We start from the raw sequence: 45,739 nt of genomic DNA on the forward strand, positions 1-45,739 counted from the left end.
CGGCTGTCCTGAGGCTAGGGTGGGCATCGGTAACGATCGAGGAAAGGAAACCAATGCTGTGGGCGAATATTTTTGAAAATAGGGTCCCAGGTACCCCACATTTTTGGAGGATCGTATCCAACATAAAGGAATCCCCTGGACACCATCCTATCTGCGTTCTATCACTAGATGGGTGTGAACAGCCCTCTTCCACCTATGTCTATAAGTGGTACTACTCAAAACTTTGTTTATTGATATTGCATGATAATATTTATATAAATAAAATATATTGTATTAGGAGTGTGTCTAGTACGATGTGTAAGCGGTGGGGGTTGTAAATGGCCCTTCGGATCTGGGTAGGTAGCCGGGCTTCCAACCATCTAACGCGCTACTGGTGTAGAAACCACTCCGGTGGTGAGCGGCTAGGGAAAAGGAGGGGCTATAGAATCCTTGTTCGGTGGGGATTAGAGAGCTCAACGGGAGTGAACCGTTTGGGGACGCATTGAAAGGGATCCGTTCATGTCAAAACCTGGGTGTGTTGTGATACGTCGGGAGAAATCACGGAGGACGACGACCTATCTACTGTCCTAGCGGCATGCGGTGTACAGGCAGAATGAACCCAATATGATTTTTTTCGTTTGGAAACCTGTTCGTTCGGACGTTTAGCGGCTGATCGTCACCAGGCCGTAAAAAGCCGGAGGAGATATCGAGGGGACCTGCCATGGAGGGCGGACTGGTTTGTAGTAGCTAGGAGGCCTTATAAGTGAGAAGGGGGCAAAGGGCCTAGCCTCACCGGACTGGTCCCGGAAAGATCAAGTGGAAAACAGGGAATTCTATCGGTCCTGCGTTTCACACAACCATCATAGTGGACATACGGTGTGTACCGTTGATCTTATGTGGGGTGAGGAGAAAAGGGCCGGGTTACGTGGGGGTGTTGGGTTTGTTTCTGTGACAGGCCCGGTTGAAATACCGGGTTTACCTGACGATGGAATCCCAGGGCTATTCCATAACCGAAGTAGGACCTAAACACCGATCTGGGGGTTGGGATGGGATGAGAGGGGCCGTATCAATAGGAGATCACTTGGTTCTGTAAGAGAGCTGGATGCTGAGATATCAAGCCCCACCCCCACTCGACGAATGGCGGGGAAGCTAAGAGGAACACCAGAGGACCCTATGTGGAACGTGTCAAAAAATCCATGAAGGGATCCCATGAAGAATTTACGCGTACGATCGGATGCAACCGGGTTTGGGGTAAATTATCCATGTGAGATATCATTGAGTGATCGGTATATCTATATAATAAATATTTTTATTTTTTTAATTAATTATATATAAAAATTAGACTTTATTTATTATTACATAGGTGATAGTATATAAACTATAGATGTATTTTATATAGATGCATTTTATTTTTTATTTATAAATTTTTATATGATAAAAAATTACCTAAAAAGCGAGGGGAGATGTGACATGAAAATTTGCAAACCGAGAAAAATTATTAGAAAAGTGTTTGTGGATATGATGGTTGGAAGCGCGATATTTTCATTCATTTTTATGTCTCCCTTGTCAGTTGGTTTATCGGCTGCTAATTCTCAGTCTCGATCATCCGCACAGACAACGGGTAAGGCGGCGAGCAAGACAGCGGATAGATCCCAATCATCCGCACAGACAACGGATAAGGCGACGAGCAAGACAGCGGATAAATCTCAATCATCTACACAGACAACGGACAAGTCAGCGGATGATAGATCTCAATCATCTACACAGACAACGGATAAGGCAGCGGATAGATCCCAATCATCTACACAGACAAAGGAAAAGACAGCGGATAGATCCCAATCATCTGCACAGACGGATACTTCCGGGGGGGCAACTTTAGATAAAATAATTCGTGGTTTTATGTCGGTTATGGCCCCGATATTGCCGAGGATGATTTCAGACACAATGGTCCAGATGACAAAGAAAAAATCAGCAGGAGACATATCGAAGGAAATCCAGGGTGCTACGGATGGTGTATTCAAGTCCTTAGGTGTCAGATGATAAAGGTTGGATTCATTTCCGTATGCTGAGTTGTATATTTTGCGTTGAAGGGTGTCTTTCTAGACCCTACTAAGATTTTGATGGTTACGAATTCAAATAGGCCCCAAAGGGCCTATTTTTTATGATGGTTTCTGAAGAAGGCCCAATTTTTTGTACAGGGTTCTCAGATAAAATAAAGGATCTCTACATGGGGGATGCGATCCTCTAAATATCATAGACAAAATTACTTAAAAATATTATAATATTTATTATATATTTATAAATTTATAACAAGGAAACCCATGAAGCCATCGAAATTCTGATCCTGTCTACTGGACATGGGGAGGGGATGTGCATTCTTTTTTACATTATTGATTGAAATATCCACAAAAAAAGGGGAGTTCGTTTCAAGAGTGTGTCCCATAAGCTGTACAAGCAACGAAGGTTGTACCTGTTTCTTTGGGGTCGTTGGATAGGTAGAAAAGTTTCCAACCCACCTAACGCTGCTGATATGAAAACACTCTGGTGGTTAGGGTTTGAGAAAAGGTGGGGGATTAGGGGGTTCAACAAAAGTGAACCGTTTGGGGACGTACCGAAGAGAATAGTTCATGTCAAAAATAATGTTCATAATCAATGGGATGAGTATATGTTTGCATATCATCCCTATTGTATTATGGTAGTCATATTATCTATCCATATACAAAGGTTCATATTCAGTGGAGAATAGGACGAGTGGAGTGTAAATTAATTCTATATAGGAAGGTTTATCGGGATCCGTCGTGGATAACAGGCGATCTTGAAAAAAAAATTTATTTTTTTCTATCTCCTCTGTTCCGTAGTTATTCGGTGTTGTGTTACAATATCTGGGAATCATCTGTCGTCTAGTTCACTTATATTTTTTTATATACGATAAGAAAGATGATACAACGAGGATAGATGCTTTTCTATTATTTATCACCAGGTTTTTAACCAACGAAATGTAGGTACCATTAGTTGATACATAATAATATGAACAAACTGTTTATTGTGAAATATTGTGCTGATCTACTGACCAAGGGGGTATTGGATGAAAAAGGAGGTATTATCAAATAACCTTACTGTATCGGGACCGAAGGGATGACAAATCCATCCAATACCGGACTCTTGATGAAGGAACCGGGCTATCCGACACGTCCTCTCTGTCCCCCTTTATCCATCTGTTGATGGTATCGGACAGCAACGTCGTATTGTCCACAGGTACCCGGGCCTTATGTTGTCCACTCTTGACCTGTTCAACGGTCTTTTATTTGAATTCCATAGACTGGGAATAATGAAATTTGATAGGATGTCCCTATGGAGAGGGTGTGCTCTACCAATTCGTGTGGATGATGAAGGGACACTTCAACTTAGGGTGTGTCCACTCTAAGTTGAATACAGTGAAATCGTCTGGTGGGTGGTAGGCTTCCAACCGCCTAGCGATGCTGGGATCAAGGGTTCTGATCGTGATAGGTTGGGGAAAAGTAGGGTTTGGCTAACTTTGTCGGGTGGGAATCGGGGCGGGAAGATTGGTGGATGGGGGTGAACCGTTGATGACACGCCGAAAATCGCGATTCGTGTCGAAAAAGCATGATGTGGGTATGCGATGTGGGAATGAACTGATGGGGATGAATGATCTACTGCCTCGGTGGCCCATGGGATGTGCAGGTGGGACGAATCCAATGTAATTTCCTGTGCGAAGCTTTTGGGGGGTGTGCGGATTCTTTGGCCGTCACCAGGCGAAAAAAGGACCAGAGATAACCGATCTTTTTCGTATAGGGTCGGATCGTGTGTTCTGCGGACCCTGTGTATAGGGACAATGAAGGGGAATTTCGACAAGAAGATGGAATCCCCCCGTCGGGATGGCGGGCCGATTCTAAGCCGCCTTACGCTGCTGGTATAAAGAGCATCGGTAGCTGGTGGATTCCAGGAAGGGGTAGGGAATGTTTGTCTGGTGTGGATTATAGGGACCAGTGGGAGCAGATCCTCATAAATCGAACGGAAAACGCTCATCTCCACGTGTCGAAACCCTGGTTGGTATCGAAGATGATGGGGGATTCGCCCGTTATGATATAGGCTCTGCATCAATCCTATATTTGGCAAAGCGGCATTCGGTGGCATGATTCCGGCGTTCGCGTACAACAGGGAAACCTATTATGGGGGCTGGGGGATGGTTTTTCCCAGCATGGGTCGGGGACTTGGGTTTGAATCTGAATATATCTGCTCCTACGTACACAATACTTAGAATCGTTTGTTCCGTGGGTTTGCTAGGAGCAGTTGATTTGGGTGATGGAGGTTTTCCACGGCAGGGGACTGTCGTATACAGTCCCAAGGAAGGTTGATTCGCGGGGATGATATGGGTTCCATCCCATCGGGTTCAGAAGCGATGGGGGAATGAATAGACTTGGAAAAGGATGTGTTCCTCTATATGGGAGAAGTATATCAGCAAATATCGGAAATAAAAACGGCCATTCGGAAAAAAACCGATTGTGTACCTGATGTAGCCCTTATCCTGGGTTCTGGATTGGGATCCCTTACCAAGATGGTGAAGGATGCTGTTGATATTCCTTATGGTGATCTACCCTATTTTCCCGATACCGGGGTTGTTGGCCATGAGGGTCGATTGTGGTTTGGAGAATTGGCGGGACGACAGGCAGCTATTTTGTCGGGTCGTTTCCATGCCTATGAGGGTCATCACCCTTCAGTCATCACCTTGCCCATTCGTGTTCTGCACCAATTGGGTGCACAGTGGTTGATCGTGACCAATGCCTCGGGGGGTATTTCCGAAAGTCTTCATCCTGGGCAATTGATGGTGATTACAGACCATATCAACAACATGGGTCGGAATCCCCTGGTGGGCCCCCATGATCCAGCCCTAGGTGAGCGTTTCCTGGATATGTCTGCCGCCTATGATATCGAACTCCGTGCGATAGCCCATAGGGTGGCAAGGGATCGTGGAATTGATCTCGGAGAGGGGGTATACATGGGTTGCCTGGGTCCTGTTTTCGAAACACCAGCTGAAATTCGGGTGTTCCAGAAAATGGGTGTGGATGCTGTGGGAATGTCCACCATCCCTGAGGTTATTGTTGCACGGCATGTTGGGATGCGTGTTTTGGGAATTTCCTGTATTTGTAACATGGCAGCTGGAACCTCCCCCCAGCCTTTGAATCATCTCGAGGTTCTGGAAATGGCCGAACGATCCCGTGATTCGTTTATCTCCTTGATCACCGGTGTTCTTGAACATGTGGGGAGTCATGAGGTTACGATGGTGTGACTATATATAATTTATTAAGAATAAGAATTGATCAATAAATTGATCTATTTATGATATCGATGTAAGAAAATGGTGACAGCAATGAACATCGCCTCGATTGTGTCATTTTTACCTTCCAATATCTGTATAAAAATTCTTAAAAAAGTTATTTTACTAAAAAGTTATTTATTAAGCAAAATTCGGATTCAGATAGGTGGTTTTGTTTCCGTACTAGCTTCATCTATGCATAAAGAGGGGTACATTATGAGTAAACCATTGGATATTGTTTCCTTACTGCGTCAGAAGAGAGATGGTAGATCTATTGATCCCGAAAGGCTGACATCCCTTGTGCAGAGTTATATGAGGGGGGATGTCGCGGATTATCATATGGCTGTTTTTGCTATGGCTGTTTATTATCGGGGCATGACGGTATCAGAATTAGCTGCTTTTACTCATGCCCTAGCTGACTCCGGGAAACGGGTAGACCTCTCTTCCCATTTTACCTCCCCAGTGGTAGACAAGCACAGTACAGGGGGGGTTGCTGATAGTACAACATTGATCCTAGCTCCTTTGGTAGCAGCGGCGGGTGTACCTGTAGGGAAACTCTCTGGGGCTGGTTTAGGGCATACTGGGGGAACGTTGGACAAATTGTCTGCGATCCCGGGGATGACAACATGTTTGTCTGTAGACCGTTTCATAGAACAGATACGGTCCATTCGGGTTGCCATTATGGGTGCCACAGAGGAAATAGCGCCGGCCGATCGTAGGTTGTATGCCCTACGGGATGTTACGGCAACGGTAGATTCCCTTCCTCTTATTGCCAGCTCTATTCTCAGTAAAAAACTTGCCCTCGGGGCTTCAGCCATTGTTTTAGATGTAAAGGTGGGTGCGGGAGCTTTTTTGCCGCAGGAGCGGGAGGCTGTACGTCTGGCGGAGATCATGGTGCAATTGGGTGCAGCCGTAGGCTGCCGTGTGGTTGCTTTGGTTACCGAAATGGGGCAGCCCTTGGGTTGTACGGTGGGTAATGCACTGGAGGTCCAGGAGGCCTTTACCGTGTTACAAGGAGGAGGGGGGGGATCCCACGATTTACGGGAACTTTCGCTTATTCTTGGGGGTTACATGGTTCACCTGGGGGGAAAGGCAGAAAGTCCAGAGGAAGGAAAGGATTTATTAGAGAATTTATTGCAAAAAGGGCATGCATTGGATCGGTGTAGGGCCTGGATACGTGCTCAAGGTGGGGATGAGAGGGTAGTTACCAACTTTTCTTTACTTTCCCAGGCTTCTTATAAAGAAACAATTTATTCCCCAAAGGAAGGCACCCTGGATAAATTGGATGCATTATCAATAGGAAGGGCGGCCATGGCACTAGGTGCGGGGAGACAGCACAAGAACGATCCGATCGATCTTGCAGCGGGTATTCGCCTCCATGTCCGTCGGGGGGAAAGGGTTGGGAAGGGCTCTCCCTTGTTGACACTATATGCTAACAAGGGGGATAAGCTGTCCTTGGCGAAGACTGGGTTGTTCGATGCTTTTGGGTGGTCCGAGGAGAAGGAATCGCCATCGTCCTCCTTCGTGGGACGAAATATTCTCCCCTCGCCTGCCCTTGTGAAGAAGGTAATCACATCCGTGTAGGGTTCCCCAATGTTGGGGATTTTGGGTGTTGAGAGCAAGGGTTCGGTTTTTTTCTGATTTCACGTTTTCCCTTGAGATGACAGGGTTTGTCCCATAAAGTGTTTTTGTTTCCTGCGTGCCAACCATAGGATACCTGAGGGATATTCCGGATATCCTATGGTTTTTTATTAGAATTCAATAGACATGATAGATATTAACCATAACGATAACCTTCCTCCCTGTGTATGGTATGCCATTGAGCGAGTAACCCACAGGCATGCTCTTATCCCATCGTGCGCAGACTAAGAACCATAGGTTGTACACAGTGCTCTATAGGGGGTACTTTTGTTTCTGTAGTCAAGAAGGAGGCTGTAACAGGGATGCGGCGATGGCATAGTGTGCACTTCATTTTGACAATGGTCCTTGTGAGCGGAATTATTGGAGGGGGGGGTATGGTACCGGTACCTAGGGCTACGGCGGCACCACCTCTTTCCCCCGCTACCCCTGTGGAACTGGCTATTCGATCTAAGGCGGCGGTATTGATGGATGCGGATAGTGGGACGGTTCTTTTTGAAAAGAATTCCCATCTCGCTTTGCCCCCTGCCTCGGTTACAAAGCTAATGCCCCTCCTATTGTTCATGGAAGCGGTCGACTCGGGAAAGCTGAACTTACAGGATCAGGTGACAGCTAGTGCTTATGCAGCTTCTATGGGTGGTTCACAGATATTCCTATCCCCGGGCGAAACCATGACGGTTCATGAGCTCCTACAGGCTACGGCTGTGGCCTCCGCTAATGATGCAACGGTTGCCTTAGCAGAGCATTTAGCGGGCACGGAGGCGCAGTTTGTTTCTCTCATGAACGAACGGGCACAGCAGTTGGGGCTGCGTGAAACAAGATTTGCTAATTGCACAGGGTTACCTGTCGATGATCATGTATTTTCCGCTCATGACATTGCGGTCCTCAGCCGTGAGTTACTGCGTCATTCAAAGATTACACAGTATACGGGTTTGGAGCAGGGTTACCTTCGTCAGGGAAGTGAGAAGCCCTTTTGGCTTGTCAATACCAATCGTCTAGTACGTTTTTATCCTGGTGTTGATGGATTGAAAACCGGTTTTACAGATCACTCGGGATTCTGTTTGTCGGCGACGGCAAAACGTGGTCCTTTACGTGTAATTGCAGTTGTGATGGGTGAGCCTAGTGCCAAGGTGCGTAATGCAGAGGTAGCTGAGATGTTGGATTATGCTTTCCGTACCTATACCCGTCGGGTACTCTATAGGAAGGGGGAACCGATTGCCAATTATCAGGTAGAGGATGGTGAGCCAGAACGGTTGGTCCTTCGGGCTCCTTATGAGGTTGGTGTGCTCCTCAAACGATCGGAAGGACAGCCTAAAATAACTACACGGGTCTCCTTGTCTGATTTAGGAGCGCCTCTGAAGGCGGGTCAAAAAATTGGTGAACTGTTGGTTGATGTGGGTGGTGTTCGTAGGACGAGTATTTTGCTACAAACACCAGTTGCCATTCAGTCCGCAGGTACGTGGGAAGGTATCAAGCGGTGGTTTCGTGATTTAGTGATCTCGGAGGATGAGGAGGAAGTGGAGAACAAGGAAACAGCCTAGGGGGTTTTGTTCGTGGGATTGGGGTGGTGGATCCCATGGTGTGGGGGTGCTCCGTTCCGCTGTTCATCCGATAAGACCGGGTAGGTGAGGTCAGTGGGAATGCAGATTCAATAATCCCCTAAAAAATGTGGCTTGGGGGGCAGGAATCAGTAGTTCCGATCACGAAGTTCCGAGTCTGGGCGTGGGGGTTCATGACCTTCGCCCGGATTTGGATCATGGTGGTCCCCTCTCCATTTGGATACTGTATAAGGGGGGATAGGAGGAGGGGGTTCCAGTGACCCTGCAATTGCAGGTGGTACCGGTACAGCGTGTTTTGGTAGTTCGTTTGTGTGGTGAATTGGATCATCACACGGGGAGACGCGTTCGTGAGGCCGTGGACGCTGCCCTTGATAGCGGACAGGTTGTTGATGTGGTGTTCAATTTGGCAGGGCTTTCGTTTATGGATAGTTCGGGTTTGGGTGTCCTACTGGGTCGTTATCGTCGCATTGCGGGGCATGGGGGTCGTCTTGTCTTTTGTTCGGTTTCGTCCTCGATTCTACGGTTGATGGAAATGGTAGGTTTATGTAAATTAGCTACACTGTACGATGATGAACAGAGTGCTGTGGCTTCGTGTGGGGTGGCATCATGAAACGTAATCGTATGGAAATGGAATTTACGAGTTGTTCAGAGAACGAGGCATTTGCAAGGATTGCCGTGGCTGCTTTTGTAGCTCAGCTCGACCCCACGCTGGAGGAATTGACAGATATAAAGACTGTGGTTTCCGAGGCGGTTACCAATGCGGTGATTCATGCCTATGGTGAGTGTTCTGAGGGTATGATGGTTCGTGTTTCTGTGGAGATAGAGGATACCCAGGTAGCTATTACGGTTACAGACCGGGGCGTGGGAATTGTAGATGTGGAGCAGGCCAGGCAACCTTTGTATACTTCTAGGCCAGAATGGGAGCGCGCGGGGATGGGGTTTTCCATTATGGAACATTTCATGGATCAGGTGAGGGTTCGTTCTACGCCCGGTCAAGGTACCGTAGTACATATGATAAAAAAGTTGCAGGCGAGTAGGAATGTAGCCGTTGTGAATTGAGGGATGTGGCATGATGCATGCGGATGTGCGCAACCGTCGCCATGATCATCTCACGGACGCGGAGGTGCGAAAGCTCATTGCAGAAAGCCAGCAGGGAAATCCGGAGTCACGTGACCGGCTGGTAAGTCACAATATTCGCTTGGTGTGGTCAGTGGTGCAACGTTTTCTCAACCGTGGATACGATTCGGATGATATTTTCCAAATTGGTTGCATTGGTCTTCTCAAGGCTGTGGATAAATTCAATCTTGCTTATGATGTTAAGTTCTCTACGTATGCGGTACCTATGATTTTGGGGGAGATTCAGCGCTTTTTGCGTGATGACGGCATCGTCAAGGTGAGCAGATCGCTGAAGGAAACGGCCCATCGTGTACGTAACGCCCGCGACGAGCTCGCCAAGGAACTGGATCGGGTTCCTACCCTTCAGGAAATTGCCAAGGCTATGAATGTGGAGCCGGAGGAAATCGTATTTGCGCAAGAGGCAAGTCGGGCCCCTTCCTCCATTTACGAGACTGTGTATGACAGTGACGGGGATCCGATCATCGTTATGGATCAAATTGCGGATAAAACGGGTGCTTTTTGGTTTGATAAACTGGCCCTGCAGGAGGCGATTGACCGTTGTTTGACGGAGCGGGAGCGATTGATTGTTTATCTGCGGTATTTTAAAGATCAAACGCAATTGGAGGTGGCTCGGAGATTGGGGGTTTCCCAAGTGCAGGTTTCGAGATTGGAGAAAAAAATTCTGTTGCGTATTCGGGAGGAGCTGGAACTACAGGTGGATGGATGAGAAATGGGGAAGAGAGTGGGTTGGGGTCCCTTTCCATGATTATTGCCGGATTTTTGTGGTGGGATGATTCGTGTGGAGATAGAGATGGGGGAAATGGATGAGGTGGTTTGTACCTTACTACTATTAGGGTTTTGTTTTACGAATACCCTTTCCCCATCCAGTGCTCTTCTATCTCAATCCGGTTTTTGGGGCAAGGATTCTGCTTTTTTACGGGGTTCTCCAGGATGTTGATTTCGAGCTGATCCCCCCCTTTTGTTTTTCCAACGTTTCCCTCATTATGGTAGATCCCGTAGTTGCAGCCGACTCCGGACACATTACTCTGTTATGGGGCGCTCCTCTCACTTTTTGCGGGTAATTGACATTAAATTTATAAAATATTTTCATTTTTCCTTATGATGTACTGATCCCAGTGTGATTCGTTATGATCCCTCCGTAGGACACCACCTAGAACGTTGGGACCTGTCTCCTTCCTTGGGGACAGGTCCTTTATTTATTAAATATAGAAAAAACATAGCACAAACAATGGGATGTAGGTAAAGAGTGCAAATAGTTTCGATTATGGACCTGGGTATGAATAGATTATTTTCATGAAATTTAATATAAAAATAATATAATAATATTTATATCTATGCAATTTGGGTTTTACGGAAGTTGGCATATAAAAGTTAGGATACAACCGGGTTTTCACAATTCACAAAGGGATGTATAAGTACACCTTGGATAAGGAACTATAAGGGCTGGGGTGGTTGTAAATCGCGGATATAGTTTTCCTCAGTGAATCGGGGGTAGGGCTATGGCCAATAAGCAAAAAATTTACCTTTGTTTTCGTAAACGTGTTCAAGCCCCACCCGATGCGGTTTTAATGGTGCGGGATGTATGTCTATTTTCGACTGGTGTGGGGAACGAGGAGATCGGATCATTGCCATTGGGAAGAGTAGCGGATCAGGTGACCCATAGCGTGGTAGAGGCTGTGGATGTTATCAAGCAAATCCATGCACGCTTTCCAGATAGGGAGGTGGAATTTCTTGGTACGTCACAGGTCCTGGTCGAGGGGGAAACGTCGGCTACCAGGGCACCTCGTTATCTCGTGTTGGCGGTGACCTGGATTGTGGTATTTCTCGGTTCGGGATTGGCGATTATGTATTTTCATGCCGATGTTGGTATGCAGGAGGTTCATCAACGTATCCATGAGCTCCTGACGGGGGAGATTACGAATCATCCTCTCTGGTTACAAATTCCCTACGCGTTAGGTATTGGGCTGGGGATGTTTGCCTTCTTCAATCGCAGTTGGAGAAAACGAAGGGATCGCGAACCTAGTCCCCTTGAAATCGAATCTTTCCAGTACCAACAATTGTTAGATCAATATGCCATGAATCGCCCCCATACCCATAAGCTCAGCAAGACTGCTGCTGATTCATTGTATAATTCCCCATGACCATTGGCCCCCTTGCATACGTTGGGATGACCCTTATAGGCTTTATAGGGGGGGGATTTGTGGGCAGTGGTTTTGTAGCCCTGTTGTCGGCCCTGCAACTCTTCCCGAGATTACTACAATTGGCTAATGTACTCCAAAAGTCTGTTTTTTTGGAATGGGCCCTTATAGCTGGGGTGTTATCATTTACCCTTGTGGATTTATTTGATCTTCATATTGGTATTCACATTGTCCTTCTATCTATAGTAGGTGTGGGAATGGGTTCGTTTATCGGGATGCTAGCGGGTGCCTTGACGGAGGTAATCAATGTATTTCCGGTATTTGCAAGACGCCTTCGCTTACAGTCCTATGTTACCTTTATTTTTTCAGCAGTTGTGGTTGGGAAGGTTACGGGCTCGCTTTGTCAAATGTGGTGGTTTCCCGGTGTGTTTTATCCTTCAGAATAGACCAGAATAGAATGGAAAGTATGATGACGAAAGAGGGGAATCATATGATGTGGTTGTATGCTGCCATCATAGGAGGGGGTATTTGTGCAATAGGACAGATTTTAATGGATGTTTTTAAATTTACACCAGCATATACACTCAGTATCTTTGTAGTCGGTGGCGCGGTTCTTTCTGGTTTGGGTTTTTACCAACCTTTGCTCGATTTTTCGGGTGCTGGTGCGGCTGTTCCGATTACCAATTTTGGTAATGTGCTAGTTCAAGGGGCTTTGCAGGGTGCTGCTTCTGATGGATTCATAGGCATTTTTTCTGGGGTTATGAGGACTGCGAGCGTGGGTCTATCGGCTGCAATTTTTTGGGGGTTTCTGACAACCTGCCTCTTTCGTGCCAAAGAGTAGGGGGGCATGGAGGATCTAGGAAAAGGGAATCCAAGGAGGAATTCGTTGATAAGCCCTCCCCCGGTAAGCCCTCCCCTGGTTTGTCCGTCTCGTGGGGGGGAGCAATGTATAAAGTGGGGGGGAGCAATGTATAAAGTGGGGGGGAGCAATGTATAAAGTGGGGGGGAGCAATGTATAAAATAGAGGGTGATAGGGGATGACAGAGAGGCAAAAAATGGATACGGATGCTTCCGGACAACACCCCTCTCCTAGGAGAAAATGGATTCAGATGATCATCATGGCAGGGGTTCTTCTCCTTGTTGTGGGAGCTTGTCTGTGGAATAACCGGGGAAGGAGTGGGGTCAGGGCTGCTGTGCCCACCTGTGGGGGGACGGTAGGGATACGGAAAGGGCAATGTGCCCCCGATTTTTCCCTACCGGTTTTGCAGAAGGGTCAATCTGGAAGGAAGGTCAGTCTGTCGGAGTTCCTAGATAAACCAACCGTCCTCTATTTCTTCAGAACCAATTGTGCGGAGTGTGTGGATCATATGCCTGTGATGGAACAAATACAAAATCGGTATCAGGACAGGATCAATTTTCTGTATATGGATCTCTCGAATCGGGAACCGAACGGCGTCGAGGGGGTACAGGAATTTCTCAGTAAATCACATCCGGCAACGGGACAACCTATGTCCATTCATCCTGTTCTTTTAGGGGATAGGAACCAGTCTATCATCTACGATATAGCGTTGATGGTTCCTGCCCTATGCCTTATTGATACCAATGGACATATTGTGGATGCAAGCACGCAAGTGGGGAATGAGGTCGACATAGAAAATCGTTTGCAGGGTCTGATTGCGGTTTCTTCAACGTCATCTGGGGAAGCTAGATGAGAGGGCGACTCCTCCCTCGGTTTTTGGTGGGTCTCCGCTGTTCATAGCGGGTAGATGAACGGCGACTCTTTAGCATGGATTTTTTTATAGGAATCGGGTGGGCGGTGACGTATTAGAAAACGAATAAGATGCTTGCTAGGGAGCATCTATCCGATGACTGTAAAATTAAGGATCATAGTCCCCTAGTTTGATAGTTATTAAGAAAACAACAAAAAAATTAGGTCATTAGCCCCTCTTCTGCTATAATGCTCCATAGAGAACGTCCAGATTCCTATGGAAAAGCAGGTGTTAGAGCTAATGACCTATCTTTACTCTACCACAAATCCCCTTGGCAGTATAGACAGCGTAATATTTTATGTTGAAGCCGGTTTATCGGACGTACCCAAACACTGTGGACGCATTTTCCAGAGTAGGGTTCGGGACCTTTCCGGGGACGGTTAGATCTTTCTGTACGGAACCTCCATACGTCAAAAAACCCGCTCCAGCAAGGAGCATGGTTTTATTTGTTTAGAAATGTTAATTGGGAACCCAACGGCAGTATCCCGTTGGGGGTGTGAATTTCTGAACAAGGTTTTTTGGGGGGGATTTCCCCCCCATTCCGAGTGCTTCCTCCATGGATTACTATATAAAATACATTTATTATATTAAAATAGGAAACGTATATTTTAGTTTTCTACCTTTGTCCTCTCTTTTTTTACCTATTCACTATGAGTGCCTGGACTATCCCGATTCGTTAAAATGGTAATAAATTTCCATTTTCTTTTTGTTTATCCTTCTGTTATACTATTCCGCGAAAATTAAAAATTTTATGGAATAACGAGAAGGATTATAGATTTATGGAACACAATACCCATACCACCCTACCGGCTCCTATTTTGTGATAAAAAAATGGAGAACGATCTCCTAGAGCGGGTACAATATTTACAAAAATCAGGGTCCACACCCGAGCAAGCCGTCCAGACTGTCGGTCGTTCAGTTCTGAACGATAAAAATTGGGGAAATTCCACCATTGGAAAGGCTTGGACATGGTTGGCTGGCTATGAAAGGGATCAATATCTGGGGTGGAAAAGCTATCAAAGAGACAACGGAGGACGTTGTAAAATCATTAGAAGTGGATATAGAAAACGTGTTTTAGATACCCATAGGGGTTCCATTGCCTTTTTCATTCCACGGTTACGAAACGCCAAATTCCAGTCGGTTCTGGCCGATCCCTATTTCCGTTATGATCCCTACTTGTTGAAAAAGATCGTTCCCCTCCGAACCGGCGGTATGTCGCTAGAGGTCATCGCGGAACAAACAAAGTGGATCCTCGGCAAGAGGATTCCCCGTTCCACCCTCTCCCAACGCTTTATTTTTCAGTATGATAGCCACCTAGACGCGTGGAGCCTCCGTTCCCTACAGAACCAGTATTCCACCCTTCAAGCCGATGCTACCTATCTTAAGATCCGTGGGGGCAAAGGGAAAAAAATAGCCATTTACATAGTAATTGGGACGCAGATGGGACGGTGTATGGGAAATTCTTTATGTTGGATACGGTCCACCTGAAACGTTAGACACCTGGAACCAGGTTTTCGAAAATCTTCGCTCACGGGGTTTATCATCGGTTCCTTTAATCGTGACCGACGCTCGCCCCGGCCTTAGAACAGCTGTTCGTGTTCATTATCCTACATCGGATTGGCAACGATGTATTGTCCATTTCTTTAGGAATCTGCGGGGTGCCGCTGAGGAGGATTCTTTTCCACCAGAGGTACTTTTTGGGAGGCTGCGCAAGGAGGTTCTGGAATTTCCGGATCATGAAACGGCCCATGCAATCGGCATGAGGATCTGCGAGGATTATAAAGCCATTGCCCCGAAAACAGTAAAAATATTGCGAAAAGGCCTGCTCGAGATCACTATTCACCTTAGGCACGACCTTACCCATCGAAAGTCAAACCGGAGTACCAACATTCTGGAAAATCTCAACAGTAATTTAAAACGCATTACGAATAAAGCCCGCTGCTATTCTGATGACAGGGCTGCTTATCGGATATCCGCCCTCTTCTGTCTCCGTTATCACCAGAAACGGCAAGAAAGAACGGACCAGAAGACAGCGTGAACTGTAGGGATTAGGAAGAAAGTAGAAATAGTATGGAATCATGTGTTTTTACGATTTAGATTGAAAATTTTGAAAAGTAAGAATCGCCTTTTTCCCAATCCCTATAGGATTCATAATAAAAATGGACGAGGGGAAACTAGAGGACAGGAACGAATTTTCTATCTATACAAATTAATAAGATAATTATGCTTAAAAAAATACAGGAAAAGGTCACCCAAGGAGGCAAAAAAGTGGGACTAAAAATCCCCCCCGAAAAATGCACACACCCGTCCGGATGCTGCCTGCCTATCCGTTCCTCATATGCTACTCCATCATACTGCTTGCCTGATTCACGCAATAATTTCACACCCCAAAGCCGCTGTTCGTCCGCCCGCTACGAACAGCGGAGACCCCCAGAAAGTGGTAACTTTCAATCACATATCATTTGTGCTGACAATATTCATATATAATTTTTTTATATTTAATAATAATTACACCGTAATGCATTTTTTTATTTCTTAAGTAACATTACATATAATAAATATAAAAGTATGATTCATCTTCTTCTTATAATATTATATTTGGTATATTTTTATACAAATATATATGCTAAATACATAAATTTTAATATATATTTTATGAATATATTATATTATAATTTATTTATATTATATTATTATTGCATGCAGTAATATCTCACAATCTAATAATAACAACAACAGAGAGGGGGCTGAAGATTGTGGGCAATAAACTTAAAAAAATAGTAAAATACTCTCTTTTAATTTCAACCCTATCCATGATGAGTTTTTCTGCTTACCCATCATTCGCTGCAGAAACGGGGGACAGTCCATCGTCACCTGGAGGTGGGGATCTTCTTTCTATATTGAAAATGATGGTTCAATTATTCACTAAATCATCTGGCAATCACCCATCGGATAAGTCATCCGTTGGGGACCAATCAAATCAATCTGGAAAGGAATCGAACCATCAAAATACTATCGCCGTTGCCGTATATGCTGCCCCTTCCTTCCGTAAATCCCAGAACTGGAAAGAGGAAGCTAAGCAATTAGTGAACTATGCTAGTGACAAACTTTTAAAGAAAACGGGGCTTAGATTTGAGGTTGTTAGCTATGATGACACCATGCCAGAAATTGGGGTGAGTGCGAATGATGCTAGTACCCCCAATAGATTTAAGTCTAAGGCTCCCGCACCCGCCGGTGGACGTCATGTAGATTTTAAGGTTTATTTTACAAAATCAAATGGTGTAGAAGGGTATTCCGATATTAAAAAGCATAGCCTAGGGGGAAGTCCGAGATACTCTGCTGTTTCTGTAAACGGAAATGAAAAGGCAAATCGTGATATCACGGCACATGAACTGGGTCATGCATGTGGCCTCGAGCACACCGACGGTGGTTTGATGAGGGCTAATCGGAGTGGATCAGGTAAGGAAGCATTTACATCTCAGTTACATCATGTTAAAAATAATTTGACTGGTAAGAAATAGTTCATTTTCCGATTTTATTATTAAATTTTATAAATAGATAGGTAATTTTGTAAAAATTTGGGATTATTTTGTTTGAATCTCAACGGGAATCTTTTTCGAATCGTTTTCATGTTTACTTCCCCATGGAACATTCCCTTTATTGTGCTGCTCGGGGTTCATTACATCAGAAGGCTCTTTAGCCGCCGGCCCTAGTCGATGTGGTAGGCCCAGCTTAAAATTCTGGACCTTATTGGATGGATGCAGACGGAAATACCAAAGATGGGGGGGAGTCCCCCCTAAAAACCTTGTTCGGGAATTCATATCCATAACGGGGGATTGTTGCCGTTGCTGGGTATGTAAGCCCTTCCCTTCCGTGAATTCCAGAACTGGAAAGAGGAAGACAAGCATTGGGTAGATCATGCCGGTGACAAACTTTGAGATTTCCTTCAGTAACATGGAACTATCACCTATAGTATTAATGAACCATAATATTGACTAGGAAATATCCTGGGAGGCGATTCACGAACAATGATAGGGAATCTAAAATTATCGTATCTTAGCCGTATATCGGACCTGGGGGTTCAATCTCAGGAGTGAGGATTGAACCATGGTTCGATCTATCGAATGTATCGTGGTAGGTTTCTGTGTTTATATTTGCCTAGATTTGGATTCTCTTCTACTGTATTCCGAGGTATTTTTGTGGTAACGAAGTAGGATGTATACTTTATTTTTATTAGGAAAAAAATCGCCCGAAGACATTCCAGGTCCGAAGTTTGGCCAAGACCCAAATTATCTATTTTGGAGGTGACATTGTGTTTGGGAGGCGGTCGATTTTGGTGATGCATAGTTCCCCCATGTGGTTGCAAAATACAGAGAATTGAGGGACGATATCAAGGTAGGATGGGGGGATTATCTGGGACGGAATGTGTCTGCCAAGCTAGGTGCGGAAGTGATGAAGATTGTTTAGATCCTTGGGGTCGAATGGTAGGTGGCAGATTTAAATTGCTACCCTAATGCTGTTCGTATAGAGCGTGTTGGTGTGAGCGTTTTGGGAAATGCGGGGTGTGGAATTTCTATCGGGTGTATGGCAAGTAAGCCATATAAACGATGGGGGTTGTACTGGGTCCTTTGGAATCGGTTGGTAGATAACAAGCTTCCAACCACCTAATGTTGCTGATGTGGAGATACACCCGGTGGTGGTCGGTTCAGAAAAGGACGGGACTAGAATTCCCGTTCGGTGTGTGTCAAGTGGGCTGTATAAACAATGAAGGTTGTAAATGGCCCTTTGGGGAGCTAGCTGGCCGGTAGATAGCAAGGTCCTTCTCACCACCTAATATCCCGGTGGCGAGCAGTTTTAGGAAAGGGCAAGACTAGAATCCTCGTCCGGTGGGGATTAAAGAACCCAGTGAAAGTGAACTGTTTGGGGACGCATTGAAATGTCGAAACCGAAGTATAGCCTGACACGTCGGGGGAAGTCACGGGGGAAGACTTAGTTACATGTGAGGGGATTATGGGAACCTCAAGGCAACATCCCCACAATCGGAGTAGGACCTAAACGGTTTGAAGATTGGGATGGGATGAGAAAGGCCGCATTAGTGTAATGCGAAAGTGGTACGTGTGGTCCTGTGAGGAGGGGAGCAGGAGTAGAGAATCGGCCGCATAACTTGGGGGATCATTTTACGATCCTGGGTTGTTTGCTGGTGTAAAGGGCATTGGTAGTGGGTGATCGAGGGAGGAGGTGGGGAATACTCGTCGGACAGGGCGCGGAAATCAGCGGAAGCGGGTTTCTGTGAATCATAGGGAAAACATTCATTCCTAGGTATCGGAAAACTGTAGTTTATATCAAAAACGAGGGGAAATCTGTCTGTTTCGATATAGGTACCATATGAAATCCTGCGTATGGCGGGTCGGCATCTGGGTACACAGGTAGGATGGACACGACCCAGACATCCATTGCAGAACAAGGTAACCCCTTATTGTAGACAGGGTAGCTGAGCGTTATTTGCTAAAGTTAATGTAGAAGGAAAAGGATTGAATATTGATATAGAATATGATTTGAGTTTTCGGACAGGCGGAAACATAGGCACCTTGCGCTGCGCATAGAGGCAGATTGATCCGTGGTAGCGGGGAAGCCCCTATGGGGGGTCATTTTCAAATTAGATCTAGGTACGGAACTATGCAATCTAAAAGTAGATGGGGCAGGAATAAAGACCACCCACCCGAGATTATTGGTTCACTGAATCCGCTGAGGGGAATGGACAATTGGGATCGTGGATGGGGTCCGTATAATGGGGCGTATGGGCCTAAGGGGAGGCCTCAGTCGCTAGGCTGGGTTTACCCGCCGGGTCCATAAGTAGTTATGGGTTGCCTTGTGTTTCCAATAGGATATGAATGGGCCGTAATGGACTATAACGAAGTACCTGTCGGGATAATGGTGAAAGGGCTTGATTCATTTCTGATGAGGATAATCCCATGGTGGCTTGGGGAGAAAATCAGGTAATGGGAACTCTATTGAGGGAAGTCTGAGGGAAACGTAAGGGAGAATCTGCTTGAAATGTCGGTTTCTCCCCAAGCCATTGGATCTTCAGATGTTTACTAGGTTTGTTTTGTCGAATAACCTTATCATGTTTAAATGGTATATTTTGTATTATACTTATGTATTTATTAAATAATAATATTTTTTTATATTCATGAACGGGTGGGGGAGTATTTTGAGGAACCCCCCTGGGGGTTTCATAAACTTGTCGATTGTGAATGGCCATGTCGTTGAAGGGGGTTTTTTTTCGTGAGTAGTGGACAGGGAAATAAAGGGGTTACGAACCAGTCTCCCCACGGGGGTGTAGGGGCTGGGGCCTTGATTGCTATAGGAATTCTCCTTGCTATTAGCATGGTTTTTATATGGAAAAATTGGAAAACAAGTATTGTTATGCTTGCCCATCCCAATTGCAAAGGGACAAGGGGTGTGCAGCCCGGGCAGTGTGCGCCCAATTTCGTCCTCCCGATTTTGAAGGATGGTCAGGAGGGTGATAGGGTTAGTTTGTCAACCTATATGGGGAAACCCACAGTTCTCTATTTTTTTCATACCCCCTGCGGAGTATGCCTCAATCATTTACCTGTTGTGAAGGAATTGCAGGCCCGTTATCAGGATCGGATCAACTTTCTGTACATGGATGGTTTTCATATGGAAGGGGGTATGGGGGAACTACAAGATTTTCTCAACCGTCCTCATCCCGCAACGGGACAGCCCCTCTCCCTTTCCCCCGTGTTTTTAGGGGACGAGAATGTTTTTTCTGATTATCGTGTTTTAGGTACACCGATGGTATATTTTATAGGAAAATCAGGTCATGTAATTCATGTTTCTAGGGGTGCGGATCTGGATATGGAAACGCGTCTGAAGAAAATGCTTGCCGATCTTCCCTCTGGTGGTTAGATGGGGATAGAATGTAGGGGGGCGTAGGGAGTCGATTGCCAGGTTTCCTAAGGTCGTTATCACTATGGGAAACGGGACCCTCCCTTATGTCTAGGCCCCTTAGTACATAAGGGATAGGGGCTGATGGATCCCCAGTAATCTATTTTGTTCCACGGGATATATAGTGGTTTATGAAAATATGTATCTCTTTTAGAGGGCAACCATACTCCTGATTCCTGAGACGCTTAGTGGTGTCTCGGGGGATCGTGATCGTTGTGCGTGGGTTCCCTGGCCAGGACTGGTGGATCCATGGTGGTGCCACGGTAGGATTGTGATCCCCGTTAATTTTGTTGAAGAGAAGGTGGATAGAATGGCGAACAAGGGTTTATGGTATAAGGAGTTTCATAATGGAGATTTTGGGTCCGTCTATAAAATGGAAAAAATATGGGAAGAAAAACAAACGCCCTATCAGAAGCTAGAGGTGATCCAAACTACGGGTTTTGGCAAGGCTATGCTTCTGGATAACGTGTGGATGTTTTCGGAATTTGACGAATTTGTTTATCACGAAATGTTGACGCATGTTCCCATGTTTACCCATCCCCAGCCGCGTCGTGTTCTTGTGGTAGGTGGTGGTGATGGGGGTACAGTCGGACAAGTCCTCCGTCATCCCACGGTAGAGGAGGTAGTTCTGGTGGAGATTGACGAGGAGGTAATTCATAGTGCACGGCGTCATTTTCCCTCGTTGGCCAAGCCCTTGTCTGATGACCGTTGCACATTGCAAATTGGTGATGGGTTTGCCTATGTGCGTGATCATAAGGATTCCTTTGATGTGATCCTTATCGATTCCACGGATGATTTTTGTGAGGATGGATTCAGTTCACCCCTCTTTACACGTGAATTTTATGGGGCCGTACACCAAGCACTGCGCGCTGATGGCGTAATGGCGGCCCAGACGGATTCCCCTTGGCTTGGGGGCAAGATCTTGGCACGCGTTTTAGGGGATGTTCGTTCCTTATTTTCCATTGGGAAGATTTATCTGGCATCTATTCCTTTCTATCCCGCGGGATTGTGGACCTTTACTATTGGATCGAAACGAATAGATCCCTCCAGTATGAATCATATAGACCGTTTTTCTGGTTGGAAAACCCGATACTACACACCGAGGATTCATGAAGCCGCCTTTGTCTTACCCCCCTTCCTTGAGCAAAAAATCCATAGGGGAGAGGAATTGTGCAAGTTGTGAAACGTACCCCATGGTTCCCAGGTGGAATCGTTTTGGTTGGGATGCCTATGGATACGACGGTCACTTATCGTCCGGGCGCGCGTTGGGGACCGACGGGGATTCGTAGTAGCATAGGGGCCCTGGAACATTACAGTCCTTATCTGAAGAAAACCATGGTAGCATCTATGTACAAGGACGCGGGTGATCTTAGGCTTCCCCTGGGAAATACAGTGCGCAGCTTGGCCCTGATTCGTGATTTTTTCCGTAACCTGTCCACTGAAGGGAGTTGGCCCATTGCATTGGGGGGTGAGCATCTGGTGACCCTCCCTATTGTGGAAGCGATGTTAGAAACATATCCTGATTTAGTCGTATTGCAATTGGACGCCCATGCGGATCTATGTGACTCCTACATGGGTGAAGCTCTCTCCCATGCCACGGTAATGCGGCGTGTGGTAGAACGTTTGGGATCGGGACGACGCTTGTACCAGTTTGGAATTCGATCCTGGACGGAAGAGGAGGAGGCGTATGCCCAACGAGAAAGGGTTCATCAGTATCCCCTTTTGGATACGAATTCTATGGGAGTATCTATGGAGGCTTGTCTAGCTGACCTAGCTGACCTCCCTCCCCATACCCCACTGTACGTTACGCTGGATGTGGATGTACTGGATCCTGCCTATGCACCTGGAACGGGTACACCGGAGCCCGGGGGATTGTCAACCCTCCAGTTGTTGTCCTTTCTACACCGGTTATCCTATAGTGCGCATAGGATTGTAGGTGTTGATTTGGTGGAGGTGGCCCCTGATTTAGATCCAACGGGTCAGACGGGTGTTTTAGGTGCCAAGTTGTTGCGTGAAGTTGTTTTGGGGTTTCCCCCGGAAAGGCGGTAGATAGTCCATGGGAGGAGCAGAGATCTCCCTCTGGCAGGGTTATAAAATCAGTATAATATTTGCATTGCAGAAGGCCATTGCACAGGCAGGGTTCCCTGCTCAGGAGAAGTTGGTGGTGGAAACTCCCCGGGATCGTGATCACGGAGATTTGGCGACCACGGTAGCCTTGCAGTTGGCTCGTTCTATGAAAACAGCCCCGCATGCATTAGCGGAACAAATTGTTCGTCATTTGCAACTGCCTACAGAGTGGGGGGAGGTTTCTATCGCCGGGCCAGGTTTTATCAATATTACTTTGACGCATCAGGCCCGTGCAGCGGTTGTAAAGGAAATTCTTTTGGAGGAGGATACCTATGGGCATTCGAATCAAGGACAGGGAAGGAGGATATTACTAGAATATGGAAGCGCTAATCCCACGGGTTTTTTGCACTTAGGTCATGGACGCGGTGTGGCCGTTGGGGATACGTTGGCACGTATTTTTACAGCGCTAGGGTTTGAAGTATACCGGGAGTACTTAGTCAATGATGTGGGGAATCAATTGAAAATGCTGGCCCTCTCTGTGGACCACCATTATCAACGTTCCTGTGGACGGGTATCCCAATTTCCGGAGGGTGGTTACCAGGGCGCTGAGGTAGAAGATATTGCCCGGAAGGTGTGGAGGCAAGAGGGTGATCGTTTGTTATCCTTACCTACCGCGGAGAGATTGTCCCTGCTAGGAGAACGTAGCCTCGAATTCTTTTTGATGAAGAGTAAACAAGATTTGTCGTGTTATCGGGTTGTGTTTGATCGTTTTTTTCACGAAAGCGCGTTGCATACAGGGGGTGAAGTAGAGGAAACTTTACAGGCCTTGCGTGAAGCAGAGGTGATAAGGGAGAGGGAGGGGGCTGTGTGGCTTGCTTCCTCGATGTTCGGTGATACTAAGGATCGGGTGTTGGTGAAGCAGGATGGGAATACTTCCTATTTGTTACCTGATATAGCTTATCACCGCGAAAAATTCCGGCGCAATTTTGATTTTCTCATCAATGTTTGGGGTAGTGACCATCATGGCTACCATCTCCGATTGTATGCTGGTTTGTCCTCCCTCTCACTCCCCACAAATGTGCTGGAGATTGTCTGGACGCAAATGGTGCGGTTGTTGAGGGGTAAGGAACCGGTCAAGCTTTCGAAACGAAGGGGTAACACTTTTACCCTGGCAGAGGTGATCGATGAGATTGGTGTGGACGCTGCGCGTTTTTTTTTCCTATGGAGGAGCCCCAACGTCATGGTGGATGTAGATCTCGATCTGGCACGCTCGCAAACACAGGATAACCCTGTTTATTACATCCAGTATGCACATGCAAGGATATGCAGTCTACATAGGGAGGCGAAGGAAAGGGGCTGGACGGATATTTCGGATTTCCAAGAAGATGTTTTGCAGCATCCAATGGAAAAGGAATTGCTCTCCATCCTGCTCCTATTCCCAGAGGAAGTGGCGGATGCGGGTCGTTTACGGGCCCCGCAGAGGATTGCTACCTATTTGCAACAGCTGGCAGGTATGTTGCACCGCTATTATGGATCATGTCGCGTACTGGATGAGGGGAGGGCAATAGCCAAAGCCAGGCTGGCCCTATATGAGGCAGTGGGTCAAGTGATACGCAACGGTTTATACCTTTTGGGGATCACTGCCCCTGAGAAAATGTAAATTGGGAAGAAGGGGGAGTATGGGGGGACTGGTTCCTTAAGGAGTTTCGAGTCTGAGGGTTCTGTTGTTGTGGTTGGTGTTTTTGCATGCAAAAAATCCCACCCCCTTAGGGGAAGGATTCTTTGTAGTGGACTATGTTCGTTTGCTACCATCTGTTGTTCCTTTGTTGTTTCTTCCTTCCCCCGTGCCATTTCAATGGGGGATTGGGTCCTCCCCCTTATGGGTTGTGTTTTCTTCTTCTGCGTAGCATCGATAGGACGAGGGCAACAATCCCAGCCAAACCTGTGGTATATAGACTCAGTACAATCTTGTTGGGTATATCGGTTGCTGTATTTGGTGCTTCCTTCACGGTATTCCTTCGAGCGGAGGGGGTTGTACGCATAGGGTTATGGGACAAATCCTTATTTCCCACGGTTGCATGGGGGTTACCACCATCTTTGATGTTTTCCTTGCCCTCTTGCCCGGGAGGGGACGACGCCTTGTCTGTGGAGCGGATGGGTTCCCCTACCTGGTTTTTCAATTCCCCTTCGGGTTTTGTATTCCCTGGCCCCCGACTTTCGACACCCTCTGCTTTCTCTCCAAGAAGGGTGGTTTTTGTTGGTTTCCCTGTAGTCGATGCCCCTTGTGTTCCCGCTGTGACAGCTTGTCCTGGCAGGGGGGATAGCATGGTCACCGTGCTTTGGGCGCTTTGGTTGCTGGGTACGTGTTTCATCAGGTAGAACCCCCTATTCACACGAACAGGTATGGCCACCCCCTCTTCATTACATTTCACTACAGTACATTCTTCTTTCGCCCCCCCTCCCAGTTTCCTTTCCTGGGATATTGGGCTCGTTTCCTTTTCGGAATCCTTTTTTTGAATGGATTTATTTTCCGTGGTTACCTCCCTGTCTCCTGGATTGTTCTTTTCGACAACAGGGTCGGTTGAATTGATTGCAGAGTGTGGATTTTCTTTACTGCTGTTTGCCTTCATCAAGAATCTGGCATATCTATGCGCTGGCGAGTTACCGTTCTTTTGGGCAAGATCCATTGCAAATTTGTATGACAATTTAGTTATAAGTTCTTCCTGTTCCCTACTAGGTTGGTGTCCCTTTGGAATCTCATGTATATTGTTTTGTTTTACATTATGATCTAAATATTTACCAAATAGATCAAGAAATTGTTCGTATCCTTCCTTATCATTGATATTTTTTTCATACCCCATACTCTTCATTCTTTCGTGAAATTTGTTCATTTTGTCAGGGTTATTTTTGTATACTTCCCTGTGGATACACTCTATGTCACTACCACATCTGACGGTCGGGGAATTATACCCCTCCAATCCTGTGGCTTTATGAAGGATGGTATGGGCTGTTTGCTCCCATGGTGTCAGTTGCCCATATGATGATCGCGATGGTGTGTCTTGTGGTGGAAGGGAAGCCTCGGGTTGCGGTGGTGTGCCTTGTAGTGAAGGGGAATTCTTGGATTGCGATGAATCGGCTGATGATAAGGTGGTAGATGCATCTACCGCTGGTTGTAGATGATCTTCTGTTTGCTGAGGGGAACCCGGTATTGGTGGTGGTGATGTCGATGTATTATGTAGTTCTGATTTTGTTGTTTGGTTTCTCTCCACAGCGTTTTCTATCGCTTCTGTAGGGGATGAGACGGGGAGAAGCAGCAAGACTCCGGGTAACCAGCGTAGTAGTGAGCAAGTGGAACTTTTGTTTATATCAATTTTCATACTACTTTTCCTGGGTTCTATCATTTTTTAAAGACACACCCTTCTAATTCTTATTTTGGGTAGGGTAGGTACAGGATCGTAATGCATCCATACTGAATTTCTAGGAGTAGATGCCATATCCCATTGGGTAATGAGGTTTGTCTCGTTTCTAGAACTCAGTTTCTCAATGGTGGGCCAGCCTAGTAGAATGGACCGCATTTTCTATGTCGAAAAATTCACAAAACATTCATTTGATATGCGACGACATCCCAATTTCGTTTCCTCACTAAGCGTCTCCTTCCTATTCCATTTTCTCACAATATAACCCACGTGCTGCTATGGAATCAAGTGGGCGTAGCGGGGAGATTTTGTGTATCATGACGATTTTGTTGATTCGGGTTATCGTCCCCTGTTCGATACCCCTGGGGAACTCCGTTGGGTTGTGTCAATCTATGGGGGGATCCCATATGGGGGATGTGATGCTGCAGTTCTTTTCTATCTACCGACCTTGATTTCGTCGATAGGGTAGGAGTAACATTGTGAGGGGATAGGCGTTCTGGGGTGAATTGCACGGGATCTGGATGAGTAGGTAGATATCCACTCAGAAGTATAGTTCTGTTTAGAAGTATAGTTCTGTTTAGGTCCCCTGTTTGCCGGTTTTTTATTCTATGACCATAGTTCGTGTAGGGTTCGTTCCGGGGGGTACAGGTTTTTCTATATTTTTCCATTTTGCACGGGTGAAGGGGGTGTTGTGGAACTACCGGGCTATCTATCTCCAAGTACTTTCCTTCCAAGGGGGATTCCGCGCCTTTTAAGAGGGGTTCCAGGTAAGGTTGCTTCCGGGATCGTGTGCAGAATGAATCCCAGCCTTTCCTTGTTTTTCATCAATTTACTGTTGATTTTGTTGTTTATTTTTAATGTTTTCAATACTTTTATTCTATCTACTCAACTTGCTGAGCATTGGGTTGATGGGTTGGGTAGGGAGTTCTTGAGTAGAGGTTATGACTGAGTATTCTAGGATATTGGCCATAGGGTGCCAAACTTCTAACATAAGAGGGAGAGTGTACTTTTCCATGTGTGTGAAAAGTAGATCAATACGCAAGGTTCTATTTTATTCATCACCTTTCCTCCTGGGTTCCTTTCTATTGTGTGGGAATTGCGGGGCCTCCCCTTCCCTGTCCAATGGAGCTACTGATGAGCCTTCCACTGGCCTGAGTAGTGGTGGAGATCTTGGGGCTTTCTCTGGTTTGGGTGGTGGGAATTCTGGTTCTCTCTCCAATTCGGCGGCTACCGTTCCCTCCTCCAGTCCGAATCAAGGAGGAGCTACTGAGTTTCAGTCTACTACGGTTAGTGGAGATTCCAATCCCTCCCCCAGTTCGAATCATGTAGTTACTGAGCCCCATTCTACTACCCCGGTTGGTGGTGCTTATGGGTCCGCTGCTTCTTCCCATAACTCTTCCTTGGCCGGTGGGTCTTCCTCCAGTAGTGGCGGTATTTGTCCGGCAGGGAAACGTCCCGATGTATCATCAATGGATGATAAATTCAACATTCCCGATGAGTTATTACGGCAGGGTTCTAAAGAACAACAGGTATACGAGAGGGAATCCGAGGGATCCGGGAAGGCATCTGAGAGATTGTCGAAACCCACCAAGGGGGAATCCGAGGGATCTGGGGAATCCGAGGGATCTGGGGAGGCATCCGGGGGATCGTCGAAACCCACCCGGGAGGAACCACAAGCGTTTGAAGCGCATCGGGATCAGGGAGGGGAGTCCCAGAAGACCCCTGGGGTATCCTCATCCAATGGAGCGAATGAAGCTGCGGCAGTCCGTAATGGTTTGCGATTATCACCGGAAAACTCCGTCCAAACAGGGGACAGAACGATGATTGGATCCTCGTCCTTGGGGGGAGAGTTACCACCGGGAGATGAAAGAAGCACTGGGGAAGCAAATGATGCCCCCAATGATGACGAAGCAAAAGACGGGGTGATAGCGGCAATGACCAAACCCCCATCGTCAGGGGGATCCCCACCATCAAGTCCTGACGTATCCCAACCAACATTTAAGACAAACGGCATTGTTTCTCCATCAGTACAGGGTTTTCCTGGATCTAATACGATTGTGCTCGGACAGGAGGCGGAGCGTTCATTACCATGGAGCAGCGCAGTACCTGTTTTCGGGGGAAAGGGTTTGCAGAATGATCCCCTCCTCTCCCTAGTGCAGAGGCCGGAATCTAGTGCGGTTGCGCTTGGGAAGGAGGCGGAGCGTTCATTACCATGGAGCAGCGCAGTACCTGTTTTCGGGGGAAAGGGTTTGCAGAATGATCCCCTCCTCTCCCCAGTGCAGAGGCCGGAATCTAATGCGGTTGCGCTTGGGAGGGAGGCGGAACGTCCATTTTATGAGAGATTGTTCTCCCTCCTACCCTCCCCGTGGTGGGTGCTTGTTGGTTTGATCCTTATTGGTGTGTTTATGGTTACTAATAGAAGGTACGTATTTTTGGAGCGGGCGGTATACAAATTGGCAAGGAGGGGTTCCTACTAGAGACTATCATTTGCTAGGAACGTCCCCATTTTTTATAGGAAACCCGCAACGTTAAGACCTGTCCCTTTTCTAGGGATGGGTCTTCTATCTGTTTGTGAAATATAGGAAAACATAGTGTACTTTATCATATGATCCATCATTCCTTTTTCGGGGACCGTGCAATTCTTTGTAGGGAATGCCCCTCTCTATGAATTTAGTCAGACCCTTTAGGGTTGTGTCCGATTGTGTGCGTATATTTTTCGGAGAAGTGTGTGCCCAGTAAGCCGTGTCGGCGATGAAGGTTGTAATGGGTTCTTTCAAGCCGGCCGATAGATAGCGTGCTTGCCAACCACCTAACATCTCTGATGCGAAAACACTGGTGGTAAGTAAGCGGTTCTAGGAAAAGGGGGGATTAGAACTTTTGTCCAATGGAGATTAGGGATCTCAACGAGAATGAATCGTTCGATTGATATATCGAAAAGAACAGTTCATGTCCAAACCGAAGTGTGTCCCCCGTACGTCGGGGGAAGTCACGCAAGACGACCCGGTCATGTGGTGTAACAGATAGGGGGAATTCAATCTAGATACTTTATACGGAACTTTGGAGGTTCATTGTTGCATGGACGGTTGGAACCGTTGGCCAAAAAGGGGCGTAATCAAAGCCAAGGACAACTGAGGACCTCGTGCACGAAGTCGGATCAGCCCATAGTGGATGATGGAACCCTTACCATGGGGGCGAAAGGGCCGGCTCGTCTCGATGGGGACAGTAAAACAGGAATTTTTTAGTGGAAAATCTACTGGGGAAGATCACCGAAACCTTCAGGGAGGGCTCAACCCAAAATCACTGTCCATACTAAATTTTCACTTGTACCCTACCAGAAAGCGGTAACTTTTAACTACCAAAGGGGTGCGAACCGTCCTCCCCCATTTACATCCATAAGGATGATTACACCCCAACTTTTTATTGATATTTAGTAATAGTATTTATAAAAATAATATATATAGTATTAGGATGGACATAACGATCCAAAACCAGGGTACTTTCTTAGTAAAATCCTCCCTATTTGATTATGCCAACCCCAAGACTGGAGAAAGCAACCTTCTTTACATATATATTGCATGCGCACAGAAACAAGCAATATGAATTAAACGTAGCATTATGTATTAAACATCATATAAAATTTATTTAAATAAAAATATATTTTTCCTGTTGTTAGCCATTCTCATCAAGTACCCATGCTGACGGTACTTACATAGCCTATTTTTCATGCTTTTTTCATATTTAATGAATAATTATAACATTTTGATAACATGTTTTTTATTCTTACAAAATACTACAATAGGTTTTATATTATTCTCTGCAGAACCCTCAGGGTAGATTTTTCTGTTTCTGAATTTCCCTGCATGATCGTCAAAATTTGAGAGTAAAGTAATTTCGTGTCCCCTGCACTTGGCCTGTCCCCTACTTCTTGTTACAATAACCGGAGGGGGGGGATTTTTTGTTCCCGAATGGGTTGTCCCATACCCAGAAAATAATGCTACGCAGGGGTGTTCTGTTAGTACTTGCCACCATAGCAACTGTGGTTATCATTCGGGGTGTCAATTCGGATACTGATAGACTTGCTTTTACCAGTGAGGGAGCTCCAGATTTCACTCTACCCTTATTGCATGGAAATGAGAGTTATCGGCTGCGGGAGTCCCTTAGTGTCCCTGGTCGGAGGGGGGCTGTACTTACTTTCTTCACCACTTCGTGTGAAGGCTGTGAAAGGGTACTTTCCGTCCTGCAAAAGTTTCGCGGGGAATATCAGTCACAGGGGATTGACATGTTGCTGATCAATGTAGGTGAGGGGCGCTACGCGGTGGAGCAAAAAATGGGGGACAGTGTGTTTCCTATCGCCCTGGACATCCACAAAACGGTTTTCAACCACTATCGCTTAGCTTTTGTGCCTGTTACCCTGATTCTTGATCCAGAGGGGAGAATTCGCTCCAAAAAATGGGGGGTGATTTCTCTGCCCGAGCTAAAGGGACAGCTGAGGTCTTTGGGAATGATAAAAGATACCCCATAATTTGGGAGGATCAAGGGGGAATGGGGATGCATGGAGATGAACCCTCACAGTACAGGGAGATCGATGCAGCGGAATTGGGAAAATCTTTTGATCCGTGTTCTGGAGCGTATATTTGGGTTGATGTGCGTACAATGGAAGAATATGATAGTGGTCATATTCCCGGTTCCCTACATATCCCCCATGATGAGGTAGAGGCACGTTGGAGGGAACTAGAGAAGTATCGTGATCGAAAATTAGCTCTCGTTTGCCAGCGAGGTGGGCGGAGTTTGTATGCGGTCAAGGTATTATCCAGTTTGGATTTTCCGTTTCTCTATAATGTTACAGGAGGAATGGAGGCTTGGACCGGTCCTATCATCGCAACCAATTGACCCATGATTTGCGTCGACGGGGAAATTGTCTCCCCTGGGCCTATGTTATGGAGCAGGCCCTTTACCATCGGCAATGGGGTTACTATACGTTGGGCCCTTCCTTGGGGAGAGGAGGGGATTTCTTTACTCCTTCTCATATAGGCACAACCTATCCGAACCTTTTGGCGGAATGGTTGGTGAAGTTGCGGGAGTTTACAGGGAAGCCATGGTCCTATGTAGAATTGGGCCCGGGGGAGGGTCGTTGGCTACAGTATATCCGGAGGAAGGCAGATTTGGATGCAAGGCTTTGTTGGGCTGTGGAGAAGAGTCCCGCATTTCGTGAACGTCTCCGGAATCAGATTCCCCCTTCCCAGGTAGTAGCGAGTCTGGATGAGATTCCCCCTCAATCTGCTGCCTTGGTGGTAGCTTGTGAGTTTTTTGACGCCATGCCCATTCATCCAGTACGGTACCAGGGGACAAAAAGGTCCTCCCTTCGAGAGGCTTACGTGACATGGGCGGATTCGAAGTGGCGGTGGGTGTGGAAAAAATCCTTGTCCCCAGATATACAGGTTCTTTGGGAAACATGGATTTCCGATTTTCCTCCCGGTGTACTGACTACGGGTCAGGTGATTGAGATCCCCCAAGCCGCCCTGTGTTTTATGGGAGAGGTTGCGCGATGGTTGAAGAGGAGTTCACAGGGGCTGTTCTTTATACTCGATTACATGCGACCTCGCTGTGAGTTGCTTGTTTCGAGGGAGGGGACCCTGCGAGCCTATCATGGTCATCGTTTGTTGACCCGCCCCTCCGAGTGGTTATCCTACCTGGGGGAGGTGGATCTGACTTCTACTCCCCCCGTTGATCTTTTACGTAGGGTTGGTGAAGGGGAGGGGTTGGTTACAGTATGGGATGGTACGCAGGGGTCTTTTTTAGGAGATTCTGGTGTGATAGGATCCTTGGCCCCCCCTCCGTTATCCGATCCCTTTTCCCCAGCAGCCCGGGAATGGAGGAAATTTTTACAACTCTTTCATCCGGGGGCCATGGGGGAGTCTTTCCGTGTGTTGTTACAGGGTTGGCATCTGGAGATCCCTGGTGTGTACAGGGTTTTATTTCCTTCCCCCAATGAATGTGAGTCATGATGAGGAAAGGGTGGTGTGATTTTCTATGCATATCAAGCCTCGTTACCGCGGTTTCATTTGCACTACATCTCACCCAGTAGGATGTTCCCAATGGGTGGAACAGAAAGTAAGGGATTTGCGTAAGCTTCCCCCCATTCAGGGTCCCCGTAAGGTGTTGGTCATTGGTGCCTCCGCAGGGTATGGGTTGGCAACACGTCTGGTAGCTACGTTCGCTGCTGGAGCTGATACGGTGGGTGTTTTTTTGGAAAAGCCTAGTCGGGAGAATCGTACGGCTACGGCGGGCTGGTATCTAACATCTGCTCTGGAGCGTTTGGCGGATCAGTCTGGGAGGATAGCTCATAGCGTTTGTGGTGATGCCTTCTCTGAGGGTGCCAAACGATCTACCATGAGGTCCGTTAGAGAAAAGTTGGGGTCTGTCGATTTGCTTGTCTACAGTTTGGCGGCCCCACGTAGATTTCATCCTTCGAAGCAAGCATGGGATGTTTCTGTTCTCAAGCCGATAGGGGCTTCCTTCTGCAGTAAGACTCTAGACTTTCATACGGCCAAGGTCGATACCATAACTGTGGATCCGGCTAGTGAGGAGGAAATTGCTGGGACCGTTTCTGTCATGGGGGGCGAGGATCTAAAGCTCTGGGTGGAAGCATTAAAGACGGAAGGTCTTCTATCTCCCGGTGTGCGGGTATTGGCTTATTCCTACGTTGGTCCGAGTCTGACACACCCTATTTATCGCTTAGGTACGGTGGGGCGTGCGAAAGATCATCTAGAGGCTACTGTGAATGTTTTGGATCGGGAACTCCGACAGCAGTATAATGGGAGAGCCCTTATATCGGTCAATAAGGCTGTGGTTACGCAGTCCAGTGCTGCCATTCCCGTTGTTCCCCTTTATCTCTCCTTGCTCTATCGGGTTATGCAGGAGCGTACTATGCACGAGGATACTGTTCAGCAAATGTATCGACTATTGGCAGAGGCACTATATCCCGAGCCCAAGGGATTGGATGAAAAGGGTCGCTTGCGCATGGACGATCGTGAGATGGATCCCGGGGTGCAGAGGGAGGTAGAGGATCGGTTTGTCAAGGCAACGGATGCTACGATAGGGACTTTAGGCGATGTGGACCTCTATCGCAAGGCTTTTGCCCAGTTGTTCGGATTTGCTATTCCTGGTGTGGATTACGATCTCCCTGTGGATCCACAAGTTTCCATACCTAGTGTTAATGGAAGCTGTTTTTTACGGTCTGCCAACAAGAACTGACGCCCCCTGTGAAGGGCGCGCCAATCCTGGTGCATAGGAAAAATTTCTAAGGAGGGGTGGTATTACGCGCTGAAGAAATTTGCATAGATACTGAGTCCAACAAATGCTAATAGCATATACGCACCAAAAAGATACATATAGGTTCTCTCTGTACAATGAAGGAGACCGGTAAGCATAAATGCCGCCGCCTGTCCTAAAGACAATGCGGCCGGTAACCACATATCCCCTGCCAAAAAGCATAACCCAAATGCTAGGCACCAGAAGGCCAGTGTGCGGAATGTACGTGCCATGCAAGGTTCTCCTTTTCTTCGATGGGTTGTGATGCTTTTGCCATAGTAATGAAATCTTGGCATTCTGCGTTTATAGACCTGAGGTCATTGTAACTCATGACCAGTAGGTGTCGCAATTGCAATATTTATGGGTTGTGTTCGGCCCAAGCAGATTGGTGGAGACCCAGAGCGAGATTTGCATGCATGATTTCTTAGGTGGGGGATTTTCCGGTTCTGTGGGTCTATGAATGGGGGAGAGGATGGTTTTCGAGGTGCTGTTGTGGTCATAAAAGGTATAGCATTTCCCTATATGGGTCATAACTTAAAGGTAGAGGCCGGGAGCTGATGCGTGAATGTGTGGGTGGAGGGTTGAGAGGTGCCGCGGTGGTTATGAAAATGTTCCCTCCGGTAGGGGTGATTTTTTGAATGTGGATGATTGGTACGAGGTAAACTAGATGTTTTGTGTCTATTAGTTGTTGGAGAGCAGTCCGTTGTCTAGCAGTTAGGTTGGGCTGGTGGGTGTACTTCCTGCATACATTGGGGGGGATAGTAAATCGGGCGTGTAGTTGACGTGTTTGGGATCCATTCCTCTGGGCGTTATACCCTTGGGGAACACATTTGTGATAGGAGGGGATAAAAGGCAAGCGTATGTATTTTTTATGTATAGAAAAAATTTATTTTATATTATAATAAAAGTTGTGGTGGGGAGGTAGTGATAACATGTCTGTTAAACGGCAGGATGCTTGGACAGAAGAGGATGATATGGAATTAGCACGAGTTACGCTGCGTCATATTGAGGAGGGAGGCACGCAGTTATCCGCTTTTGAGGAGGTAGCCAGGAAGCTTGGAAGGACGCCGGCAGCCTGTGGATTTCGCTGGAATAGTTCGGTTCGTAAAAGTTTTGAAACTGCTATTCAGATTGCCAAAGCGAAGCGGCAAAAGCGGGCGATTAGCAGAAATAATTCGCGTATGCATCACAATTATTCTTCCCGTTTGGGGATGGATATAGATTTAAATATGGAGAACAGTCATGGTCGCGGTTTAGGTTCTGAGGTGAGGCTCAGTGGCAACAACAGCAGGGATAGCAGAGATATCCGAAATACCCATCGTGATGTTGGCAGGAATGAATTATTGGAGGTGGGGCAGGACGATTCCCCCAGTTCGTTGGATCAAATCATTCGTCTTCTCCGGCAACATCGCAATGAGTTACAGACCCTGCGTCGGTTGCATAGACAACTGAACAGGGAATTAGAAGATAGAACATTGCAGGTGGAGCGTTTGGAGAGAGAAAATGATACCATGCGTAATCAATTGAGGAGTTTGCATGATAATTATCGGTCCGTTTCTGATGATCATCGTACGCTGTTGATGAAATTGGTGGATCGGGAACGCAACCGACAGCAGGATTTGCCTATGTTCCAAGAAAGTTCACCACGCCCTGGTACTTCATCCCCTTCCGCTGTGCTGCGAGATCCTAGTTTACGCGACGGAGGAATTAGGGAAGGTATGCGTGACAGTAGCACGCGCGACGGAGGAATCCGGGAAGGTATGCGTGATAATGGCATGCGCGACGGAGGAATCCGGGAAGGTATGCGTGACAGTGGCATGCGCGACGGGGGAATCCGAGAAGGTATGCGTGACAGTGGCATGCGCGACGGGGGAATCCGAGAAGGTATGCGTGACAGTGGCATGCGCGATGGAGGAATCCGGGAAGGTATGCGTGACAGTAGCATGCGCGACGGGGGAATCCGAGAAGGTATGCGTGACAGTGGTATGCGCGATGGGGGAATCCGAGAGGATATGCGCGACAATGGCATGCGCGATGGAGGAATCCGAGAGGATATGCGCGACAATGGCATGCGCGACGGAGGAATCCGGGAAGGTATGCGTGACAGTGGCATGCGCGATGGAGGAATCCGAGAAGATATGCGCGACAATGGCATGCGCGACGGAGGAATCCGGGAAGGTATGCGTGACAGTAGCATGCGCGATGGAGGAATCCGAGAAGATATGCGCGACAATGGCATGCGCGACGGAGGAATTCGGGGGGGTATGCGCGACAATAGCGTGGTTTCTCCCTTGCCAACATCAGCAGATTTGGATTCCAATGAATCACAATCCAGGAATATGTTGGATTCCTTGCCTGAAGGGGCGTCATGTCCGGGTTAGGCCCCTGAGGGGGCCTGGGGAGAGGGGGGAGTGTAATGCCTACAGTGACCAGTGTACGTAAGGGAGATTACGTAGTACTTACATTGAACCGTCCCCAGGTTTATAATGCATTGGATGTAAATGTTCTATTGTCTCTATCGTCCTGTATTACGGTAGTGGCTAATGATCCCAAGGTGCGGGTGGTGGTGATAACGGGGGCTGGTGGGAAGGCTTTTTGCGTGGGTGTGGACAGGAAGGAGCGGCAATGTTTGGTAAGTGAGGAGGTACGTGCCTATACACAAAAGCTCTCTGCCACCCTGATGCAATTGGCAAGCCTATCTAAACCCGTGATTGCCGCCATCAATGGAGCAGCTTTGGGCAGTGGTCTGGAGTTAGCCCTAGCTTGTGATCTTCGTGTGGCCGCTAAGACGGCCGTCTTTAGTTGCCCAGAGGTGGGTTGGGGGGTCATCCCGAGTGCCGGGGGTACGCAACGTTTATCCCGTTTGATCGGCATGTCCCGTGCTAAGGAAATGATTTTGACAACTCGTCGATTGGGTGCAAAAACAGCGGCCGATTGGGGTCTGGTTCACAGATTGATGGAGACTGAGTGTGTCCTACAGGAGGCCGAAGATTGGGCGGCAGAAATTAGTCGCCTGGCACCGCTGGCCGTTTGCCAAGCCAAGCGGTCCTTGGATGGTGGTTTTGGGGTTTCGTTAGCAGAGGGTTTACAATTGGAGAAGCGTGCCGTAGAATCCCTTGTTGGTACACGGGACCGTCGTGAAGGGGCGCTTGCTTTTGCTGAGCGTCGTGCCCCTGTTTATAGGGGATACTGAAAATACAAAGGAGTTTGTATTCTATGAATAGAATGCCATCGCAGCATCTTCCCCCCGTAGGATCGCTGGGTTGTATGCAACCGGTGTGGAAACATCCTTTTCATGTGGCTATTCTAGGTGCAGGGGCCTTGGGCCGTCTCCTTGGGGTTCATCTTCACGAGGGTTTTTCTATCGGTGGTGGGGCTGCTGTGACGCTGTACACGCGAACGGCAGCACAGTGTGCGGATATTCAATGTCGTGGTATTGAATATGTGGATCTACAGGGTCGGTGCCGTTGTGTGAAGGTCCCCGTAGCGTGGATCCAGGAGGATATGCCTACCCATGATGCAATCATTGTAGCCGTAAAATATCCCTCCTTGGATGAGGTAGCTACTAGGATTAGGAATAGGATTACACCCCTGACCGTTGTAATTTTGTTACAAAATGGATTCAGAATTAGAGATAACGTTTGTCGGTGGAAGCCATCAAGGCTAGTTTATTTGTCTGCCGTCATGGAGGGGGCCATAGCATCGGGGTATTGTCAGGTGCAGCACACAGGTAGTGGTGTGACATCCCTTGGCCCCATTGGGGCCATGTCTACTTATAGGGAACATATAGTGCCACCCGTATTAGAAATTTTGTTGGAGAGGCTGCCAAAATTTCGTTATGCACCAAAGATTTTGCGGCTCCTTTGGGAGAAATGGGTACTTAGTAGTATCATTCTTCCGTTGACAGCTTGCAACGGGATCTCCAACGGGCAAATCGTGGATCCACCCTATCGATTTGAGGCCATAGCCTTACTGAAGGAGGCACTCATGGTAGGGGAACGTTTGGGATGGCATTGGGAATGGACGGATGCTTGGTTGGCTCTGACTAGATTATGCCGGCGGACCTATCGGAATCATTCCTCTATGCTGCAGGATCTATTACAGGGTCGTTCCACAGAAGTCGGCGTCATTAGTGGGGCTATGGTGGAATTGGCGCGTACAGTAGGGGTTGAAGTTCCACATCAGGAGAGGTTTTGGCGTAGGATTTGTCTGAGGGAGGCTGTAGTATGCGGGAAGTTGCAGCAGGAGGTTTGGTGGAATTCGTCTGGTGGGAAATGGGATGTATCTGAAGGGGATATGGATAGAGGGCAATTCTATGGAAATAGTAGAAAACCGGGCGGGAAAATTCCCCATGGATAGTTTTCTGCTTGATCTTGTTGTTATTATGTTATATTTTTAAAAAATAATTAATTTATTATATAAATACGTCGGGCGGGATTCCCGAGTGGCTCCAATGATTATACATAATTTAGAATTAACATGGGAAGTTAATTTAGGACGCTTTAAAATATTTTTTATAAAAAATTTGGTTTTTTTATATTCGCATGGGCTTATCATATTTGGATCGTAATGTTCAGGTTTCATACATGTCTATCGAAATTTGTGAATCGATATCGTGTTCCCCAGACAAACTGGATAGAGTCTTTTGGAAGAAAGGGGAAGGGATTACTTAGCACGCGCTCGTTTTGAATCAAATAGGGGGGGAACCTCGTTTTGCTGTCGTTCCTCTTAGTGATGGGTTTCACTTTGAGTATTGGTTTGCGTTCTAAATACGGTGTTATTCCTAAAAAATACGGTGTTATTCCTAAAAAATAGGTAATTTTAGGTTTCTTATCCTTGTTCGCAAGTTGCTTTCTGGGGGTATTTTTCAATTGATAATATTGTTCATGGCGAGGGACCCGGCTAAAATGCCGGGTCTACTCAACATATCATAGGATTTACACAGTCCTCCAGACAAATGAATGCGCCAAAATCAACCAGACGCTGCACCGTACCTTCCACTACATCGCTTTCCTGACTTCTGCAAAACCCCACCTTTGCGAGCTTAATGTTAGTTAGCTATCTATATCAGCCCTCGTATGAGGCAACTGCAGTATTTGATTATATCTAAAATAAATAAAAACTTCCCTAGTTAGGGACAGTCCATTATTGTGTATTGAGGTATCAACCTTTACTTAGCAGCGGCAACCCTCTTGAGGGGGCCAAAATTGTAAGCATCAACAAATGTACTCTGGACATTTTGTGTTGAATCGGGTTTCAAATTAACAAGAACTTTTCCTGGGTGATGACCAATTACACGATCGTCCACAGGATCGTATATGTTTGCGCCCCCCTCCTTCAACTCCTTCTCGTGATCCTCTAATGTGAAACCGTTTTCCTTTAGTGACTCTTTCTTCTCAGCAGAAGGTTCTTTTCTGATCCTATCTCTTTGCACACGATAATCAACCCAAACTGAACATTCTCCACTCAGGATGTCGGTTCCTTGCTTGCATTGATATTGAGCAGGTACGCTGGGGTGGTTCAGTTCAACTGTTGCACCTTTATTCAATCCAAGCGTTTCGTAGTTACGTAGTGATCGTAGCGAAGCATTCTCGTTCAATGTAACCTTTTCAGCTTGAGCATCAAAAGAAGGCAACAGGGCCGCACCAAACATTGTAGTCGCAGTTACAATGGTAACTGCTTTTATAGGCAATCCTTTCATGTATACCAACTCCTTTATTTTATAAATAAAAATACAACCTGGATCTGTATAACTTGGAAGGATTATTCTAAAATTATACAATTTAATTTTAACATACTTGACACTAAATTACAAGGTTTTCAGATCGAAAAATCGTCAATAGCACTTAGGGGCAGCATCCCGTTGGGGGTGTGAATTTCTGAACAGGGCTTTTGGGGGAGGATTTCCCCCCATTTGAGGTGCTTACCCCATGGACTACTATATAAAATAAATTTACTATATTAAAATATAAAACGTATATTTTGGTTTTCTAGCTCTTCCCCCCCTTTTTTACCTATGTCACTATAATACTTGACCCATCCTAATTCGTTAAAAATGGTAATTAATTTCCATTTATACAGAATCAATTAGTTTGCTATTAACAATCAATACATACTATTTTTAAATACAATTAATATCAGAAAAAACCAAATCAACTGATTTTTACTTCGCGCACCAGCACCAGGTATGGAACTGCATGAGGTTGGCGGAAAGGTCCAATCCCATATTGAGGGGCTGGGGGGTGAACTACTATGGCGCCTTTTATCCCTCGCAACTGAGGAAAGCTTTAGTACAGAGCTTCGATGACAATGTTTTGGCCTGGTGGGCCGTGTGTCAAGAAGTCGTTCAAGAGATGAAGGTTGCTCGGCCCTTCGTAACCGGCTGATAGGTAGCAGGTTACAAACTGCCTAGTGCTGCTGGGGTAAAGTGCCCTGGTTGTGAGCGATCTAGGAAAAGGCAGGGCATGACCCTGTCAGGTGGGAATCGGGGAGATCAGCGAAAGCGAACCGTTCGAAGACGCATCGAAAAGGCTAGTTCATGTCAAAACCGATGTGGGGTCCTAACGTCGGGATGAACCGTGGGGGATGACCTATCTACTGCCCTGGTGGCATGTGGTGTATAGGCGGGATGTGTGTCAAGAAGTCGTTCAAGAGATGAAGGTTGCTCGGCCCTTCGTAACCGGCTGATAGGTAGCAGGTTACAAACCGCCTAGTGCTGCTGGTGTGGAAACACCCCGGTGGTGAGCGATCTAGGAAAAGGCAGGGCATGACCCTGTCAGGTGGGAATCGGGGAGATCAGCGAAAGCGAACCAGCCGAAGACGCATCGAAAGGTATAGTCCATGTCAAAACCGATGTGGGTCCCGAACGTCGGGATGAACCGTGGGGGATGACCTATCTACTGCCCCGGTGGCATGCGGTGTTCAGGCGGGATGAACCCGATGTAGGCTCTTGATCGGAACTTGAGAGATCGTCGTACGGCGTCTGGCTGTCGCCAGATGTATAAAGACCGAGGACAAACCGAGGTTCCGTGCACGAAGTCGGATCAGCTCATAGTAGTGAGGAAGCTTCTGTAATGGAAGTGGAGCGAAGGGGCTGACTCATCCTGAGGAGGACAGTAAAATGAAACTCTAGTGGGAGATCCGCTAGAGGAGATCACTGGAACCTCGGAGCAACATCCCTATAATCGAAGTATGACCTAAAGGGTCTGAAGATTGGGATGGGATGAGAAGAGCTGGATGATGCGAGAGTATCACGTCCAGTTCTGTGAGGGACTCGGCTGAAATGCCGGGTCTACTCGACAGAAAGAAGTATAAGAAGCTCGGTAGCATGCGAAAGGCTCGTAGGTGGATCCAGTAATATACGAGGAAAGTACGGGAATCTGTTGTTTGCGCACTGGGACACATTAGACGCTAAGATGGGGCAATAAGAGCTATATAATGCGAGAGTATTATGTGTGGTTCTGTGAGAGGGTTGGCTGAGATGTCAGCCCTACTCGACGTGAGAAGCTCAGCTGAAATGATGGCCCTACTCAACATACTTTAGATAATATTACATGACGCACTCTCTCCGTTGTAACATTTCCTTTGCTCATTTGAAAGCCCCTCTTCCTGTTCTCTGCCGAGTCGATTCCGTAATTCTGATAAATCGCTCCCTTTCAATTTACCTACCGCATGCCTTGTCAGTATCCCTGGGTCGACGTTGCCCCACCCCCTGGACCTCAATTCCTCCATCTTTTTATTCACAATGTAATCCCATAGTTCTTTAGGACTATTCCCCAATTTTTTGTTTATCATCATTTTTTTGAAATTATCCACTTGAACTGCCCCCTGTCCTCTTTCGAATCTATCAGTGATCGTCGTTGGTCCTGGTCTGATACCCTTCTCTCTCTTCATGCTTTCTTTAATGCTTGTCCTTATATGGCCAAATAGCCGATCATCATTCAATAATTTGTCAATCTGGGCAAACGACATACCCTTTTTGATAACTTTATCGTAATCTAAAAGATTATAGGGAATGTATGTTATCTGATTGGACGTGAGCTCCTTGAACTTATCCGAATGGACCAACGCATCTATCTGGAACTTTTTTAAGTCCTGCACCTTGCCGCCTAATGACCTGATCTGGGGTCCTTCCAGTTCACTCACCTTGTCGCCTAATGCCTGGAACTGGGATCTAGTATAGTGCATCCAGTGATTGGGGGGGGGCATTCCTTACATGTTCTAGCGGTATCCTCCGAATATCTTCTGGTTTCAACTTCCTCTGAAATTCCTTGATCCAATCACCCATATAGGTACCAGACACGCTGACAGATTTACCATTACTCTTTATCATGAGGGAATCTATCTGTTCCGGAGATAATATCCCCTTATTTATCACTAGACTGGACATCGCAGTCTCCTCGAGCTTACTGGGGGAACATACCTGCCTTTTAGTTCTTCCTCCCCCTGATAATGGTATCAGGCATGATTCCGGCAGATCCATATCTTCCACAATTATTGTCCTATTTTTTCTCTGTGCATCATCTTCATTGTCCCCATGTTGTGTCCCCATGGTTTGCTGCTGGTTCTGTGAACTACCCTCTTGTTGTAGCTTTTGCTCTTTTTGTTTCTGCAACCACTGATGGGCCGTACTAGTAGCTATGCCATTTTCGACAGCAAAGTTAAGAAGATCCATAGGAGGGATATCTTTGCCATTTTCTAGGTCATCAGAGTATTTACTTAGTAGTTTTTGCTCTTGTTCTTCCTGAAACCACCCAGCGGCCATATCAGGATCTATGTTATTTTCGTTAGCAAACTGACGCACATTGGTCGCTTCGCCATTTTTTTGTTTCTCAGATAGTTTTTTTAAAAATCCTTTTTTATGTTCCTCACTATATCTACTATATCCAGATCCAGTACGTGCGGTCTGTTCCTTCCCTGAACTACCCCCTACACCATTTATAATGGTATTGATATTATCATTGGTATTTATCGTATTTGTTGATCCACCTTTCCTTTTCATAGGAGACCTTTTTTCCCTAAGTCTACCAGGTTCGAGATCGTTTTCCTTATGTTGCTGCTGGGGGACAGAGGATGTTGGGGAAGGTTGTTCCACATCCGTACTATTCCCATGTGGAGGCAACGAATACGGGGATGACAGATTCTGGATATCGGGCCCGGCTAGCTTCTCTGGCGGGGAAGCTGCAGATTTATGGTAAGGGCCCCATAAGGTAGGAACGACAAAAAATGTAGCGAACGCATATCTCTTGTTTATTTTGTTCATTGTCTGCCCCCATATTTTAAAATATATTCAAACTATAAATAAGAATGGGTAATTTTATTATTACTGTCCTGTGTAGGATGAGGAAAAGAGGACACGAGGGAAAATACATTTGGGGAAGCCAAGACACTCTATGTTCAGAAGCATCCTGTTGTGGGTAGTGAATTCTTGAAAGGGGAGATTTCCGGATCTTATCTGCATATCGAACCTAAGGGTTCATTCTCAGGAGTGAGGGGTTGTGAACCATTGGGACCCTCAGCCAAACTTCGGACCCGGAATATCCTTGGGCGGTTTTTTCCTAATTCTGGATTGTAAAGATTGAGTTAGGCGGGGGCCCTAGGTTTCTCTCCTGTCTGTCTATAAATTATAATCTTATTTGAAATGGAAAAACAACCATTTTATAGACTAACTTCGGAACCTTGCAATTTTTTGCGGGGTTTCCGCTGTTCATAGCGGGTGGATGAACAGCGGCTTTGGAATGTGAAATTATTGCGTGAATCAGGCAAGCGCAGTATTATGGAGTAGCATATGAGGAACGAATAGGCAAACAGATCGTTTGAGGTCACTGGGCTTGCCCTATAACCAGTTGATAGGCCCCTCCCTTTTCATCATGGACAGTTGCGGCCAAGTAAACGCCAAATCTGAGGGGTATGGTACCTCGGGAAAAGTCGCAAAGGGAGAGAACGACAACGGATCTGTCCTATACGTTCGGGCAGTATGCACAGTGTACAAGAGGGATGAGCCCAATTGGGACGTTCACTGTGCAACCTAGTACCTTAGTTTGGAATGTCGAAACGGGCGGGGATATCCTACCCTCCCAACTACCCATGTATTTCTATATGTAAAAAATTATTATGAAGCCCAGGATCTAACACGGGAACATCGAGGTTTATACTCGGTTTGGGTGTGAGGACGGTTGGATAATACAATCACTATATTTTTGTAATTTTTATTATTATTAATCCCGAAATACCGGCGCATGATGGACTTGATGAAACAATTTCTACCCTCTGCAACGCCATTGGTTCATTTTACAGAGGTGGTGCTGGTGCTGGAATTAAAAGTCAGTTGATTTGGTTTTTTCCGATATTAATTATATTTCAAAATGATATATATTGATTGCTATTAGTTAATGAATTACTTCTGTATAATATGTATGGATAATTTGTAATGTAAATAAAAAATTGAATAGTATGAATGTTTTGGACCGGATATGTGTGAAACGTAACGATTATGGTTGGATTTCTACTATAACCATGGAAACTCGGTTTTTGAACCCATGATCGCGGAAATGAATGCCCTATTCCGCACACCTTGGCACGCCAAATAGACCGGCCTATAGTTCCGATTATTTTATGAATTTTTTAAATTATTAGATATGCTCATCACGATATGACTTCTCTCCTTCTTATTCTTATAAATTTTACTATATATTCGGAGACTTGAGATGTGTTATACGCTACACACTTTGCGAACATTGTCAACCTAGCTCTTCGTTCACCACGCACCTTAAGTCGGCGAGCTCCGTAAGCATTTTTTAGTGCGGAGCAAACGCCCTCAATGGCCGCACGACTGTTCCCTGCTTCCCTATATTTTGTCTCCTCCAATTGATCTCTTTGCTCCGCTGCCGAGTACGTTCGGTCGGTTAATCTTATGGTTCTTCCCCCTGTTTTGTTGAGTTTGCCAATGCACTGATCCGCAAAGGGGCACTTCTTGCAATCCTCCCCGTTGAAATAAGCCACACTGGTCCCGCTCCCTGGTTTTCTCCCTGGTTTGTACTGGCTGTTCTCGGGTTCCTTGTTTGCCACGCACCGTGTAATTTCCTTTGTTCTTTTGTCTCGCACAAACGTGCTTGCCCTCAATTTATCGGGGTTCTCCCTTCGGCCCGTCATATTGGTGAAGCATAGCGAAATACCCTTTGATTGGGCAAGTTCGCTTATCTCATGGCTGTAGTACCCCCCATCGGCACACAACCGCATTCCATCATGGGGAACCCATGTTTCTATGTACTCCTTCGCAAAGGCCGTATCTGGATGAAGGGAACCTTTCATATCAAAGAAGGAAATTAGGCTTACTCCCTTCTCTCCATCACGATCCTCTACGATTTGTCCGGAATATCCCCAACATTCCTGTTTGTTCTTCTTCCTGTACTGAGCATCAGGATCATAAGGGCTTTGTAGACTACCAGAACGCACCTTGGAGAGCATCCTGAGATTTCCTTGTTCATCCTCCTCAGTTTGTTCCCAGATCACCCTTTCCAGCAATGCATACTCCTTGGTTGATCTGATGTTGTCATAGTGGGAGACCTGTTCCCTTACAGCCAAGCAAACCCCAATTAGCTCTGCAGTCCTATGATCCCTTGCTGTTGCCCCTTTTTGGGGGGGAAGGGGAGGCTGATAGCCCAATGATTGCCGACTATCGATGTCTGTTAGTTTACACCCCTTCTCCAGAAAAACCCCCCACTCCGCGGGGAGGGGAATCAGGAGTTCAGCCGAGATACAAACCACATTTTTCGCCACCAGATAGATCACGTCATTACGGGTCAATTTCCTTATGTTGCTGTTGATTAGCGTGCTATCCATTCTACGGCAGGTGGATGTCATACCTACTATTGACTTTTGGAAGGTGGTGAAGTGCTGAAAGGAGTCCCGTGTAACATTGCATTTTGTTTTCTCCTCGTATGCCAACAACCGTTTTCTGCCTTCGTATAATGTTCTCCTACCTATAAGGGGCTTTCCTTTTTTGCCCCCCAGAGCTTCAAAGAACACTCCTTCCCGTGGAATACGTTCGATCAATTCCCTGTCTGTCCACCCAAAGGTTTCTTTAATGGACTCCAGGATTATGGTAAAAAGGATATCCTTGCAGGGTTGACCGATAGTATTATGATAATCGGCATATGTTTCCTTGTACCATGAAGCATGTTTCTCATAATACTCGCAAAGGGTTGCAAGTTTAATTTCTTCCTTGGTGGAACACCAGCGCCACTTATCCGCGAAGCATTCAATCCATTCCTCTACCCCTTCCAAGTTCGACTGTTCTATGGTACAATACCCTGAGACCATCTGTTATCAACCTCCCTTTATAGTGGGTATAAAGAGGATTGTATAGGAATAACAGATGGTCTTCAAGTTTCTTTGAGGGTATTTTTCAGGTAATACATAT

The 45,739-nt window shown here is 46.5% G+C and carries 36 protein-coding genes and 2 pseudogenes; 32 read left to right on the forward strand and 6 right to left on the reverse strand.

The features are described 5' to 3' along the window. The first annotated feature begins 1,020 nt into the window (after window positions 1-1,020). The 21 genes and pseudogenes from PPRES148_RS12050 to argS all read left to right on the forward strand — a co-directional run bounded on the left by PPRES148_RS12050 (window position 1,021) and on the right by argS (window position 24,251). A complete protein-coding gene (locus PPRES148_RS12050; RefSeq protein WP_187820956.1) occupies window positions 1,021-1,179 on the forward strand; it encodes a hypothetical protein in 159 nt (52 codons plus the stop codon). A 270-nt stretch (window positions 1,180-1,449) separates the two neighbouring features. Then, window positions 1,450-2,019, forward strand: a complete 570-nt coding sequence (locus PPRES148_RS09675; protein WP_149454446.1) for a hypothetical protein — start codon at window positions 1,450-1,452, stop codon at window positions 2,017-2,019. Window positions 2,020-3,566: 1,547 nt separating this feature from the next. Continuing rightward, entirely contained in the window at window positions 3,567-3,701 is a 135-nt protein-coding gene (locus tag PPRES148_RS13105) for a hypothetical protein (RefSeq protein ID WP_281290007.1), read from the forward strand. 100 nt (window positions 3,702-3,801) lie between these two features. Further along, window positions 3,802-4,089 carry a hypothetical protein gene (locus PPRES148_RS09680; RefSeq protein ID WP_149454447.1) on the forward strand — a complete coding sequence of 96 codons (288 nt, stop codon included), beginning with the start codon at window positions 3,802-3,804 and terminating at the stop codon, window positions 4,087-4,089. 328 nt (window positions 4,090-4,417) lie between these two features. Then, on the forward strand, window positions 4,418-5,287 hold the full coding sequence (locus tag PPRES148_RS09685; RefSeq protein ID WP_342779854.1) for a purine-nucleoside phosphorylase: 870 nt from the start codon (window positions 4,418-4,420) through the stop codon (window positions 5,285-5,287). Window positions 5,288-5,530: 243 nt separating this feature from the next. Further along, entirely contained in the window at window positions 5,531-6,898 is a 1,368-nt protein-coding gene (locus PPRES148_RS09690) for a thymidine phosphorylase (RefSeq protein ID WP_187820960.1), read from the forward strand. A gap of 359 nt (window positions 6,899-7,257) precedes the next feature. Further along, window positions 7,258-8,493, forward strand: coding sequence for a D-alanyl-D-alanine carboxypeptidase family protein (locus PPRES148_RS09695; protein WP_149454449.1), 1,236 nt, complete (start codon window positions 7,258-7,260; stop codon window positions 8,491-8,493). A gap of 274 nt (window positions 8,494-8,767) precedes the next feature. Continuing rightward, the gene (locus PPRES148_RS09700) at window positions 8,768-9,121 is read left to right on the forward strand and encodes an STAS domain-containing protein (RefSeq protein ID WP_149454450.1); all 354 of its coding nucleotides are present in this window, start codon (window positions 8,768-8,770) and stop codon (window positions 9,119-9,121) included. Further along, entirely contained in the window at window positions 9,118-9,570 is a 453-nt protein-coding gene (spoIIAB, locus tag PPRES148_RS09705) for an anti-sigma F factor (protein WP_149454451.1), read from the forward strand. The genes PPRES148_RS09700 and spoIIAB overlap by 4 nt, the downstream gene beginning before the upstream one ends. 13 nt (window positions 9,571-9,583) lie before the next feature. Further along, the gene (sigF, locus tag PPRES148_RS09710; protein WP_149454486.1) at window positions 9,584-10,354 is read left to right on the forward strand and encodes an RNA polymerase sporulation sigma factor SigF; all 771 of its coding nucleotides are present in this window, start codon (window positions 9,584-9,586) and stop codon (window positions 10,352-10,354) included. 63 nt (window positions 10,355-10,417) lie between these two features. Then, entirely contained in the window at window positions 10,418-10,585 is a 168-nt protein-coding gene (locus PPRES148_RS12065; protein WP_223128037.1) for a hypothetical protein, read from the forward strand. 562 nt (window positions 10,586-11,147) lie between these two features. Continuing rightward, window positions 11,148-11,789: a stage V sporulation protein AA gene (locus PPRES148_RS09715; RefSeq protein WP_149454452.1), complete on the forward strand. Its 642-nt coding sequence runs from the start codon at window positions 11,148-11,150 to the stop codon at window positions 11,787-11,789. Window positions 11,790-11,848: 59 nt separating this feature from the next. Further along, on the forward strand, window positions 11,849-12,232 hold the full coding sequence (locus tag PPRES148_RS09720) for a stage V sporulation protein AB (protein ID WP_187820962.1): 384 nt from the start codon (window positions 11,849-11,851) through the stop codon (window positions 12,230-12,232). Continuing rightward, window positions 12,196-12,627 (forward strand): SpoVA/SpoVAEb family sporulation membrane protein, encoded by a 432-nt coding sequence (locus PPRES148_RS09725; protein WP_425468267.1) that lies wholly within the window; start codon window positions 12,196-12,198, stop codon window positions 12,625-12,627. Before PPRES148_RS09720 ends, PPRES148_RS09725 begins: the two co-directional genes overlap by 37 nt. A gap of 196 nt (window positions 12,628-12,823) precedes the next feature. Beyond that, window positions 12,824-13,498 (forward strand): peroxiredoxin family protein, encoded by a 675-nt coding sequence (locus tag PPRES148_RS09730; protein WP_149454454.1) that lies wholly within the window; start codon window positions 12,824-12,826, stop codon window positions 13,496-13,498. Window positions 13,499-14,334: 836 nt separating this feature from the next. After that, window positions 14,335-15,593 (forward strand): annotated as a pseudogene (locus tag PPRES148_RS13420) (IS256 family transposase). 718 nt (window positions 15,594-16,311) lie between these two features. Next, window positions 16,312-17,076: a zinc-dependent metalloprotease family protein gene (locus tag PPRES148_RS09745; protein ID WP_149454457.1), complete on the forward strand. Its 765-nt coding sequence runs from the start codon at window positions 16,312-16,314 to the stop codon at window positions 17,074-17,076. A 2,764-nt stretch (window positions 17,077-19,840) separates the two neighbouring features. Continuing rightward, on the forward strand, window positions 19,841-20,485 hold the full coding sequence (locus PPRES148_RS09750; RefSeq protein WP_149454458.1) for a TlpA family protein disulfide reductase: 645 nt from the start codon (window positions 19,841-19,843) through the stop codon (window positions 20,483-20,485). Window positions 20,486-20,795: 310 nt separating this feature from the next. Beyond that, entirely contained in the window at window positions 20,796-21,707 is a 912-nt protein-coding gene (gene speE, locus PPRES148_RS09755; RefSeq protein ID WP_149454459.1) for a polyamine aminopropyltransferase, read from the forward strand. Beyond that, the gene (gene speB / locus PPRES148_RS09760) at window positions 21,695-22,573 is read left to right on the forward strand and encodes an agmatinase (protein ID WP_149454460.1); all 879 of its coding nucleotides are present in this window, start codon (window positions 21,695-21,697) and stop codon (window positions 22,571-22,573) included. Before speE ends, speB begins: the two co-directional genes overlap by 13 nt. A gap of 7 nt (window positions 22,574-22,580) precedes the next feature. After that, on the forward strand, window positions 22,581-24,251 hold the full coding sequence (gene argS, locus PPRES148_RS09765; protein ID WP_149454461.1) for an arginine--tRNA ligase: 1,671 nt from the start codon (window positions 22,581-22,583) through the stop codon (window positions 24,249-24,251). A 217-nt stretch (window positions 24,252-24,468) separates the two neighbouring features. Here argS and PPRES148_RS09770 read toward each other — a convergent pair whose 3' ends face one another. Continuing rightward, the gene (locus tag PPRES148_RS09770) at window positions 24,469-25,968 is read right to left on the reverse strand and encodes a hypothetical protein (RefSeq protein WP_149454462.1); all 1,500 of its coding nucleotides are present in this window, start codon (window positions 25,966-25,968) and stop codon (window positions 24,469-24,471) included. Window positions 25,969-27,020: 1,052 nt separating this feature from the next. Here PPRES148_RS09770 and PPRES148_RS09775 point away from each other — a divergent pair. From PPRES148_RS09775 to fabV, 6 genes are all read left to right on the forward strand, one after another. Continuing rightward, window positions 27,021-28,484 carry a hypothetical protein gene (locus tag PPRES148_RS09775; protein ID WP_149454463.1) on the forward strand — a complete coding sequence of 488 codons (1,464 nt, stop codon included), beginning with the start codon at window positions 27,021-27,023 and terminating at the stop codon, window positions 28,482-28,484. Between the two features lie 594 nt (window positions 28,485-29,078). Next, entirely contained in the window at window positions 29,079-29,249 is a 171-nt protein-coding gene (locus PPRES148_RS12085; RefSeq protein ID WP_187820968.1) for a hypothetical protein, read from the forward strand. A gap of 713 nt (window positions 29,250-29,962) precedes the next feature. Next, complete coding sequence (locus tag PPRES148_RS09780; protein WP_149454464.1) at window positions 29,963-30,529, forward strand: redoxin domain-containing protein; 567 nt, start codon at window positions 29,963-29,965, stop codon at window positions 30,527-30,529. Window positions 30,530-30,555: 26 nt separating this feature from the next. Beyond that, window positions 30,556-30,897 (forward strand): rhodanese-like domain-containing protein, encoded by a 342-nt coding sequence (locus tag PPRES148_RS09785; protein WP_223128038.1) that lies wholly within the window; start codon window positions 30,556-30,558, stop codon window positions 30,895-30,897. Beyond that, window positions 30,867-32,012, forward strand: a complete 1,146-nt coding sequence (locus PPRES148_RS09790; RefSeq protein ID WP_149454466.1) for an SAM-dependent methyltransferase — start codon at window positions 30,867-30,869, stop codon at window positions 32,010-32,012. Before PPRES148_RS09785 ends, PPRES148_RS09790 begins: the two co-directional genes overlap by 31 nt. 25 nt (window positions 32,013-32,037) lie before the next feature. Then, a complete protein-coding gene (fabV, locus tag PPRES148_RS09795; RefSeq protein WP_149454467.1) occupies window positions 32,038-33,261 on the forward strand; it encodes an enoyl-ACP reductase FabV in 1,224 nt (407 codons plus the stop codon). A gap of 62 nt (window positions 33,262-33,323) precedes the next feature. Here fabV and PPRES148_RS09800 read toward each other — a convergent pair whose 3' ends face one another. After that, the gene (locus tag PPRES148_RS09800; RefSeq protein WP_187820970.1) at window positions 33,324-33,551 is read right to left on the reverse strand and encodes a DUF2626 family protein; all 228 of its coding nucleotides are present in this window, start codon (window positions 33,549-33,551) and stop codon (window positions 33,324-33,326) included. A gap of 699 nt (window positions 33,552-34,250) precedes the next feature. On the opposite strand from PPRES148_RS09800, the pseudogene PPRES148_RS13425 reads away from it, so the two are divergent. The 3 genes and pseudogenes from PPRES148_RS13425 to PPRES148_RS09815 form a co-directional block, all read left to right on the forward strand. After that, window positions 34,251-34,478: pseudogene (locus PPRES148_RS13425) on the forward strand (RsfA family transcriptional regulator); the annotation flags it as partial. Between the two features lie 1,256 nt (window positions 34,479-35,734). Next, window positions 35,735-36,511, forward strand: coding sequence for an enoyl-CoA hydratase-related protein (locus PPRES148_RS09810; protein ID WP_149454470.1), 777 nt, complete (start codon window positions 35,735-35,737; stop codon window positions 36,509-36,511). Between the two features lie 23 nt (window positions 36,512-36,534). Further along, the gene (locus PPRES148_RS09815) at window positions 36,535-37,677 is read left to right on the forward strand and encodes a ketopantoate reductase family protein (protein ID WP_149454471.1); all 1,143 of its coding nucleotides are present in this window, start codon (window positions 36,535-36,537) and stop codon (window positions 37,675-37,677) included. An 811-nt stretch (window positions 37,678-38,488) separates the two neighbouring features. Here the strand turns inward: PPRES148_RS09815 and PPRES148_RS09820 are convergent. After that, on the reverse strand, window positions 38,489-39,019 hold the full coding sequence (locus PPRES148_RS09820; protein WP_149454472.1) for a hypothetical protein: 531 nt from the start codon (window positions 39,017-39,019) through the stop codon (window positions 38,489-38,491). Window positions 39,020-39,452: 433 nt separating this feature from the next. Here PPRES148_RS09820 and PPRES148_RS09825 point away from each other — a divergent pair, with 433 nt between their 5' ends. Both PPRES148_RS09825 and PPRES148_RS12090 read left to right on the forward strand, forming a co-directional pair. Beyond that, window positions 39,453-39,704, forward strand: a complete 252-nt coding sequence (locus PPRES148_RS09825; RefSeq protein ID WP_281290009.1) for a group II intron maturase-specific domain-containing protein — start codon at window positions 39,453-39,455, stop codon at window positions 39,702-39,704. 393 nt (window positions 39,705-40,097) lie between these two features. Further along, window positions 40,098-40,271, forward strand: coding sequence for a hypothetical protein (locus PPRES148_RS12090; RefSeq protein ID WP_187820525.1), 174 nt, complete (start codon window positions 40,098-40,100; stop codon window positions 40,269-40,271). 586 nt (window positions 40,272-40,857) lie between these two features. Here the strand turns inward: PPRES148_RS12090 and PPRES148_RS09830 are convergent. The 3 genes from PPRES148_RS09830 to PPRES148_RS09840 all read right to left on the reverse strand — a co-directional run bounded on the left by PPRES148_RS09830 (window position 40,858) and on the right by PPRES148_RS09840 (window position 45,639). Then, complete coding sequence (locus PPRES148_RS09830) at window positions 40,858-41,463, reverse strand: hypothetical protein (RefSeq protein WP_149454474.1); 606 nt, start codon at window positions 41,461-41,463, stop codon at window positions 40,858-40,860. A 28-nt stretch (window positions 41,464-41,491) separates the two neighbouring features. Beyond that, a complete protein-coding gene (locus PPRES148_RS09835) occupies window positions 41,492-42,580 on the reverse strand; it encodes a hypothetical protein (RefSeq protein WP_149454475.1) in 1,089 nt (362 codons plus the stop codon). Between the two features lie 1,382 nt (window positions 42,581-43,962). Next, a complete protein-coding gene (locus PPRES148_RS09840) occupies window positions 43,963-45,639 on the reverse strand; it encodes a transposase (RefSeq protein ID WP_149454476.1) in 1,677 nt (558 codons plus the stop codon). Window positions 45,640-45,739: the final 100 nt, after the last annotated feature.

The organism is Pasteuria penetrans, assembly GCF_900538055.1.
In the GTDB taxonomy this organism is placed as follows: domain Bacteria; phylum Bacillota; class Bacilli; order Thermoactinomycetales; family Thermoactinomycetaceae; genus Pasteuria; species Pasteuria penetrans.

Coding starts and splice junctions, on each gene's coding strand:
- PPRES148_RS09675 (WP_149454446.1), top strand. CDS start 1,450: ATGAAAATTTGCAAACCGAGAAAAATTATTAGAAAAGTGTTTGTGGAT.
- PPRES148_RS13105 (WP_281290007.1), top strand. CDS start 3,567: ATGACACGCCGAAAATCGCGATTCGTGTCGAAAAAGCATGATGTGGGT.
- PPRES148_RS09690 (WP_187820960.1), top strand. CDS start 5,531: ATGAGTAAACCATTGGATATTGTTTCCTTACTGCGTCAGAAGAGAGAT.
- PPRES148_RS09695 (WP_149454449.1), top strand. CDS start 7,258: ATGCGGCGATGGCATAGTGTGCACTTCATTTTGACAATGGTCCTTGTG.
- spoIIAB (WP_149454451.1), top strand. CDS start 9,118: ATGAAACGTAATCGTATGGAAATGGAATTTACGAGTTGTTCAGAGAAC.
- sigF (WP_149454486.1), top strand. CDS start 9,584: ATGCATGCGGATGTGCGCAACCGTCGCCATGATCATCTCACGGACGCG.
- PPRES148_RS12065 (WP_223128037.1), top strand. CDS start 10,418: ATGATTCGTGTGGAGATAGAGATGGGGGAAATGGATGAGGTGGTTTGT.
- PPRES148_RS09715 (WP_149454452.1), top strand. CDS start 11,148: ATGGCCAATAAGCAAAAAATTTACCTTTGTTTTCGTAAACGTGTTCAA.
- PPRES148_RS09730 (WP_149454454.1), top strand. CDS start 12,824: ATGACAGAGAGGCAAAAAATGGATACGGATGCTTCCGGACAACACCCC.
- argS (WP_149454461.1), top strand. CDS start 22,581: ATGGGAGGAGCAGAGATCTCCCTCTGGCAGGGTTATAAAATCAGTATA.
- PPRES148_RS09770 (WP_149454462.1), bottom strand. CDS start 25,968: ATGAAAATTGATATAAACAAAAGTTCCACTTGCTCACTACTACGCTGG.
- PPRES148_RS09775 (WP_149454463.1), top strand. CDS start 27,021: ATGTGTGTGAAAAGTAGATCAATACGCAAGGTTCTATTTTATTCATCA.
- PPRES148_RS09785 (WP_223128038.1), top strand. CDS start 30,556: ATGCATGGAGATGAACCCTCACAGTACAGGGAGATCGATGCAGCGGAA.
- fabV (WP_149454467.1), top strand. CDS start 32,038: ATGCATATCAAGCCTCGTTACCGCGGTTTCATTTGCACTACATCTCAC.
- PPRES148_RS09800 (WP_187820970.1), bottom strand. CDS start 33,551: ATGGCACGTACATTCCGCACACTGGCCTTCTGGTGCCTAGCATTTGGG.
- PPRES148_RS09810 (WP_149454470.1), top strand. CDS start 35,735: ATGCCTACAGTGACCAGTGTACGTAAGGGAGATTACGTAGTACTTACA.
- PPRES148_RS09815 (WP_149454471.1), top strand. CDS start 36,535: ATGAATAGAATGCCATCGCAGCATCTTCCCCCCGTAGGATCGCTGGGT.
- PPRES148_RS09820 (WP_149454472.1), bottom strand. CDS start 39,019: ATGAAAGGATTGCCTATAAAAGCAGTTACCATTGTAACTGCGACTACA.
- PPRES148_RS09835 (WP_149454475.1), bottom strand. CDS start 42,580: ATGAACAAAATAAACAAGAGATATGCGTTCGCTACATTTTTTGTCGTT.
- PPRES148_RS09840 (WP_149454476.1), bottom strand. CDS start 45,639: ATGGTCTCAGGGTATTGTACCATAGAACAGTCGAACTTGGAAGGGGTA.